This is a genomic window from Thermohalobacter berrensis, from assembly GCF_003609645.1.
In the GTDB taxonomy this organism is placed as follows: domain Bacteria; phylum Bacillota; class Clostridia; order Tissierellales; family Thermohalobacteraceae; genus Thermohalobacter; species Thermohalobacter berrensis.
Genome location: NZ_MCIB01000012.1, coordinates 1 through 57,671, shown reverse-complemented (window position 1 = coordinate 57,671; position 57,671 = coordinate 1). Strand labels below are relative to the sequence as shown.

The window sequence follows — 57,671 nt, the reverse complement described above, 5'->3', positions numbered from 1 at the left end:
ATATTATGACCACAAGCATGTATTGCCCCGGTTTCTTTATTAGCATCTGGGTGTTCTTTGCAGATTACAGCGTCTAATTCCCCCATAACTCCTATTGTTGGCCCAATATCATTATGTTTTATAATACCTTTACAACCTGTTACTGCAATATTTTCTTTAGTTTTTAACCCTAACCTTTTAAATTCTTTTAAAACAAGTTTTGTAGCAAAATTTTCTTTGTATCCAAGCTCCGGATTATCATAAATTCTTTTTCCTATGTTAATTATATATTCAGCATTGTTATCAATAGCTTTACAAACACTTTTCTTCAAAGCTTCCTTATTCACTTTATTCATCCCTCCTAATTTTAACCAGAAAAACTTCGGGTAACCTAAATAGATTACCCGAAGTTTTTTTATTAAATTATTCCTTGTATCTTTAATACTATGTGAGATACAATAGCTGATCCAAAATATGTTCCAGCAAAAACAGTTATTGCTATTATAAACATCTTCCAGCTTAACTTTTTAAGTTGCTGTACCTTACTTCCAACAGAAATACCTGCAAAGGCTAGTATTGGAGTTGTAGTTCCTAAAAAGTTAACTTGATTAGTATATTCTAAAAACAACTTAGAAGTAGGCATAAAAGGCATACTTAACAATAGTGCTATTAAAGAAGCCCATGCAAAAGCTGGGAATTTCAACTTAGGTGTTAACTCTCTAATTTTTAAAGCTAACATAGCTATTAGTAAAACAACTAATGTTCCAGGTATTGATTTTAGAGGAGATAACCCATATCCTATCCACTGGCCTATTAATATCATAAAGCCAACAACTAACATAACTTTTACTTGATTAAGCGTCCTCTCTAACATCTTTTTTACCTCCTCTTCTACCTAACTTCGGTTCAAGTTTCCTATATAAGTAGTTGTTTAAAGGTATCCCAAGAAATATAACTGAATATAATCCTGTAACTCCTGTTAACATATTACTTGTTGCTGCATATGCAAGAATAGTTTCCTTCATTTCTGGCACTGCCACTGCCAAAGATGATGAAGCAGCTGTCATCATACTACCACTACCCATTCCAGATGCCATTGCTAAAGCATAAGGATGAAGACCTGTTATTGGAGCAAAGGAAGCCAATATACCAAAAAATATTGTTCCAAATACTGTTCCAATTAAATAAGTTCCTAGAACTCCTGTCCCCTCTGGAGAATTTATTCCATATCTTTCTCCTATAACCCCAAGGGTTGGTTCTCTACATATACTTACTGTTGCTCCAAATGCTTCTCTCTTAAGCCCTAATAATAATGCAAGTGGTAAACCTAAAAATATAGTTCCTAAATTTCCTAACTCTTGAAGTAGAAAGGCTGGTCCAGCTTGAATAATCTTTAAAATATTAGGTCCTACTAATGTTCCGTATTTAACACCTAAAGGAAGTAATGAAATCATTACCATAGTTCCAGCTAGTTCTATTTCCTCTTTAGAAATCAACTTCTTTAATCCTTTTATACGCTTTCCCAAGACATCAGGTGTAATTAGTAAACCTATTATAACTGCATAAAGCATAGGTAGTAGAACAACTTGTCCAGGACCAATTGTAAATTTCTTTATTCCTATAAACTCGGTAATAATAACAATTACTAATACTATAAAAAATAGTTTAGCAAATATATTCATTCTTCCCTTTGTACTAAGTATTTTGTCTTGCTGTTTTGCCATTGATTCTCCCCCTTTAATACATTAATAGGCTAATAAATAAAAAAACTTCCCCCCTTCTCCTTAATTATTAAAAAAGTTGGAACGCCGAACCGGGTTCAGCGTTCCATATTCATCATAGGCTTCTATTAATTGCTTAAGGCAAGGCTTTGCCAGCAGGAACTATAACAACCTTTAGAATACGCATATAGTGCTTATTTACCCTAAGCTAACTGAAGGAACTCCCATGCAATTATAGAAATCTTTTTTAATTCGTATATAACTGATAGTTTTTCTTTAACATCTCCTATAAGCTTTTGTGGAACTACAACTGCTTCTATATCTTCTAATTTAAAGTTAAAATCACCTATATGTCTCCACTCTCTTTCTCTATAAAATGAGACTCCATCTTTTATATCAAATTTAGTTATTTTAATAAAGTTAGATAAGAAATTTGATATTTTACTAATGTCTATCTCAGCTTTTTCTTTTCTTGCTATTGACATTAATGAATAAAAATTCCTTATTCCCTGAGGATCGTCATAAAGTAATTCTTTATAAGCCATATCAACTAATTCAGGATCATGAAAGATTTTCTTGATAAATGGTAGGTTGTTTTCTGAAATATATAATACTGGCATAAAATTATCATGTATTGCTTTAGCCTTAAAGCCTATTGCAACATTTCCATAGTATTTTCCATGAGTTAATAAATCCTTCAATGGTATATCTGTAACACAGCAAAATTTTTCTGTTTGAAAATTTTCAGCAATCTTCTCGTAACATGTTGCAAGTAATTTTTTGCTTTCTAATATTTTAAACATAATTTCAACTGAGTGTTCTTCTTTCTTAGGGGAACCATATTGTAATATATCTTGTGGTTTTTCAAGTTTTGACCAATCTATATTCTCTGGCGAGCCCGTAAAATGCCAATATATATTTGAATAGTATCTTTGCATTTACATCATCCTATTCATTATAACTTTCTTAAATGAATTTATATCAAAACTAGTCCTATAACATCTCTTTCTATCTTTTCTCCAAAACTTTTTATATGCATTTTCATAATCATCTAACTCAAGGGGTTTTTTATAAATATAAAAATTATTCTCATCTTCCAAATGGTCTATAACTGCATATATAGGACCTATAGAGCATTCACCTATTAAAAAAGTAACATCCAATCTAGGAATATTAATAGTAAATATACTATCATATACTAATCCTTCATTTAAGTCCTCAAATTTTAAAATAAAACTGCTAGCTTCTGCATATTTATCAATATCTAAATTAACTTTTATATTTTCCTTTTTTAATGCTAATTCCTCATTTATTTCAAAACAAGCCTGTTTAACTATAGGATTAATTTCTTCAAATTGATGAGCAAAAAATATACTCCAAACTGTTTCTTCTTCAATCTCACCTTCTTCTATTAAATCACAAATTTTGTCATATAGTAATTCCATTTGTTCTGGTTTTTCTTTCTTCAATTTAGGATAAAAAAACTCAATAATAAAATCCAACACTCTATTTATAACACCTAAAATTTCATGATAATCAATTAATTTAGTTAATCCTAAGTGTATTAGTTTATTTCTTATTTTACCGATTTGCTTTAAATCTTCATAATCCTTTTTTGAAATATTAAAAAGGTGCTTTAATCTAGTAATACATTCTTTATAACTTATTGTAAATACATCAGCCTCACTTACAACTAAAGCTTCATGGATTGGTACATAAAATTCATTTTCTATTCTTCCTTTTAACAAATCAAGCAAAGGTTCAGAAATATCTTTATATATAAGAAGTTCATTTATATCACATAAAACCTTTTTACCGAGAATTTCAATAGCATTTTGAATGCTAATAACAGAAAGTTTTAAGTAACTATCTCTTTGAAATTCATAATTATCATCATAGAAAATATATTTTTCGTAGAAGGCAACACCAGTATTTAATGAATCTATACCATTTTGTAATAATTCAAACTCCATATCTATTCTCTCCATCTTCTTGTTTAACTCTAACCTTCGCAGGAACTATACACCCGGTTCACTGTTCCTAGACTCGTCTCTAACAAACTAAAATACTACTTTTAGAATTACTTCGCTAAAAAAATACAAATTCCTGCTATATTTTGTAAAATTTTATAATATTTTTGTATTTATGCATTTATGAAATAAATTCTATATTAATAAAGGTCATAACCAACTTAATTACTTGGGTATGACCTTCTTAAATTTACTAATCCATGATACATCCCAATGCCAATGAAAGCTCCTGCACTATCAATCATTACATCAGTAATCTGTGCATCTCTTCCAGGTACAAATAACTGATGTACTTCATCACTTATAGCATAAAGAATGCAAAACACAAATGAAAATATAAATCCTTTAAAACCCTTAACTTCACTTCTCACAAATGCATTTATCACCAATATCCCCAGAACTAGATATGATGTAAAATGAGCATATTTCCTTACAATATGGTTAAACTCTTTTACTAAGTCTATCCCTTGTTTTTCCCTTCCAACTCAACTACCTTATCTACTGTCTCTACAATAACTTTCGTTACCTTTTTACTTAGCCCATTAGACTGATGGGCTGGTTGGAATGATAAATAAAATATAAGAACAAGCCATAGCAATACACTTGTCCACGAAATTATAATGATTACTTTATTTTTATTCATTTTATATCAAATCCTAACATTGTCTACTTTTTTCTAACTTTCTACAATTTAAAGGAACTATGAACCCGGTTCGGCGTTTCATAAATTACTTTTTGCCTTATATATTGCCCATTGTTAATTAATTTAGTCTCTATTATATAAATCTCTAGTATACACTTTATCCTTGACATCATCTAACTCTTTACTCATTCTATTGGCTAGTATCACATCAGACATTTCCTTAAATTCATCTAAATCTCTTATTACTCTAGAATTAAAGAAAGAATCTTCTTCTAATACTGGCTCATATACTACTACTTCTATTCCTTTACCTTTAATTCTTTTCATAACACCTTGAATAGCAGATTGCCTAAAATTATCAGAACCAGCCTTCATTGTTAACCTATATACTCCTACAATCTTAGGGTTCTTTTTAATTATCATTTCTGCTATATGGTCTTTTCTTGTTCTATTTGCATCCACTATTGCTCCAATGATATTATTAGGAACATCTGCATAGTTCGCTCTAAGCTGTTTAGTATCCTTTGGAAGGCAATATCCACCATAACCAAAGGAAGGATTATTATAATGATTGCCTATTCTAGGGTCAAGACATACCCCTTCTATAATTTGTTTAGTATTTAATCCTCTAACTTCTGCATATGTATCTAATTCGTTAAAAAATGCAACCCTCATAGCTAAATATGTATTTGCGAACAGTTTAATAGCTTCTGCTTCTGTTGAATCAGTAAATAATACTGGAACATCTTTCTTTATTGCTCCTTCAACCAAAAGATTTGCAAATTCCTCTGCCCTTTCTGATTTCTCGCCAACAATTATTCTTGAAGGATATAGGCTATCATAAAGTGCTTTTCCTTCCCTTAAAAATTCTGGAGAGAAAATAATATTATCTGTATCAAATTTTTCCTTTATTTGTTTTGTGTATCCTACTGGTATTGTAGACTTAATAACCATTACTGCATCTGGATTTATTTCTAAAGCATCCTCTATAACCTTTTCAACTGTACTTGTATCAAAGTAGTTTTTCTCTGGGTCATAATCTGTAGGTGTTGCTATAATAACAAACTCTGCATCTTTATATGCTGTATGTTTATCTGTTGTTGCTACAAGATTTAATTCCTTTGTAGATAAAAACTCTTGAATCTCTCTATCTACTATAGGCGATTCCTTTCTATTAACCATATCTACTTTTTCTTGAATAATATCAAGGGCTGTTACTTCATTATGTTGAGCCAATAATACAGCCATTGATAAACCAACATACCCCATACCTGCAACAGCAATTTTCATACTAGTGTCCTCCTCTAACTGCTTTTTTATATCTGTAACTTATCTCCTTATCATTACATTATGATAGCATAATTATATTTCCATTATGTCATAGCAAAGGAACGCCGAACCTGGTCTGGCGTTCCAAGTTTATTCTTCTTTGCCTGCTGCAACCTCTTTGTCTATCTCTATTCTTAAATCACTTTTTAGTAAACCTATTAAATACTCTTTAAAATCCCTTCTTAAGTCTTCTCTTTTTAAAGCAAATTCTATTGTAGCTTGCAAAAATCCTAGCTTATTTCCAACATCATATCTTCTTCCTTCAAATGTATATGCATACATAGCTTCTTTAGTTGCTAATTCTTTTAATGCATCTGTAAGCTGTATTTCCCCTCCTCTACCAGGTTTAGTATGTTCTAATATATCAAATATTTCTGGTGTAATAATATATCTTCCTAATATCGCTACATTTGATGGTGCTTCATCAACACTTGGTTTTTCAACCAAACCCTTTACCTTATATACTCCCCCTTCTATATGCATTCCTGATACTATACCATATTTACTTACATCTTCTTTAGCTACCTCTTGAACACCTAAAATTGTAGTTTTATATTCATCATATACATCCATAAGTTGTTTTAAACATGGCTTCGGTTTTGAATCTACAATATCGTCACCTAATAATACTGCAAAAGGTTCATCTTTTATAAAAGATTTTGCACAATATATTGCATGACCTAATCCCTTAGGTTCTTTTTGTCTTATGTAATGTATATTTACCATATTTGATATATCTTGAACTATTTCTAATAATTCATCTTTACCTTTCTTTTCAAGCATCATTTCAAGTTCTACAGACTTATCAAAATGATCTTCAATAGCTCTTTTATTTCTACCTGTAATTATAAGTATATCTTCTATACCTGATTCTATTGCTTCCTCTATGATATATTGAATTGTTGGTTTATCTACAATAGGAAGCATTTCTTTAGGCTGTGCCTTTGTAGCAGGTAAAAACCTTGTACCTAATCCTGCAGCTGGTATTATAGCTTTTTTAACAGCTGACATAAAAACCCCCCACACCTATTTAATTTACAATTACTAAATTAATAGCTCCTTATTTACATTTCTACATCTAGTTTTTAACTCCTTTATAATGGGTTAAATTATATATTAAATTGAATAAAAAAAAATTATCCTTTCTAGTTTAACTATTAATATGCTCCTTCTTTTTTTAATAGTACTGGTATTGTTTTTAACATAATTATTATATCTAACCAAAATGACCAATTGTTTATATAATATATATCTAATCTTACCCTCTCTGAAAAGGGTAATTTATTCCTTCCACTTACTTGCCATAATCCTGTTAAACCAGGTTTAATCTTAAGAACTACTTTTCCATATTTTCCATATCTGTCCATTTCATCTTTTAACATTGGTCTTGGACCTACTATACTTAAATCTCCTCTTATAATATTAATAAGCTGAGGTAGTTCATCTAAACTTGTTTTTCTTAATATCTTCCCTATAGGAGTTATTCTTGGATCATTCTTTAACTTTCTATAGGTATTATATTCTTCCCTAATTTTGGGATCATTTTTTATTAATTCTTCCAGAACTTCTTCAGCATTCTCTATCATAGTTCTAAATTTAATTATTCTAATTAATTCTCCATTCATTCCATACCTTTCCTGGACAAAAAATATACTTCCTTTTGTTGTTATCTTTATTAAAAGCATTATTAATATAAAAATGGGAGATATTAATATAAATGCTGGTATAGTAATACATAAATCAAATAATCTCTTTAGCTTTGCCTGCATAGGAGTCAAAGCCCCTTCTTTAAATTTCACAAGGGGAATTGTACTTATTTGTCCTATATCAACTGGATTACTAGTAAGGTCTAATATATCTGGTATCATATAAGCCTGTATATAGTTTTCTTCACAATAATTTATTATGTCTTTAATTACATAACTATCTCCTGAACTTATGATAACTGTATCAATCCTTTTATCATAAATAATTTGTTTATAATGTTTTGTTCTACCTAAATAAGGATAATTTCTTTTTACTCTTTTATTTTCCTCATCTATATAACCTGCAATAAAGTAGCCAAACTCTTCGTGTTTAGAAAGATAGTCTAAAACACTTAAACTTCTCTCATTTAATCCTACACATAAAAGTCTTCTAACTCCAATGCCTTTCTGATATAATTTTTTTATTATATATATTGATATATATCTTCCTAATAAAAGTAAAATAACTGCTGAAATAGAAAAGTATCCTAAAGCTAAACGGGAATATGATACTTTTCTAACGTAAAATGAAAATAGAAAGAATATAAGAATTGAATAAATAAATGAGTTAATAATCTTAGGAACTTGAGCAAACCATGACCTATACTTTAAATCATATAATTTATTAAAATACATACTTATAACTGTAGAAACTACTATGAATACTAAGGCAAATATATACCAGGGAAGATTAAATTCCTTCCAATTAAATGAGAATCTAATTCCTACTGCTATTAGTCCAGATACACAAAGCATTAATATGTCTGTTATATAAAATATTAACTTTATTTGTCTATCTTTGCTATTTCGCATTTTATCACCCTATTAAAAGCTATTAATTTTTTCATTAATAAATTCCATAATGTCCTTTTTAAACCTATTAATACTAAATCTCAAAGCATGGTTTCTTATAGTTTTTTTATCAAAGTTGTAATTTCCTTTCTGAAAATCTGTTACTACTTTTTTCAAACTATCTACACTTTGATTATGGAAAAAAAGTCCAGTTTTTTCATTAACCACAGTTTCTAAAGCTCCACCTTTACCATATGCTATTACCGGTCTCCCACAAGCCTGGGCTTCTACTGGAGTTATACCAAAATCCTCTTCACCTGGAAAAATGAATGCTTTACATCTCCTATAATATTCTCTTACTTCTTCATCAGATAATCTACCTAAAAAAGTAATATTATTTTTGGCAATTTTTTTATATCTAGCAAGCTCTGGGCCGTCTCCTATTATAACTAAAGGTAAACCTAAGTCATTAAAAACTTCTATTGCCAAATCTATTCTTTTATAAGAAACTAATCTTGATACTATAAGATAATACTCTTCATCTTTGTTAGATGGAGTATAAAAGTCTGTATTAACAGGTGGATATATAACTTGTGCATCTCTTCTATAATGCTTTTGTATTCTTTTCTTTACATTATTTGAATTAGCTATAAAGTAATCTACCCTATCAGAAGATACTTTGTCCCACATTCTTATATGATTCATTAAACCAGCAATTAATGACTTTGATATTATATTTTTATCTTTTATATATTCGTGATAAAAATCCCATCCATATCTCATAGGTGTATTACAGTATGATATGTGTAAAGTATTTGCCCTAGTTAATACTCCTTTAGCACAACAAGTAGAAGAACTTATTACTAAATCGTATTCTGATAGGTCAAATTGTTCCACAGCTATTGGCATTAGTGGTAATAAGTTTTGATATTTTTTTTTACTAAAGGGAATCTTTTGTAAAAAAGAAGTTCTTATATCCATATTTCTAAAATCATCTGGCATATTTTTAGAATTATATACTAAAGTATATATGGGGGCTTTAGGAAATAACTCATGTAAAATCAATATTATTCTTTCTGCACCTCCCATATTTGTAAGCCAGTCATGAACAATAGCAACTTTCATTTATTCCACCTCTAGTTTAATACTTAAAGTCTTAGAACCTTTATCTTTAAACCATGTAACACCTTCATGAACCATATCGAACTCTATTTTGTATTTGCCAGGTTTTTCGGGCATTTTAACTATTCCATTTAATTTTATTTCTTCTCCAGACCTTACTGACTTTGTAAGATTAGTTCTTTCCCCATCATAAACGATAATTTCATTATTAATATCAAAAATATGATAAGACAAATTAATACTATTTTTATCATCTTTTAGCCATGCCATTGTACCAGTATTTTTTATATTTAAAGGTACTTTTATAAGCTCATTAGGTTTTCCTTTTATAAGCTCTCTATTTGTGGTAATTTCTGCTCCGTATTGATTTAGTTTACTTGTACTATCTTGATATTTAGCTGCCTGCAGACTTGCATTAATATATAAAAGAATAATAATTAATATAGGTATAATTACAAAAGTTACAATATTTTTTAGTTTTTTCATATCTTCACCCCATAAGCTCATCATATATTGATAATACTTGTTTTGCTGTATTTTCCCAGTTGAATTTTTTGCTTCTTTCTTTTCCTTGAAAACCTAACTTTTCTCTTAAATCTTTATTTTTAATTATACTATATATACCTTTAGCAATTGAATCTATATCCTCAGAATTTACATATATTCCACTATCTCCAACAACTTCTGGTAAAGAAGATTTTTTAGAAACTACCACAGGTATACTACATGTCATTGCTTCTAAAGGTGGTAAACCAAATCCTTCATATAAAGACACATATACAAATACTTTAGCACCACTATATAGTAAAGGTTTATCTTTCTCTTCTACATAATCAGTAAAAATAACTCTTTCATCCAATGCTAACTGTTTAACTTTATTAAATATATCTTTGTAAAGCCAGCCTTTTTTCCCAGCAATAACTAATTTTTCTGTAATGCCCTCTTTTACTAACTTATTATAGACTTCAACTAATCTTATTATATTTTTCCTTGGTTCAAGTGTCCCTAAATAAAGTATATAATCACCTTCTATATTATATTTTTCTTTAACTTTTTGTATTTTAAATTTATCTTTAATCTTTTCGTAGTCAGGCCTTCCAGGATATACAATCCTGACTTTAGATTCATCTATATCAAATACTTCTACAAGGTCTTTTTTTGTATTATTTGAATCTACTATTATTCTAGATGCCCTTTTAACACTTATTGGAGCAATAATTTCTTTTATTTTTCTACTTCCATAAGTGAAAGCATGTGGATATTTGTAAAAGGATAAATCATGAATTGTAATAATAAATGGTTTATTTATTTCTAAAATTGGTGAACTATAATCAATAAAATGGATAAGTTCATAATCTTTATATGTTTTTGGCAAAACTAATTGTTCTGATAGTATCCTTTTTAATGAACTATTATATTTTTTATTAACAACTTCTATATTCTTAATATCTATATCTTTTTGAATTAAAGCTGAAATATTATAATCTGTATTTATCTTTCCTATTTTGCTAACAAGATTATATCCATAGTTTCCAATACCTGTACTTTTATTATCTATTAACAGACCATTTATAAGTACTTTTTTCATAATCTCCAACTTCCCTATAAACTTGTAGTAATTTTTCTGCTGACCTTTTCCATGAAAATTTTTTACTCTGTCTTATGCCTTCCTGTACCATTTTATTTCTTGAATTTCTATCTTCTATAACTTTTATTATTGCATTAGTTAATTCTTTTGTACTTTTAGGATTAACTAATAATCCTGCATTACCAACCACTTCAGGCAATGCAGAAGTATTTGAAGTTATAACAGGTACACCTGCAGACATAGCCTCTAGTACAGGCATACCAAACCCTTCATATAAAGATGGAAATACAAAAGCTTTACTCATTTTATATATTAAAGGCTTGTCTTCTTCATCTACATAGCCAGTAAATATCACTTTTTTCTCTATTCCATAGTCCTTTACCTTTTTAAATATCTCTTTATACATCCAGCCTTTCTTACCTGCAATCACTAAATATATATTAGTATCATACTTTTTTAATAGATTTTGATAAGCTTTTATTATTGTAGAAATGTTTTTTCTTGGCTCTAAGGTTCCTAAATACAAAATATATTTTTCCGGTAACTTATATTTCTCCCTTACCTTATTAATTTCTTCCCTATTAAAATCCCTATTATATAATTTAATATCTATACCAGGATGTACAATTTCAACTTTTTCCTCTGATACATCAAGAAATTTTATTATTTCTTTCTTTGAATTTTTAGATATAGTTATAATTTTATCAGCTTTTTCAACGGATCTTTTTAATTCTTTATCTAATCTATTAAAGTTTCTTTTGTCCATAGTTTCAGGGTGAAGCTTGTACACCATGTCATATACTGTAACTATTACTTTACCTTTTATTCTAGGTGGAACAATATAGTTAAAAAAATGATATATGTCGGCTTTACTGTTAAATAGTGAATTATAAGTTAATGGTATATAAGCCCATACCCTTCTATAAATGCTGTAAGGGATTAATTTATTTATTTTTATATTAAAATTAATATTTTCTAAGCTATCCTTAATATTATTTCTATTAATAAAGTTGAATCCGTAACCTTCAAAATTAAAATCATTATTATAAAAGTTTTTTAAAATTTTTTGTGTATACCACCCTACACCTGTTTTATCTTTAAGAATAGGTTGTATTTCAACGCCTATTTTCATATAATCACCTTATTCATCTTTGGAAGTAGCAACTTCATCTAATAAATACTCACTTTTCATATTCTTTTCTCTAAAATTATCATACTGTAGTTTTTTCATTCTATATAACATTTCATCGTTTATCTTTCTATTAGCCATTATAGCATCTGCCAATAAGCCAAACATTCCTAGTTGAAAACCTGTAGTTATTAGAATTGATGCAAGTATAAGGGATTGTATATGTCCATCGCCTTGTCCATTAAAAAGAAAATACAAATATCTAACTCCTATTAGAAAACCTATACTGAACATAGCTAATCCAAGTGATAGGAAAACCTTTAATGGTCTATACATTGAATATGTCCTAATTATAGTTGAAGCAGATTTTTTTATATATCCCCACATACTTTTAAAGAGTCTTGATTCTCTTAGTTTTTCATTTGTTCTTATTGGAACATTTTCAATAGCAGTTTTCTTTCTACCTGCTTCAATTATTGTTTCTAATGTATAAGTATAATCTGAAACTACGTTTATTCTCATTGCTGCATCTCTACTATAAGCTCTAAAACCACTAGTTGTATCAATTACATTACTATTAGATGCCAGTCTAACAACCCAGCTCCCCAGTTTTTGTAATTTCTTTTTAAGTGGTGAAAAATGCTCTATAGTATCTGTCTGTCTATCTCCCACAACTACTTCTGCTTTACCTTCTACAATTGGCCTTACTAGTTTTTCTATGTCTTATCCATTATATTGATTGTCTCCGTCTGTATTAACAATAATGTCTGCACCTAACCTTAAACATGCATCAATACCAGCCATAAATCCTTTTGCAAGACCACGGTTGTTTGGAAAACTAACTATATGATGAACACCTAATTCCCTAGCTACTTCTACTGTTCTATCTTTACTACCATCATTAATAATTAGATATTCTATTTCATCTATACCATATATTTCTCTTGGTAAATCCTTTATAGTTAAAGGTAAAGTCTTTTCCTCATTATAACAGGGAATTTGTATTATTAGTTTCATTTATTATTCCTACCTTTCTTTCTAATATTATATTACTAAAATAGGCAGCCAAGTCAGCTAATACAGTTATTAAACGTATAATAATTGAGACAAATACAATATTATCTGTATTAAAAATTTCGCTTAACATTAAAATCATTATAGATTCTCTAATCCCAATACCTCCTGGAGACCCAGGAGTTAAGTAACCTAATAACCAAGCCAAAATATATATACCTGAAATATAAAATATATTTTCATTACCAATAGGACAATCAACAATAAATATTGACACTGCTAAAAACACAAATATATTTAAAAAGAATATAAAAGTATATATTAAAAACGAAAACAACAAAGATTGAATTTTTAGTTTTTTATCAATCATTTTTTTGCTTTTTATATATATTAGTACAATAATAGGTATAATCATTAAAAAAACTAAAATTACTAATGTATTTATATTTAGATATATTGTATCTCCTAATTGCTTAATAGCAAATAATAGTTCATTACGTACAAAAACTATAACTATAGCAAAAGCACTTAGTATTTTTAGAATTATCTCAAGTATTGTCGAATAAAACATATTTGTTTGTTCAATATTATATTTACTACCAATTATATTTCTTGAAGCATAGTGCATTACATTGCCAGGTAAATATTTACTTACATTTGATTTGGCATAAATGTTGATAATTTCTAAAATATTAAGTTCTGAAGAAGATAACATTTCAATTAGTTTTTTCCAGGCCAAAGAATTTAATAAAACGGAGCTTGAAAGAACAATCGCTAAAACAACTATAGTTAGAAATACATTTGGCTTTAATAACAGCTTAAAACCTATATCAAAACTTAATATTGATTTAATAATAAATAATAAACTTATTCCAGTAATAATTTTCCCTAAATACTTTATATATTTCTTTTTAATCATTATTCACCTCTTTATCAAAAGCTTATAAATATTCTAATGAACACCATATAAAAATACATTAATTTTTTTGGTATTTTAAATATATAATTCATTTTCTTTTCGTCTTTTGATAATTTCATGTTTAATAAAATGAAAAACGAAGCAATATAATGATTCCATTTAGATCTACTTAAGCTTTTACCTCCATGCATAAAACCAAATAATTTCCCTAATCTTTTACGTGCTTCTGCAGTATGATATTTATAAATAATTGCTCGTTTATTACCCTTTAATATGAAATTAACATTCACAGATGTTGATTTAATCAATCCTTTCTTTATCATCTCAGCAAAAATCTTTTCTGCTTCTTTATTTTTAGTAATAACTGCAGTATGTTTTATTTTCTTTTTCTTCATCTCTCGTAGCCAAATATCACCACAAGAAAAATCAGCATCATATCCAAAATGATCTAAACAAGAAAAACACTTTGCTGTTGAGTAAAAAAAAGCATTTTTATAAGTGCTCCAATTCTTTGTATAAGAAATTATTTTTTCTGTTCCATCCTTCATACTCAAAATTGTTTTTCCTCGCCAATGACCTTTTCGTGAGTAAATTCTTCTAACATTATTTATATTTATTTTGTTTTTGTCTAAAATCTTGTACATTAATTTATCATCAGCAACTCCACCACAAAACAAAGCAATTTTATATTTTATTTTTTCTTTTAATTGTGGTTTCTTTCGTGATATAGCTTCTATCATTTTTATATGACAAGGTAATAATACTGCAGCTACCTTCCCGTCAAATTTAATAATTTTATCAAAACTTTTTTCTAATGAAAAATATGTGTAAATGCTTGTCCTTGAATCTAAGATTTCATTTTCCTTCGTAGCTACAAATGATTCAACTGCAATTTTACCATTTTTAACAAATTGTCTTGAAACGAAAACTCCATCTACATATCCTTCTTTTAAAAGATGTATCAATAGTGTAGTAACAATTCCCCCGGAAGCAGCATCTTTTCTGATAACAGGGTCACTCGAATATGCTGCATAACAATTTTCAAAATTACCGACATATTTTTGGGGATTTGAAAAGTCAATACTCATTACAGTCACCTCTAAATAGACTTTATTTTATCAACAATAATTTCAATGTTTTTATAAGAACTTTGTTTTACTTTAGGTAAATTTCTTTTTATTTTATTTTCTACATCAAAATATTCATTTTCTAACCTCTCAAACTGTTCTACCAAATTATTATAATCTAACTTTTTATAGTCAGTTGCATAGTCTCCTATTTCAAACATGTCCAATACTTCTTTATACTTATGACTCCAACCAATTAATAGTACGGGGACTTGTTTTTCAAGAGCACCAATCATAGCATGGAATCTAGAAGCAACTAATATTTTTGTTTTAGAAATAAAATCTCTAATTATTTCAGGAGTAAACTCCTCTGGATACCAACGGCACATATCCTTATTAGCTACTTGTTCATATACTTTTTGACACACAACTAAATCATTATTTTTAGGTCTTATTTTACCTTTACGAGCAGCATTAGCAATAATTAAAACACCATAACCTTTTTTATTTAAATAATTAATAAATCTTGTCATTATCCCAATATAATCTATTCCATTTTTTCTACAATACCCATCTACAACTGAACTTATTGATAACCCTATAATTTCATTACTATAAAATTTATCCTTTCTTACAACTGAATTAACATACTCTGTAGCTTTTTCATCATCTAGCATGCTAAAAGCACCATCAGCACATAGTTCTATGTTCTTTAATCCTAAATCCTTTAAATGTTTTTTGGTAATTTCCCCACGTGCACAAATTTTTTCAACTTTAGGCAATGCTAAGTTTCCCCATAATCTGTTCCAAAAAGTCTTAAAAGGTCCCATAGCTTGAGAAAATTTAATTACATCTTTACCAACTAATAGTGGTGTTGATGTACAGATAAAATTATAAGTATTCATAATAAACCCTCTAGAATCAACATACGATATTCCTGCTGCATCAACTACAAAATCACATTCATAAAAACCCCTTAAGATTTTATTTTTTAATAATAAAGCTTTTAAAGGTTTAAACCATTTAAATAAGTAAAATAGTATCGCAAGTGGAAATGCTATAAATATTATTTGTTCAGGCTTGCATGAAACTACTTCTAAATTATTATATGGATTTTGCTCTTTATCTTCTTTGGGATAAACTGAAAATAGTTTATAGTCAACATTATTACATTTAGCCGAAACATTTTTTACTATTGCTTGTAACATTGCTGCAGCACCTTTATTACCTGCAAAATCAGTAGCAGTTATTCCTATAGTTTTCTTTTGCACAAGCGTCCCCCCTATATTAGCAATAGATTTTTAAACATACTTTTAATTATTTCCTTTGCAATTAGCATTATTTGAAATACATAGTTAGTGAATTTACTTTTTCTAGTTAACTTCTTCAATTTTAATCCAATCTAATTGTACTCCTAAATCTCTGCTATCTTTTGAACCATAATCACTAGGTTTCCAAGTGTTAGTTTTAATTGTTAGTACTTGAGTCATATTCTTATTTAATACCTCTTTTGGTACATAAATCTCTCTTTCTAGTTCTGTAGACTCTTTAACAAAATTATCTACTAATTTATCATTGAAATATATTTTAACATTAGCAGGATTGTCTTTTGGTCTATAACCAAGCATCTTGATGAGAATTTTTATATCTTTGTCATTATTATAATAGGATAATTTTACTTGTGACTTATCTTTAGTCCATCTTATTTTTCCATTTTCTTGATTATGCATGTTGTAAACATACAATTTGTCATTATTTCCTATGTCATAATATTTTTTTATTTTACCTAAAAATTCATACTTACATATTTGATATAAGATGTATTTTGAATCCTTTATAATTAATAAAGTTATAGTGTTCAACATTAAGCTGTTTTTTGATTTGGTTCATATTTACACTTCTCTATACCAATATTATTATTTTGATATATAATTTTATATACCAAGTTAGTAAATACACTATAATGTTCAATTTTTTATTTATTAATTGATTCAAAAACTATTTTATCTACTGCTATACCTAATTGCCTTGTATCTCCTGAGCCATATTGTGATGGACTCCAATTCTCTACTTCTATTAAAATATTATTATACCAATTATCAGAAAGCCATTCCTTCGGAACTTGAAAACTTAATTTCTCCTTTTTAGAACCTACGTTTATTGTAAAATACATTTTGTCATGACCATTGATCTGAACAGAACCAGATATAGATTTTTTGTTTAACTTTTTCAGTGGAATACCAGGTCCTAACTGAATATTAAGTATATAATTTCTATTAGGTTCAAGACGAACTAAAAGATTAGATTTTTGACCAGAGGTCCATCTAAAACTTTTCTCAGGTACAGAAAAACCACTAAAAACAAAGTCTTCCTCACCTGAACCAAAATCATATTCAAGTTTACTTGCAAGTGGTTTTATTAAAATTTTATCAATAGATATACCTAGTTCCCTTGCATCCGCTGATCCATAATTTGATGGACTCCAAGTTTCACTTTCTAAATACATTATATTCCTTCCTTTTCGTACTGCTGATTTTGGTACATATAGTTCTAAAACTTTTCCATTGCTTTCTTTGTCAACTACTACTTCATCACATAATATGTCATTAATGTATAATTTTAAGCTTAATGATTCCTTTTCAAGTTTACTAAAAGGAATTCCTGGTCCTTGATGTATTTTGAAAATATAGTTATCGGGTTTTAAAAATAACTCAATATAAGATTTTCCCTCTTTAGTCCACCTAAAATAATTTTCCAGACTATAAAAACCAGTAAATTTAAAAGTATCTTTATTATTAAAATCGTATTCATATAACTCTTTATTTACTTTATAAACTGTTATTACTTCTTTAGATTTTGTCATATAAGTCGGAAACGGTATAATAGTTGGATGTTTATGAATAAGGTCTTGACTCATAGTATTATCCAATCTATTTACTATCTTTAAATTGTTTTCATTAGGAACAAACATATCATTAGTAATGATTACAACTTCTTTATTAAACCTTGATAATTTATTTAAATCATTTTCTAAACTATCACTTCGTGGAAATACTAGTATATTATTCATTGCTTTTATTGGAAGATACATTTTTGGTATCAAGTCAACATCCATTAAAACTACCGTATCATCATTTATATTTTTACTTATCCTAGTAAGAACTTCCCACTCTAATCGTGTATCATCCAATTCTTTAAAAAGAACATAATTGAAAGGTAAATTAATACATATAATTATTATACATATAGCACATATTATATATCTTGAAAGATTATCAACAAGTTTTGCAACACTAATTGTTATTAAAGGAATAAATGGCACTAAATATCTAGAATAATAATAGTAGTGAGGTATTTCTTTTCTTAAGATTGAGGAATAGAATAATATACAGTATAAAAATAATAATAATATAATAAATATATTTTTTCCATCTAAAAATCTTTTTGTTTTAATCAAAAGACCAATGATAACAATAGGTATTAGTATTATACCTGTACCATATAAATAGGCGCTTAGCGTTAATTGATTAAAGGCAAATAAACCACTTCCATAATAATAGCCTTGTGTACTTATCCTTGAAGGCTCTAAATATCCAAATCCTATTTTAAATCCATGAATAGTTATTAATATAAGGGATCCTACAACTATTATTCTTAATATATTTATAAATAACTTTGATTCTTTTAATTTACTTAGTGAGATTGTCTTTTTGGATTTATAAATTATGTACATACCTATAATAGAAATAAATGAAATAATATATGCAAACTCCAAAGAAAATTCTTCAGAAACAATTTTATCTATTGGAAATCTATGATAGTTATTAAACATATATGTTGGGCTAACATGTGCCATCATTGTAAATCCAACAATGAAAGAAATTATTGATATTATTGATGCTATTAAATATTTTCTTTTACTTGTCAAAACGACTAATGCAGCATATACTAATATAAAAATTGGCATAAGTGTATATATTGATACATGGAAAAAAGAAAAAGTAGCTATTGCTAATGAAGATATCCACTTTTCATTTTCATTATTTGAAGATAAAAAGTATATATAATTTACAACTATCAAACATAAAAACATTTCTGTTAAGGATGATTTCGATACCCATAAAGCTATAGGTGATATTGCAAAAGCAAGAGTTCCAAGTACTTTCCCTTTATAACCTATATATAAATTTTCCATTATATAATAAATAGTAAAAATTGAGCATATAAAAAAGATGGTCTGAATATCTATCATATTATTTATTCCAAATAATATGCCCCATAAAGATAATAACGCAGGAAAGGTAGGTATACCATGATATATTCCAGATACTGGACTAATTCTATCTGATTTTTCTAGAGTAGGTTTCCTATGATCATATCTATAAAATCCTAGTAATTCTTTTTCTATTATATGTATAAATTTTGTAAAATCTTCTTCCTCCAAATACTTCCTTTCAATTAGATCCTGCTGGTTTTTAGTTTTCTCGTACATTAGGTCGATGGCTTTTGTTTGGTACACTCCTTGGTCTTGCCCCATACCAAAAAATTCAAATTTATCTATTGTAATAGGTAGAATAAGTAAAACAATAATCAAAGGTATTATACTATTCCTTATATCAAATGAAATTGAAGGTTTATAATCTTTAAAATATAAAAAAGTAAGAATAACAATTTGAATAATAATAGTCATAATTAAGACACTTAAGTGGTTAAAAGAATCTAACCAAAAATAAAATCCACTTACTACAACAAATTTTGAAAAAAATAAACTTAATGCAAAAACAACTGTCTTTATAATATCAAATTTATTAAAATATAAGGTAACAATAAGTATACTTAAAACTATATTAATTATAAAAATTAATAGCATAGTATCTTCCACCTCAAATTGAGTAATTATATTTCTTTAAAATAACGCAGATTTTTTCCATAGCTTTCTATTTGTAATTCTCGTCAATATATTTAATGCTATTTTACTTATTTTTTCTCAAACAACTTTTGCTTGAAATTAATTTTAATCATACTTGAATTTATTATAACTTACATAATATTAACCTAAATATATTCTAAAATAATAACCTTCTAAACATTAGATTTTCTATTTACTACAATGGAAGTTCTGAAAATAAGCTTTTTGATATAGATATTGATAGACTTTTATATTATAATGATAAAACTATTAAACTTATAATTTTAACTCTACTATACTTCCATTGTAATGAAACTTAAAGAAATTATATTTAAATGTTTCAGTATCTTAAAACTGATTTGTTTTTGGAATCAATTTCTCCTTTTATATTTAAGAAAATGCCTAAATAATTTATCTATAGTCTTATTGATCATTTTTTTTTTTATCATCATGTACTCAAATTCATTATATGTGTTATACTTTTATGTAAACTTGTTCAAAGCATTACAAATATATAAATTAATTCCTATTATTTCTATTAGTTCATAATAATCACTTTCTTTACAAAGCATATTTCCCTCTAAAGTAAGATAAATCATCTTTATTCATCGATTTATCTTTTGAATATACTCACATGCTTAAATTATATCTGTAAGATTACTTTAGTTAGATAGAAGTCAACTATTAATTTTAATACCCTTTTTGATATACCTTTGGTTTATATATAAGTTTTATTAGAATATGGCAATACTTAAAATTCGCTTGAAATTAGTTAAATATTTAAATATATTGAAGAATATAACATTAAATAAAAGTTAAAATCAAATTAACACAAGTTGTTATAATAAAGTACATTTTATTTTATCAACTAAAGTTTTGATTAATTTATATTGATTCATTAACTATTTTAGCAATATTGATTAATGTTTTTTCTCTTTCCTCACTAATTCCTATTTCATACAGCTTGTCTCCTATTTCATTATATAATTTTATATAAGCATCCACATCACCTTTATATACTCTGCCTAAGTCTATATCTCTTAGTAATTCGTAATATTTGCTGGCTGCATGTTCAGTAGTATGATTTTTCTTTGCATATTCATAAGCCTTTTTCCCTATTTCCTTCAACTGATACTTATTATTAATTAGATATTTTAATGTATTATATATATCTTCTTCCTCTTTTTCACCGTAACTTACTTTTAATGCAAATTCATCAGGATATTCCGAGAAAGTTCCTATATCTGTAACAATTACCGGTTTGCCCATCCCAAATATCCTAACAAGACTAGCGGATGTTTCTCCTTGAGTTGGATATCTTAAATTAATACAGATATCTGACAATTTTATATATTCTTTAAATTCATCTAACGTTACAAAACCCGTACATTTCACATAATCGCTCATTCCAATCTCTCTTGAATACTTGGACATTTCATATACGCCTTTTTCTTCTTCCCCTACTAGAATATATATAAAATTATTAAAATCTTTCTTTATTTCCTTTAAAGCTGCTATAACTTTATCTATTCTTTTAGCTCTTGATATAAATCCAAAAGATGCAATTACTAGTTTATCTTTAGGAATGTTATATTTATTTCTCAAAATGTTTTTTTCTTCTTCAGTAACTAACTTTATATCAGGGGTAGGCAACGGTACATATTTTACCGGTATATTATTTCTAGTTTTTCTAACTAACTTCTTTATATATTTAGAATGTACAATAGCAGCTTTTGAAGTGTCTAGAAGTCTCTTATTTGCAGGATAATTTAAAGTATTACCTGTTTCCCACATTACTCTTCTTTTTCCTTCTAAAGATTCTCTTGCAAACTTTTCTCCTTCTTTTCCATAGTTATATTTCATTTCTTCAACATACTCTTGATATTTTTTCTTTCCTACAGTAAGTTGAGCTATTAAATGATGTATAGCATAATCATGTATTACAATAATTCCAGGATATTTTAAAGCAGTTTTATATATTTGTTCATGATACTGTGCATTGTTGCCTATATGATATATTATATGATCATATTCTTTGTATTTATTGTTCTTATGAAAGTCATCAATAGTATATATTCTAAAATTCTCAATAATATCTTTATTACTTGGTTTAAAATTATCTACATATAAATCTAGTTTCATATGCCTTGATAAATAAGGTAAAAGTTCCTCACTATAATCAGATATCCCAGTTTTCTTGGGAGATAGAGGACTAAAATAAGCTACTTTCATAGTTAAGCCTCCTAATACTCTTTAGTTAATTTTTCTATCGTTTTATCCCAAAGTATTTCTTTTACTTTTTCATAACCTTTTTGTCCAAATTTCTTACATATATCTCTGTTATCATATAAATAATCTACTCTTCTAGCAATTTCCCTTGGATTATTATTTACTATGAAACCATTTTTTTCATTTTCAACAAATTCTAAAACTCCTCCTGAATCGTTTGTCGTAATTACAGGCTTCTTACTTTTAAATGCTTCAATTGTTATAAAACCATAATCTTCGTCTTTGGGTGCAAAATAAACTGCAAAGCAATTAGCATAAAGTTTCAATAATTCTTCATCAGAAACAAATCCTTTAAAGATTACCTTATTTTGCACTTTAAATTTATTTACTAATTCCCTCAGCTGTGTTTCGTATTTACCTTTTCCAGCAATTATAAACTTAGCATCCGATTTAACATATTTCATAGCTTGTATCATTAAATCTAATCTTTTTAAAGGATCTAACCTTCCAGCAACAAATATGTATTCTCCATAATTTTCATTATAGTATTTACCTTCATATTTAGTAGGCGGATATAAAACTTCACTATTAATATTATTAAATTTTTTCAGTCTATTAGTCACATTTTGTGAAATAGTAAATATTTTTTTAGCTTCTATTAATGTATTGTTATCTATATTTTTTATTTGTTGAGTATACGCAAAATCTTCTGCAGTATCTCTAAAATCAGAATACTTTGTTCCAAACAAATCATAAATAGGTCTATGTTGATGAAATAACCATACAATTTTATTAGGATGTTTTACAGCATATGTTGGGTATTTAGTACATATTACTCTATCTATTTTTTCCCCGTTGCTTTCAGTTAAATCAATCATTCTCCACACTAGTGCATTATTTACCAACTGTTGCTTAGGATACCATTTAAATGGTATATTAATAATTTCTGATTCGAAACCTCTTAATCTTAATTGCTTATTTAATTCCTCAACTAATATTTCTGCACCACCATAATTAAAAGGTATTTGTGCAGCACAAATAGCTATTTTTTTTACTGTCATATTTTCGTCACCATCCTATTTCCTTGCTATAATTGCATAATCTTGATAACTAAATAAAATATCATTTATCTTTTTAAAATTCTCATTTATTAAAGCTATATATTTATCGTTAATATTCTCTATATTAATTAAAGATAGTTTTGTATTTTCTGGAACAGGCGAAAGAAGCTTTATTTCAATATCTCTGAAATTTACCTTGTCTAAAATATATTTAACAGTATATGGATGTACTGGCTTTATATGTGTAGGATCAATATAAAACCCAAATGAATATATATAAAGGCACATAGGGTTTGGAGCCTCAATTATCAATATCCCTTCTTTTGATAGTTTTTGATAAGTTAATTTCAATAATTGTAATAAATAATTAAAATCTAAATGCTCAACGACTTGTCCAATAAATATACCATCTAAGCTATTATCTTCGATTTCTCTTAAATATTCAATTGCATCAGCTTTTTCTACTTTTAATCCTTTACTTCTACAATAACTTACCATATCTTCATTAATATCTATACCTAATGCATTTATGTCGTTTTCCTTTAAAAGTTCAAGCATTTCTCCTCTACCACAACCAATATCTAAAACATTTTTTTTGTCTTTAAAATACTTTAAATAAAATTCAAATCTTTCTTTTATAAGCTCCTCAGAACCTCTAAATGTATTCTCAAAATCTAAATAATTGAACAAACTATTTTTCTCATCTTGCTTTTCTTTTTTTTTACATGTTTCGTTTTGTAGTAAATTCATCATTAGCAATTTATTGAAATATACAATTTGTTCTATTATGCTAATTTTGTTGTCTATTTCATTTATTTTCATTTTCAACTCATCACTCAATTTCCCATTTTGGTTTACTTCTAAAAGAAGAGAATTAATTTCTTCCTTATATTCATCTAACTTCTTACTATAATTTACTTCTTCCCTTATATCATTAATTGCCAAATCAAAATGATATTTGTATTTGCTTATTCTATCATTCACTTTACCCATAGTATCTCTAAGGTCTTTTTCTATATCAAGTATATATTTTTCTAAGTTATTAATTTTAGATTCAAACAATTCTTCTTTCTTTTTTTCTAATGAAATTAAATCATCTAGTTTTTTATTAAGATTAAAAATAGTATCTTGTGTATTGTTAATTTTTTCTTGCATATTTTTTATGATAGGCATAATATCTAATATAAATTTATATAATTCATTTATACTTCTGGTAGAAGAAGCATTAAAATATCTTTGTTGTTCAACTACTGGATCTACATACCACGATAGAAACTTTCTAAATATTTTTTTGCCCCAAACAATAAATCTACCTACAATTTTTCTATGAGAAGTTATTCTTTGTGGAGTTTCTATATTCCAATTTCCATTATTATCTTGGACATTTTTCTCTAGTTCACTAATATTAAAATTCCATTCTTTATTTAAAGAATTATTCGCACTTGATTGGTTAAAACCCTGATAACTTTGTTCTTTTTTAGTTTTATTATATAAAATTCTTTCTTTGATATAGTTGGTTATTTTAGATATTTTATCTTTGTTTGTGTCCATAAAACTCATCCCCTTAAATTAAAGTATATGCCATTTATGTGCTAACCTTACAACGCCAATCTCTTCAGTTCTAGTTTCAACATTAAACGATAATATTTTTTTTATATAGTCATAAGGAAGACCAAATTTATCATGAACTGCTACGTCTAAGTAGTATTTACCGGTAATTAAATTAAGATTATCTATTTCTACGTCTATTCTACCAGTTAATTTGTCTATTTTATAATTGTCAATAAACGTATTGGTTCCATAACAACATACTTCATCATCCCTAAATATACCTATACCAAATACTACATCATCCACTTTTTTATTTACTTTGTATTTTATCGAAATTCTTACGGTCTCCCCACTAATAAAAATATGCTTAGATTTATTGTCTTTATCAAACATGTCTACTTGCAATATCTCTACATATTTATTGCCCCATCTCTTATTTTTATTAGCAGGTTTTATATCTTTAACTTCTTCTTTTTCAATGCTTACTTCTCGTTCACTAATAACCTGGTTATTAGTAGAATTTATTTCATTTTTACTATCTTCAGTACATTTTATATTACTTTTAGTGTTTAAATGATCTAGATAATTATTAATAACATCTTTTACAATACCTTGGCTAGCTATATTCCCGTTTTTTAACCAAATAGCTTTATCACATAATCTTTTAACCATATTGTTGTCATGAGATACAAATACTATAGTTACTCCTTTATTCTTAAGCTCTACCATTTTTTCAATACATTTTTTTTGGAAAGAAGTATCTCCTACAGCTAAAACTTCATCTATCAATAATATATCAGCATCAACATTTATTGCCACTGAAAAGGCTAATCTCATATACATACCTGAAGAATATGTTCTTACAGGATTATCTATAAAATCCTCCAGTCCTGAAAAAGATATTATATCATCTAATTTTTTATCGATTTCTTCTTTAGTTAAACCAAAAATAGAAGCATTCATGTAGATATTTTCTCTTCCTGTCATATCTGGATGAAAACCTGCACCTAATTCAAGAAGACTTGATACTTTTCCCTTTATTTCTATTTCACCTTTATTAGGGTATATTATTTTAGTTAATAATTTTAGTAAAGTACTTTTCCCTGAACCATTTTCTCCTATTAAACCTACTGTTTCACCTTTTTTTATATCTAAATCAATACCTTTTAAAGCCCATCTTTCTTCATATCGATTTCTATTTTTAAATAATATTCTCTCTTTTAAAGTGCTTCCTTTATCATGATAAATTTTATATTTTTTCCATACATCTTTAACCTTTATTACGTCCATACTATATTTCCTCCGCAAAATTTTTCTGCAGTATTTTAAAAACATTATAGCTAAATATAATTATTAATAATCCTATTAGCATACTTATTCCTAACATTAAAAAATCAGGTGATCTACCATAATATAATATATCCTTATAGGATACAATAATTGGTGTCATAGGGTTCAGAAAAAAATATTTTAAATATTCCTTTGGAATCATTCTAATTGGGAATATAATTGGAGTAAAGTAGAACCATGCCATCATAACTATGCCTAATATATGTTCTAAGTCCCTAAAATAAACATTTAAAGCTGAAACTAAAAATGAAAATGCTAGTGTTATAATATACTCTACAATAATAACTATTGGTAAGTATACTAAAGAAACAGTTATGCCTATTTTTGAAATTATAAGACTAATGAAAATAATGATAAAACCAAATAGTAGGTTTACAAGACCTGATGTAACTACTGATAAAGGTAATATCTCCCTTGGAAAATATATTTTTTTGACTAAATCCTTATTTGCTATTATGGTACCTGCACTTACTTGCACTGATGTTGAAAAAAATATCCAAGGAAGAAGCCCTACAAACAAAAACATATAAAATTTGTCTATATTAATTCTCATAACTGTTGAAAAAATTATTGTGTAAACTATAAGTTGAAGTAGTGGGTTTACAAAAGTCCATAAAAACCCTAAAAATGAACCTTTATATCTGGTTCTTAGATCTTTTTTAACTAAGTTTTTTAGCATTTCTCTGTATCTATATATTTCTTTAATATTTTCTATCATTTACATCCCTCTTCTATACAGTTTGCCTCCAATATTGTAATACGTCCTTTAAAGTTTCTTCTATTGAATATTCTGGCTCCCAGCCTGTTAGTCTTGTTATTTTTGTATTATCACATTGAACTATTGGAACATCAGAAGGTCTCATTCTATTAGGATCTTTCTCTATTTTAATATCCACATTAGAAAGTGATAATAGAGTATCTAATATATATTGTATCTTATAACTCTTACCTGACCCTACATTATATATTTCTCCCTTTTGCCCTTTTAAAGCAAGAAGATAATAGGCTTTTACTATATCTCTTACATCTGTAAAATCTCTTTCAGCTTCTAAATTACCAACTAATAAAACAGGTTTAAATTTTCCCTTTTCTATTTCTGCTATTCTTTTAGCAAAATCAGATGCTACAAATACTGGACTTTGTTTTGGTCCTATATGATTAAATGCACGAACAATAACAATATCCATATCATATGCTCTAGAATAGACTTGTCCCATCATAGTTTGCGAAATTTTACTAACAGCATATGGGTTGCCAGGTTTTAATTCCTGATCTTCATTTATAGGTATATCTTCAGATTTTACAAAACCATACTCTTCACTAGACCCTATTAATAAAATTCTCGAATCTAAATTTAGTTCTTTTATATTCTCTAGAAGATTTATCGTTCCATTTATATTAACATCCATTGTTAATTGTGGCTTTTTCCATGAAATTGCCGCTGAACTTTGTGCAGCTAGATGAAATATATAATCTGGTCTAACTTTTTTCAAAACCTCTAATGTTTCTTTTTTATCTGTTATATCTAGTTTAAAAGTTTTTATGTTTTTCCCAAGTATATTCTTATCTATTTTGTTTAAATATGTTCCAAACACTTGCATATTGCAAGTAAGGAGATACTCAGATAAGTATCCCCCTACAAACCCGTTTATGCCTGTAATTAAAGCTTTCACAATTTACCACTCCATTTTATTCAATAGTTGAAGCTGTTTCTTTCATATATTCATTAAAGTTTACTTCCTCTTTAACTCTTCTTAAATCAGCTTCTACCATCCTTTTTACTAGTTCTTCAAAAGATATTTCTCTTTTCCAACCTAATTTCTCTTTTGCCTTGGATGGGTCGCCTAGTAATATATCTACTTCTGCTGGCCTAAAGAATTTTGGATTTACTGAAACTACTACTTTTCCTGTTTTCTTATCTATTCCTTTTTCATCTACACCTTCACCTATCCATTCTATTTCAATTCCTACATGTTTAAATGCTAGCTCTACAAACTCTCTTACCTTGTGTGTTTCTCCAGAAGCTACAACATAGTCATCTGGATTATCCTGTTGTAACATTAACCACATTGCCTTAACATAATCTTCTGCATGTCCCCAGTCTCTTTTAGCTTCCATGTTGCCTAATTCTAATCTATCTTGTACACCTAATTTTATTCTAGCAACCGCATCTGTTATTTTTCTTGTAACAAATTCCTTACCTCTTCTTTCTGACTCGTGATTAAATAATATACCTGAACATGCAAACATATTATAACTTTCTCTATAGTTTTTAGTTATCCAGTGTCCATATAATTTAGCTACACCATAAGGACTTCTTGGATAAAAAGGAGTAGTTTCTTTTTGTGGTATTTCTTGTACAAGGCCAAACATTTCACTTGTAGAAGCTTGATAAAACTTAGCTTTAGGTTTAACTGTTCTTATTGCTTCTAATATATTTGTTACTCCAAGGGCATCAATTTGTGCTGTTGCTATTGGTTGTTCCCATGAAGTTCCAACGAAGGATTGAGCAGCCAAATTATATACTTCATCGGCTTGAGATACCCTCATAGCATTTATTAAAGAAATTGGGTCTGTCATATCTCCATATATAAACTCTATTTCATTTTTTAAATGTTCTACATTTCCATAGTCAACTTTACTCTTTCTTCTCATTAATCCATACACTTTATATCCTTTTTCTAATAAAAGTTCTGCTAAATATGAACCATCTTGGCCATTAACACCAGTTATCAGAGCTCTTTTCATTCTTATTCTCCTTTCATTCTTAACCCTATTTATTTCTACAAATAATTTTCTTTTTTCATTATCTTTATTTTCTTTAGTAAATTTTTTACCTGCTGGCTTTTTTCCTTAGAACATATTAGTGTTGCATCATCGGTATCTACTATAACTAAATCTTCCACACCAATAGTAGCAATAAGCTTGTTAGAACCCTCTATAATACACTTTTTAGTGTCAAGAGTTATTACATTGTCTCCCTTTACAACATTTCCTTCTTTATCTGGATTATTAATTCTCTCTAATGAAGTCCAGCTTCCTACATCATCCCAACCAAAATCTCCTGGGATTACAAATATTGATTCTGCTTTTTCCATTATACCGTAATCTATTGATATACTTTCAAATTTTGAATATTCACTACAAAGTACTTCTTCCTCTTTATCTGTTCCTATTGCTTCCTTTATCTTCATTAAGCCTTTATATAATTCAGGCATATACATTTCCATGCACTTAAGAATAGTAGATACTTTCCATGCAAACATACCACTATTCCATAAATATTTTCCTGATTCTAAATACTTTTTAGCAGTCTCTTTATCAGGTTTTTCTACAAATCTATTAACTTTAAGTACATCATTTCCGTTTATACTATCTATTTTTTCTTCAAAATTAATATATCCATATCCAGTCTCTGGATATTGAGGTCTAATACCAATAGTTACTAAGTTTTCCCCTTGTTCTGCTACTTCTTTAGCAGTCTTTAAAACATCGATAAATTTTTCATTATTCTTAATTAAATGGTCTGAAGGTAATACAAGCATTACTGCGTCAGGATCTTTCTTTGCTATATGAACAGCAGCTAGTCCTATGCAGGCTGCTGTATTTTTTCCCATAGGTTCTACAAGTATATTTTGTTTTGGTACCTGAGGTAATTGAGAATTTATAGGATGTGCATAATCTTCTACTGTTGCAATAAAAATATTGTTACTATCTACTAATTTTTCTATCCTATCTACTGTTAGTTGAATCATTGTCTTATCATCATTAGTTAATTTTAGTAACTGTTTAGGTTGTTTTTTTCTACTTTTTGGCCAAAATCTTTCTCCTTTTCCCCCTGCCATTATAACTGCTGATATCATGAGCTTAATCATTCCTTTCGTAGATTTATATTATTTAACTGTATTTTACTTATTTAATTTATTTAAAATATTTTTTGCTGAATTAATTGCATTTATAGATGATTTATCTAGAGTAATACTAAATCTATTCTCAGCATATGGTTTTGGAATATCATGTATATCTTTAAATAATTTTTCTCTTCTAGTTTTCAGTTCTTCATTTAATTGTTTTACCTTTTCATCTACTAAAACAACTTTTTCAAAATACTTCTTAGCTTCATCGACTTTACCCTGTTTCATATAGAATACTCCGAGTTTATAATAAACCTTAATACTATTTAGATAGGTATTATCGTTCAAAGGATGATATTTCTCAAGATTTTCTAAAAGCTCTAATCCTTTTTCTATGTTACCTTGATTCAGATATAGTGATACAGCATTTGTTAATATTTTTAAGTCTGTTTTGTTAAGCTTAAGTCCATTTTCTAAGTTTCTTAAACCTCTTTCCATAAGCTTTTTAGATCTTTGACTCTTACCAAGTGAATATTGAATATTACCTAAATCAAACTTGTAATTTGGATTGAAAGGATTAAGTATAGCAGCTTTACTAAAATATTTTTCAGCTTTTATATAGTCTTTTTGTGTAAAACTTGCTACGGCTTTCTGTGAATACATTCTCCCTAATGAAAACATCCCTGATGTAATTAGTATTATAGCAGTTAATACTATAGGTCCAATGTAATGGATTTTTATCTTCTTTATTGACTTTAATCCTACAAAATTATTAGATACAGCAACTACAACGCCTAATAATATCCATAAAGTAATAGCATAAGCACCTAATGCCATATCAAAGTCTATTACACTGTGTCCTATTAATACTAAAATTGAACAAATTACCCCTAATATTTTATCTGAAAGATTATTATCTGTTATTGACCTTAGCAGTTTGTAACTTATCCATATAAATGATAGATATAAACCTATTAAGGCTAATATTCCTAATGTACCTACTTCAATCCATGTCTGCATAATATAGTTGTGGGCTTGTGTACTAGTATAGTCGTATGTTTTATACATACTATAAAGTGTTTGCCAGCCACCACCACCAGTTCCTATTATTGGGTGGTCTTTTATTAACTTAGTTGCATCTTTGTAAAATACTCCTCTTTCTACTACAGTAAAGGTTTTAAGATTAATACCTTGGATTCTTTGTACTATAGAGTCTGGTAAGTACTTATTTAAAGCTCCACTTGTTACTAAAAATGTAACTGCAATTACAATTAGTAAAAGTGCTATGGCAATGTATATTCTCTTTACCTTTAATGTAGGTATTTTCCTCGAAACTTTTTCTAATAAGAAAGAAATAACAAAGGTAATAGTTAAACCTATTAATAGCCATAACCATCCTTTGGCAGCATTTTGACCACTAATTCCTTGATGAATAGGACCAAAAGTTATTCCGAAGGATACTATGATTGTAATAAAGCTTAATATAACTTTCTTAAGACCCTCATTTTTTAGAAATATAAATGCTACAAATCCAACTACAGGTAGTAATATCCAAGCTCCTCTAGAATATGATAGAATAAAACCTAAAAATAGTAAATATCCTGCAATATTTAGTATATAAATTTTCCAATCATCGGTGTCACATATTTCACCCATAGCTAGAAATAATATTCCTAACATGTATGCTCCAAAAGTATTATGGTATTGGAATGTAGAACATATCATTCCATCAACAAAGGCACCTTTATATGAAAAGGTTCCAAAGGCTGCCCCTAATCCTATTAACGAAACTACTATTCCACTTAGTATTAATATCCAATTAAAATAGGTTATATCTTTTTTAGTAGTAATTTTAGTACTTACTAATAGAAAAACCATCAAATATGTTAAATTTTTAATTAGCTCAAAGCTAGCAAGTTCTTTATTTATTGAAAATGGAAAATTGATTAGGTAGAATAGAACGAATATAATTGCAAAGTATTCTATAGGTGTAGATAATACTATTTTTTCTTTATTTAATATAATGGTAGCTAGTATAATAATTGAGATAATTAGGCTTGCTATGTAAAACTCTTTTTGAAAATATAGTCCTCTAAAGAAAGGGAAGAAAAATATTACTAACCCTAAAATTAAAGTAGTTATATTTAAACTTTTATTTTGAGTAGACATTCTCTCTATCATTTTTACACCTCATATCTATTTTTTCGACAACAATATAATTATTTCTATATGTAATGTGAAAATCCTTCTTATTTTTTATTGTAATATTTGGTGGTTGTAAAGCAGTTCCTAGTTCTTAGCTCTCAGCTCTTAGTAAAAGCAGTTTTTGGTGGTTGGTTATTTGGCCTAAGAAGACAGTCTAGGATGTCCGTTACTTTATCCCAGGGAGTAATGCTTTGGGGTCCGTTACTTAGACCTAAGGAGTCAATGCTACGTAGTCCGTTACTCAAGCCTAAGAAGTCAAACCCTATGATGTCCGTTACTTGACCTAAGCAGTAGAGCTCTGTGGTCCGTTACTTAAGCCTAAGAAGTGATAGCCTTTGTTGTCCGTTACTTAGAAAAACGTCAATAGTCATTAGTCTAAAAAGCAGTCATTAGTCATTAGCTCTCAGCCCTTAGTAAAAAACAATCTTTAGTTGAGGGACGTGGGCATCCCTCAACAACATACAAAGTTAATAATACATAAAAATAATTGAGAGGTTTGGTTCCTCTCAATATCCTTTGTGATTAAACACATAATTTATAATATAGTATATTAGGTTATCTTTCCATCGAATTTTGTCGAAGAGATGAATTTTTTATTTTAGCCTAAGAAGACAAACCAAGATGTCCGTTACTTTGCCTTAGACGTCTAGCCAATGAGGACCGTTACTTGACCAAAGAAGTCAAGGCTACGTAGTCCGTTACTTAGCCTTGGAAGAGAGTCTAAGGTGTCCGTTACTTTAAAGACAGTTTTTGGTGGTTGGTGGATTGTGGTTGGGGTTAATCCCATGAAACATGGGGACAGGCCTCCTGTTTCATTTCATTCAACGATAGGTCTGTCCCCTTTACAGTATGTTAATCGGACATTGAAATGTGCTCTACGGCTTAAAAAAGCAGCTCTTAGTTCCTAGCTCTCAGCTTCTAGTAAAAATAGTCTTTGAAACGCGAACCGGGTTCGCGTTTCATTTAATTGTCCATTGTCAATTGCCAATTATCAATTGCTTTTAGTCCATTTCCCTCTCAACATTTATTATAAACTTTTCAAAGGAATGGATGTATTCATTTTTAACATTATTAAATATTTCTATAGCACTTTCTTGGTTATATGTATGAGATGTTTTATTTCTATCTTGAAGCATTTTTAGCCATATTTCCCCATCTTCTATTAATCCTTCTTTAAAAGCCTCTTTTATTGCTTTTCTAGGACTAGTAGCTTTCAAATTTCCATTATATTCTAGATAAGCTTTCATCAGCTTCCATGACAATTCGTATGTAAATTCAAACCTTTGTATGGCAGCATCTAATACAATATCATCTTCTAAATAGTCTCTTTCTGTTACCTCTTGTAACTTTTTAAAGGCTTTTTTTAAATCTTCAAGTTTGTCCTTTATTTTATTTAGGTTCACTAAAACCTCTCCCTTTTTACTGGTTAAAAACATAACTTTACCTTCATTATCTATGTATCTCTTTAGCTTTTCATTATGTATTTTTGCATAATCTACTATGTCAAATGTGTATATTATATCTTTGTTTTCAATATCTTCTTTAATTTCATAAATGAGATGATTATCTTTTCTAAATTTTATGGCTATATCTATGTCAGATGTTTCTTTATAATCCCCCCTAGCCCTTGAACCGAATAAAATAGCCTTTTCAATTATGTCTGAATATTTTTTGAAAACGTTTATTATTTTATAAAAATCTTTTTTGGAAATTCCGTATCTATTTTTCATTTTTAATCCTTCCTTTACTGTGCCTAGGAGTAAAGTTCTGTGGTCCGTTACTATGCCGAGGACGTCTAACCTATGGGGACCGTTACTGTACCTAAGATGTTAAGGCTTCGAGGTCCGTTATTTTAAAAGCAGCTCTTAGTTCCTAGCTCTCAGCTTCTAGCAAAACAACTAACAATGTCTTTTTTTCTAAGAACTAAGAACTGAGAGCTAACAACTGTATTTCCTACTAACTACATGCTACTAACTTTTTACTCATTCTCCACTATTCCAAACATTAATGTTCCTTTACAAGCAACTTCATCGCCTACATAGGCTACTGCTTGGGCTTTTCCTATTCCTCTTCTCATAGTTACTAGTTCTACTTCCATTCTTAGCGTATCCCCAGGTCTTACTTGCTTTTTAAATCTTACCTTATCTATACCTGTAAATACAGCTAATTTATCTTTGTTTTCTTCTAGACTCATTACTGCTACTGCTCCTACCTGAGCCATAGCCTCTACTATAAGTACTCCTGGCATTAGTGGGTTACCTGGAAAGTGTCCTTGGAAGAATGGTTCGTTTATTGTTACATTTTTTATTCCTACTGCTTTTTTACCAGGCTCCATTTCAACTATTTTATCTACTAAAAGGAATGGATAGCGATGTGGAATGATGTTTTGGATTTCGATGTTGTTTAACATTATGTTTATACCTCCTTAATTTTTCGTGTTTTGTGTTTTGTATTGATATTCTATGTAGTCGGACTTTTTAGGTCCGTTACTTAGACCATGATGTCTATCCTAAGACGTCCGTTACTATACCTTAGACGTCTAGCCGATGAGGACCGTTACTCGACCTAAGGAGTCAAGCTACGAAGTCCGTTACTATGCCTAAGACGTCTAGCCACAGAGGACCGTTACTTGACCTTAGAAGTAAGGCTTTGAAGTCCGTTACTTGGCCTGGGATGTTAGAGCTTCGAGGTCCGTTACTTAAGCCTAAGTAGTTATGCGTTGTAGTCCGTTACTCTGTCTAGGATGCCATGCTTCGAAGTCCGTTACTACGCCTTAGACGTCTAGCCACCGAGGACCGTTACTTGACCTAAGTAGTTAGGCTTCGAAGACCATTAATTTTAAAAATATTATTATATATTATTCTATCAAAAAATTTTCTTCTTTTATGTAATTATTATTTTGATTACCTTTCTTTACTGACTTTATAAGCTTATATAACATGTTAATTATATTTCTACATTCTTTGTCTAATTTTATAAAAGTTTCATCGTTAATATAACCTAAATCTCTACTTAACATAAGGAGATTTTCTACTTCCATTGTTGAACCTCTGGCTATACTTAAAAACTTTATATATTCTTTACTATAAATCCTACCGTTACCTTCAGCAATATTAGTAGATATTGAAACACTTGCCCTTCTAATTTGTGATGTTAAACCAAATGTCTCATCTGAGGGAAAGTTTTTAGTTGTTTTATAAACTTCCAATGAAAGGTTATAAGCTTTTTTCCATACATCTAATTTTTTAAAATCACTCATTAATTTTCTCCTAAAATTTATTATTTATCTTTACTGTCATTTTCAACCTCTTTTCTTAACTTCTCTATCATATTATTATAAAACTTTTCCCTAAATCTTTTTGTGTCTTCGTATTCAAAGACTGTGTGTACTTTAAAGTTGCTTTCTAAGGTTTCATCTCTAGAGAATAGTCTTATTCCATCTATAAACACTTCATGTTTTACTAAAGGGTCTGCTTCATTTAAAATTACAAGGTCTACTTCTTTTTTAGTTTTATCTTCTAGTTCTACCTTTAGTGATAGATAATCATCTGTACTAATCTCTTTATCTTTTTGATATATTGCAATATCTATATCACTATTTTCTGTCATAGTATTTCTAGCATAGGAACCAAATACATATGCAAAAACTATATTTTCTTTACTTAATAAAACTTTTTTTATTTCTTCTAATATATTCATAATAACACAACCATCCTGTAAATAAGTTACATTTATATTTTATATTAAGGAGGTTATGTGTACAAGGGATTTTTATTTGTTGAGAGATGTGGGCGTCCCTCAACAACTGTGGCAACACACGGTTTTTAAACCTTAGTAGTGAACCTTTGTGGTCCGTTACCTAAGCCAAAGTAGTAATGCGTTGAGGTCCGTTACTTATCTTAGGGAGTAAGGCTCTGATGTCCGTTACTTAACCTAGTAAGTAAACCTAGAAGTCTCTTTTAGATTTCCTTTTAATTCTAAATTTTCAATTGTCCATTTTCAATTGCTTTTAAAGTCTGTCCCTTTTTTGCATGTTACTTTTGTTTAGGAGTATAACTAAACAATAGTTACTATTAAATTTTGCTAACTGCTTATCAGCCTTGAACACAAATAACCCTTACAAGTCTAATTGTATTAACATTTAATGGAATATATTGTATAATAATATTTATGTTGGAAAGTTTTCTGTTGAAGGTGATATATATGAATAAAAAGCTAATTTATACTAAGAATTTAGAAATAAGAAAAATATTTATAATATTATTAATAACAATTTTCACTACTATTTTTCTTTCTGGTTGTTCTAAAAGACTAGAAACTATTAATCAAGAGCAGAAAAAAGAAATAAATCTTCTGGAGGAAGAATTAATGTCTTTAGAAAAAAAATTAAAAGAAAAAAACAATGAAATATTACAACTAAAAAAAGAGTTAGAAAATAAAGAAATAAGAATAAATAATTTAGAAAACTCTTTATTAGTCCAAAAACAGGAAAATAAAAATAAAGAATTATCTAATAACAAAATCATTTTATTAGAATCGTTACGATGGCTAGAAAATTTAGCTTTCGAAAATACTACATATCCTCAGATTCTTGCCAAAAATGATGATGAAGGGAAAATTTTAAAAAAGATTTTAAATTCGGATATAATTCCTATAAAAAAGGATGAGGTTTTATTAAGTATTGATATCTCTCAGAAAAAAGTTAAAAATCAAGAAAATTATTATTATATAGAATGTTTAATTTATCAAAAAGTCAATTTATCTTTAGAAAAGGGAGGAGAGATTAAATTTCTTAATTATATTGTGAAAAAAACTAAAAATGGTTTTGTATTAAGTAACTAAAATATCTAAGTATAATTAACATACAAAAACAAAAAATTGAGGGATTACGAATCCCTCAATAACGAATAACGAAAGTTCCTAGCTCTCAGCAAAACTAAAACTCTGGAAACCAGGAACTGTATTTATCTATTTATAGACCTTGCCATTCTTCTATATGTATGTCTTTTTCCCCTTATTGCTATGGAGTAGGTCATTATATTTTCTGGTACAGCTACTCCTGTATATCCGGCATCTCCTAGGTGATGCATATCTGCTCCTGCCATTTTGCTATTTAAGGCTATAGTTCTAATTGTTTGCTTATCTGCTCCTTCTTGAGAGGTTCCTATTGTTGTCATAACTAATGCACCTTTTTTATGTACTGCATCTATTATTTCCTTTGTCTTTTCAATTGTTATACCTGGTACTGTCCCAGGGGCAGGTAATAATATAATATCACTACCGGCTTCTATAAACTTTAGTGCTATATCTTTATCCATAATTTCCGAACCTAATTCATTTGAACTTCCAGCTCCATGCATTTTGCCGGCTATAATTATTATTTCGTCACCTACTTCTTGTCTTATACTTTTAATTGATTTAATTATCTCTTTATTGGTAACTCCAGTTTTGGGATTACCAGTTAAAACTATCATATCAACTCCATGTTCGATTGCTTTTTTGACATTTTCAGGAGTGGCAATTCTTCCTTCTGTTAGTTTTACTCTTTCTCCTACTGTGTCTGCCTCTGGATCAACAGGTTCTAAGTTTATACCTACAAACCTTCCTGTAAGTTTTTTTACCTCTTCTACTACTTTTTCACCTTTTTCTATGGGAAGTCCAAGAACTTGAGGTTCATTTACGTCATAAAAATTTAATAAGACTATATCTGCTCCAAAGGCACATACTAATTCAACATTACTTACATCTCCAAATAAAGGTGGGAATACTCCTACTACTTCTGAAACTATTGTCCTTCCTTCAGCTGCTTTTATGCTTTCTATTATGTCTTTTTTAGCCATTTTTATCATATCAGATGTATTTACATCAAGTATTCTTTTTACCATTGAACTTGCCTCCTTGTAGGGATTGGTATTATGCCTAGGTAGAGAGTCTAGGGTGTCCGTTACTATGCCTAAGATGTCTAGCCTTCGAGGACCGTTACTATGCCTTAGACGTCTAGCCTTCGGGGACCGTTACTTAGCCTAAGAAGTCTAGCCTTTGTAGTCCGTTACTTAAGCCTAAGGAGTAAGGCGTTGATGTCTGTTACTTGGCCAATGAAGTCGGACTTCGACGTCCGTTACTTAGGCCTAAGAGGTTATGCGTTGATGTCCGTTACTTGACCAAAGAAGAGAGTCTAAGAGGTCCGTTACTTATCCTAGGGAGTAAGACTTCGCTGTCCGTTACCTGACCAAAGAAGTAAAACTTTGAGGTCTGTTACTTAAGCCTAAGAAGTGAGTCTAGGATGTCCGTTACTATACCTAGGGAGTGAGGCTCTGGGGTCCGTTACTTGGCCTATGGAGTAAAGCGTTGCAGACCGTTACTTGGCCAATGAAGTCGGACTTCGACGTCCGTTACTTAGCCTAGGGAGTAAGACTTTGATGTCCGTTACTATGCCTGAGAAGTAAGACTTCAGGGTCTATAATTCTCAATTCTCCATTCTCAATTCTCAATTGTATTTTAAATACAGTTTTTGGTGGTTAGTGGGTAGGGTTAATCCCGTGAAATATGGGGACAGGTCTTAGTTTCACTGGGTTCAACGATAGGTCTGTCCCCCTCTTTCACTAGTTTTTCGTTTCATTAATTTATAATCGTACATTGAAATGTAATCTGCGATTTTAAGTTGATGGATTACGAATCCATCAATAACAGGGGAAAAGCAGTTCTTAGTTTCTAGCTCTCATCTCTTAGTAAAAACAAAGTTCTAACAACTATATTTATTACTAACCACAAACCACCAACCACTAATAACTATTTTTTCCTGCTAACTACTACCTGTTTTATAATTTCGACGCTGCTTCTTGGTCTATTATGAAAGTTGCATCTGGGTGTAGTTGTAATACTGAGGCTGGAACCTCTGGGGTGATTTTTCCTTTTACTGCCTTGTATATTGCTTCTGCCTTTTCTCTGCCTGAAGCTAGTAAAACTACCTTTCTTGCATGCATTATAGTTTTTATTCCCATGCTTATTGCCATTGTAGGTACTTCTTCTATTGAATTGAAAAATCTTGAATTAGCCTTTATTGTATCTTCATCAAGTTTTACAAGATGGGTTTTTGCTTCAAATTTTAAATCTGGTTCATTAAAACCTATATGGCCATTTCTTCCTATACCTAATACTTGTAAGTCTATACCCCCTGCTTTTTCTATCTTTTTCTCGTATCTTTCACATTCCTTTTCTATACTTTCTGCCATTCCATCTGGAATGTTTATGTTTCTCTTTTTTATGTTCACATGTTTAAATAGATTTTCCATCATGTAGTAATGGTAACTTTGGGGGTTGTCTTTGGCTAAACCATAGTATTCGTCTAGATTAAAGGTTTTAACTTCACTAAAATCTATGTCTTCATTTTTATAAAGTCTTACTAATTCTTTATACATTCCTTTAGGCGTATCACCTGTTGCTAGACCTATAACACTATTAGATTTTAGTATTATTTGGCTTGCTACAATATTTGCTGCTTTTCTACTCATTTCTTCATAGTCTTTTACTATTTGTATTTTCATGTTTAAACCTCCTTCTGAGTAAGGACATTGGGACTTTTAACAGTAGGATTTCTGAAAAAGGGTGAAAAGTTGAGGGACGTGGGCGTCCCTTAACAATTGTGGCAACACAATCTGATTGATTATACCTCGTGAAACTTGGGGACGGGTCTTAGTTTCACTTCGTGCAACGAAAGAACCGTCCCCCGTTTCACTCTTTTTTACGGTTTTTAAACCTTAGTAGTGAACCTTTGTGGTCCGTTACTATGCCTAGGAAGATAGACTAAGGTGTCCGTTACCTAAGCCTAAGAAGTAATGCGTTGAGGTCCGTTACTTATCTTAGGGAGTAAGGCTCTGATGTCCGTTACTTAACCTAGTAAGTAAACCTAGAAGTCTCTTTTAGATTTCCTTTTAATTCTAAATTTCCAATTTTACATTTTCAATTGCTTTTAAAGTGTGTCCCCTTTGTTAATCAAATGTACTCTAGGATTTAAGTTGATGGATTGCGAATCCATCAACAACGTAAGTTCCTAGCTACTAGCGAAACTAAGAACTGAGAACTAGGAACTAGCAGCTGTCTTTCCTGATCTTAATTCAATGGAGGGCGGGGAGATTTTTCATAAACAATTTTTCCTTCTGCAATGGTTAAGTGAACATTAAAATCTTCATCGAACACTGTAATATCAGCATCTTTTCCTATCTTTATGCTGCCTTTTTTGTTGTCTATACCAATAGCCTTTGCTGGGTTTAATGTGGCAAGTTGTACTACTTCATATAAAGTTAGGTTAGTATTTTCTAACATGTTTTTTATTGCAGTATTTAATGTTAGTATACTTCCCGCTAATGTCCCATCTTCTAGTCTAGCTGAATTATCATTTACTATTACCTTTTGTCCTCCTAGTTCATATATACCCTCTTTCATTCCTCCTGCTCTCATTGAATCTGTTATAAGAACTATATTATTTATTCCTTTAATATCCACAATTAATTGAAAAATTGCTGGGTGTACATGGACTTTATCCACAATTAACTCACATTTTATACTACTTTTCAACACTGCACCTACTACTCCAGGTTCTCTGTGATGCATTCCCCTCATTGCATTAAATAAATGTGCTGCATGGGTTATTCCTTTATTTACTGATTCCATAACCTCTTCATAAGTTGCATTTGAATGACCAATAGAAAGAACTATATTTTCATAATCCTTTATTTTTTTAATAAACTGAAATTCTTTATCTACTTCAGGGGCCATTGTTATTACTTTTATTACATCTAAGTAATCTTTAACAAAGTTATAATCTGGTTTCAACACATGCTTAGGATTTTGTGCCCCTTTATACTTTTTATTTATAAAGGGACCTTCTAGGTGTGCACCTAATACCTTGGCTCCTTGCATATTACTGTTCATTGATTCCCTTATTGTATCTAATGCTTTATATATACTCCCTTTATCCATAGTCATTGTTGTAGGTAAAAAAGAGGTAGTTCCTGTTTTGGCAATTGTTTTACCTATTGTTTCTATTGCCTCTATGCTTCTATCCATGGTATCACTTCCACCTGCACCATGGATATGTATATCTATGAATCCTGGTGAAATATATTTTCCATTAACATCTATTAAATTTATATTTTTATATTTATTAATTTCTTCTTTATCTATGATGTCGATGATTTTATCTTTAAATATTAGTACCTTATTTTCTTCTATTGAGTCTTCCATTATTATCTTTCCATTGATTAGTCCATTTACTTGTTCCATAAATATCATCCTTTCTTTAATACAAGTTGAGGGATTACGAATCCCTCAACAACGGTCTCGTTAGCACTTTTCTAAAAAAGGGGACAGGCCTCCTATTTCACTTCGTTCAACGATAGGTCTGTCCCCCTTTTCAGGTTCATCCCTCAACAACGGAAGGTTTCGTGAAACAGAGGGGGACAGGTCTTTGTTTCACTTGGTTCAACAAAAGATCTGTCCCCTTCTTTCACAACAACAGAAGGTTTTGTGAAACAAGGGGAGTCCGTCATCAATAGACGACAAAATTATCCCCTTGTTTCAAGGTGTTAGTTCAGTGGAAACTTTTAAAATAGGGGTGACAAATGTAGAAAATGTATTATAAATAATATGGTGACTATAAAAGTCACCACATTATTGGCTATTATGCTTCAGATTTAACAATTAACTTTTTCATTTCATCAGCTATTATTTCTGCTTTAGTACCAACAACAACCTGCATATTTTTATCATTAGGTCTAAGTACTCCTGATGCTCCTAGTTTCTTAAGTTCATCATCATCAACAATTGAACTATCCTTTAAAGTTAGTCTTAGTCTAGTTATACAAGCATCCAATTCTTCTATATTTTCTGCACCACCAAGCTTATCTATATATGCCTTTGCTACTCCTGCTAAGCCTTCATTTTCTATTTGGGCATCTAATCCACCTTCTTCGTCTAATCTACCTGGTGTTGGTAAGTCTAGTTTCTTTATTGCCCAAACGAATACAAAGTAATATATTACACCAAATACAAGTCCAACTGGGATTATTAACCATCCTTTAGTAGCTAATCCCATATTTAAGAAGTAGTCTATTGCACCTGCTGAAAATCCAAATCCATGTCTAATTCCAAGTATATGTGTTACTGCCATTGATATTCCTGTAATAACTGCATGTGTAAAGTATAGGACTGGTGCTAAGAACATGAATATAAATTCTACTGGCTCAGTTATACCTGTTAAAAATGATGTAAAAGCAACACTAAACATTGCACCACTTATTGCCTTTTTGTTTTCAGGCTTAGCCATCTTATACATAGCTAAGGCTGCTGCAGGTAATGCAAACATGAATATTGGGAAATATCCTGCCATAAAAGAACCTGCTGTTGGGTCTCCTGCAAAGAATCTGTGTAAATCTCCTGTTGCATCTCCATATTCTCCAAATACAAACCAAATAAAGCTATTAATTACATGATGTAATCCAAAAGGAATTAATAATCTGTTTAAGAATCCAAATGCAAATACACCAACTGCCCCTGCTCCTATAATCCATTCACCAGTTGCATGTATTCCATTTTGAATAGGTGGCCATATAAATCCAAATATGAATGCTAATACTATACTTGTTGCAGCTGTAACAATAGGTACAAATCTCTTTCCTCCAAAGAATCCTAACCAATCTGGTAATTCAATATCATGGAATCTGTTATACATAGTACCAGCTACAATACCAGATATTATACCTGCAAGTACACTCATATCTATTTCTGAATTTATTGTAGATACTGCATTAGTTAATACAAGGTATCCAACTGCACCTGCTAATCCTGCTGCCCCAGCACTATCAAAGGCTAGACCAACAGCAACACCTATTGCAAATAATAATGCAAGATTGGAGAATATAGCTTCTCCTGATTTCATGATAAATGGAATATTAAATATGTCTGGTGCTCCCAATCTAAGTAGTAATGCAGCTGCAGGAAGTACAGCTATTGGAAGCATTAAAGCTTTACCTATTTTTTGAACCTTACCAAATGAAGCTTTCACTTTGTTATCCCCCTTTATTTTTTTATTTTATTTTTTATTCATATGATAAACCATGGCCCATTTTATAAAGAATTCCACTTCCATCCATTGTAGGGATAGAAACTGGCAATTGGCCTTTTGGTTCTACCTCACCAAATATTACCTCTATACCTGCTGGTATATTAGGCCCTTCAGCCCTACCATAAACTGCAATATATGCCTTTACATCTGGCATATACATTATGTCGTAAGGGTTTCTAATAGCCATAACAGCTAAATTTTTATCATTTTCATTAGCGTATTTAACTGTATCTAATACATAGTTTGGAACCCAGTATTTACCTGGCGTTCTACTAGTTACATTATAGCTATAAGAACCTAAAACAATGTAATCAGCTGAATCTATAGCCTTCTTATGTTCATCTGTCAATTTATTTAGTCCTGTATATGCAAATCCTTCTACCTCTACATTTTTAACTCCCTTATCCTCAATAATTTTGTTTAAGGCATCCTTCATAATATCTAATCTATTTTGCCATGGAGCTAAAAGAACAATTTTCTTTCCTTTTTCAAGTTTAAATGGCAATAGATTATTATCATTCTTTACAAGTGTTACTGCCTTTCGTGCTACATTTCTTTCTAATGCTTTATGTTTATTACTTCCTACTATTTTTGTTAAATCTTTATTTTTATTCTTGTTTTCATTGTTATCTGATGTAGAATTATAAATTCCCCTTGATATCTTTAGCTTTAATATTCTCTTAACAGACTCATTAATTCTTTCTTCTGAAATTTCTCCTGTTTTTACAGCATCTAAAACTGCATTATAGGCTTTATCTAAATTAGTTGGCATTAAAACTATATCTGTGCCTGCCTTTACAGCCCTTATTACTGATTCTTCTGGACCAAAATTATCTGCTATGGCCTTCATTTCAAGTGCATCTGTTATTATAACTCCATCAAAGCCCATATCTTCCCTTAAAAGTCCTGTTAGAACTTTATGAGATAAAGTTGCTGGAAGGGAAGGTTCTGTATCATCAATAGCTGGAAGAACCACATGGGCTGTCATTATCATATCTACTCCAGCCTCTATTGCATTTTGGAATGGCTTTAATTCTACTTTTTTCAGCCTATCTATATCATGTGGAACTTTTGGTAGTCCAATATGTGAATCTACATCAGTATCTCCATGACCAGGAAAATGCTTAGCTGTAGCTGCAATTCCTGCATCATGTAATCCCTTTATGTATGATACTCCCATTTCTGAAACTAAGTCTGGGTCTTCACCAAAGGACCTTACTCCTATTACTGGATTATCAGGGTTAATATTTACATCTAATACTGGTGCTAAGTTTACATTAATTCCTAAGGCTTTCAATTCTTCACCTATACTTTTTCCTACTTTATACGCATATTTACTAGCATTTGTAGCTCCTAAAGCCATGTTCCCTGGAAACTTTGTTCCAAATTTTATCCTGTTTACTATTCCTCCCTCTTGGTCTGCTGATATTAATAGAGGAATATCTGCTGCTTCTTGTAAGTCCTTAATTAAGGTAGATGTTTGCTCTGCAGTTTCAATATTTTCAGCAAACAGTATTATTCCTCCTAGATGGTATCTTTTTATGGTTTCTTTTATTTCATCTGTTACTTCTGTTACGTTATCCCACATTCTTAATGAAGGCATAAACATTTGTCCTACTTTTTCTTCTAGACTCATGTTATTAACTGTACTATCCAAGTCTTCATCTGGTGTTAGAGCATAACTACAATTTGCCATCAACAACATAATTCCTAATAACAATGTTCCAATTCTTCTTTTCAATATTCTCCCCCCAATTTAAATTAGCAAATTTTAATTATTAATTAAGTAATGCTATGCTCTACAATTTCATAAGATGCTACCTTAGTATTACTTCGTATTTATATTTATCGCTTCTATAAATAGCTTTAGTATATTCTATGACTCTTCCATCATTTAAATATGTTTTTCTTCTAAAAAGTAGGGCTAAATTTTCCATATCTACATCTAGTAAGCTACTTTCATACTCATTTACCTTTATGGGTTCAATTGTTTGTTTTGCATGGTCTAAAGAGTATCCGTATTTTTCTTTGAAGGTTTGGTAAAGTGAATTATTCTCTATTAATTCCTTTGTCAAATCAGGACACATACTATGTGGTACCCAAGCAGTTTCAATTGCTATTGGCTCATCTTCTATTTTTCTCAGTCTTTTTACTTCTATTACTTTTTTATCTTCAGAAATATTTAAATGTTTTCTAACCTTTTTAGTAGCTTCCTTTATTTCAAAGGAAAGTAGTTCTGTATCTACTTTTAATCCCTTTTCCCCCATTTCTTCAGTAAGTCCTTTAAGTCGAGATATTTGTTTCTTTATTTTAGGCTTAGCAACAAAGGTTCCTTTACCCTGTTCTCTATATAATATGCCTTCATTCACTAAAGCCATTACTGCCTTTCTTGCAGTCATTCTACTTATACCATGAATCTCACATAGTTCCCTTTCTGGTGGTATAGGGTCACCTGGTTTTAATACTTCATTTTCTATCATTTCCTGTAATATTTCCTTTAATTGATAATATAGTGGGAGTGGATTTTGTTTTGATACTTTTTTCAATATAATCCCTCCAGTCTTTAGTTTATTTATTTACCTCATTTTCATAATCGCCTAAAGCCCTTCTAATATGTCCACTATTTTTATTAAGAAGTCTTTCTGCTTCTTCTTTTTCAAGCCCAGTTTTTATCATCATAATTGCTAATTTAACATTGTTATTAGACCTTTTTAGCATTTCTTCAGCTTTATCTTCATCTACCCCAGTAGTAATCATTATTATTCTTTTTGCTCTATTAAATAGCTTTTCATTTGAAACCTTTACATCTACCATTAGATTACTATAAACTTTACCTAACTTTATCATTGTTCCTGTACTAAGCATATTAAGTATCATCTTTTGTGCTGTACCAGCCTTCATTCTAGTTGAACCTGTAATTACTTCTGGACCAACCTCTATTGATATTGGTACATCTACCATTTTAGATATTTTGCTTTCTGAATTCATTGTTATTGATACAGTTAATGCCCCTAACTCTTTTGCATATTCAAGGGCACCAATGACATAGGGTGTTCTGCCTGATGCCGCTATACCACAGACAACATCTTTATTGTTTAATCCTCTATTTTTTAGATCTTCCTTTCCTAATTCTTTATTATCCTCTGCACCCTCAGTAGCTTTAAATATTGCTTCATTTCCTCCTGCAATTACACCTTGCACTAATTCATGACTTACACCAAATGTTGGTGGACATTCTGAAGCATCAACTATTCCAAGCCTTCCACTGGTTCCCGCACCTACATAAAATAGTCTTCCACCTTTAGAAAGCCTTTCTGTTATTAAATCAATTGCTTCTGCTATTTTTTCTTTAGCCTTTTCTACAGCATATGCAACCTTTTTATCTTCTTCATTTATTGCAGTTACTATTTCATGTGTTGACATTGTATCTATATTTAAAGTATTTGGATTTCTAGATTCAGTAGTAAGCTTTGCTAACTTTTTTGCATCCATTATTTTTCCTCCTCAACCGTGAATTTAAATTTTGTATTTCCTTTAATATAATTAATTAAAAATTTCTCTTCTTCCACTATTTCGCCTACAACATTAACCCGCTCATCTGGTGGTAATTCTTTTTTAGGTATTTGTAATTCCCCACAATATCTTTTATATTTTTTATTATCTATAGTTACATATCCAAAATTTCTTTCTAAATTGTCATGGGGATAAAACTTTTCTATATCAGTTACTATATTTCTTCCTACTGTAGACCTTATTACATCTCTGGCTTCATCTATTCTGTTAGTATGTTCTAATGATAATATCTTTTTTTCCATATCAGTTGGATTTAGTAATTTTATTCTTAAATTTAATATATCTTTATCAATACCTCCTACTAGTTTTAACTCTTTATCAGAAGGTATGCCATCCCCAAATATAACACTGTCAATTCCTAAGACAAATAAATGTTTTGCACATATATCTGCCCTTAAATTTCTATGTTCTTCTAATGTAGGCAATCCTTCATATATAGGTGCTCTGGGATTATTCTGTGAAGGGATAAAAGCACCTATCTCTATTTCATATTTTCTTAGTATATTATTTTTTTCCAGTAGAGTTTTTTTAGATAGACCTGTATTAGGTCTAGGATAATAATTATGGGAAGCAAGTATATTATTAAAATTAGCTCCAAATCCTTCAAGTTTCTTAATAAAATCCTCTGTAATAGTACTTGCGTTTATTTCAATTTTTAAACCATAATCATTTCTACTGAAGCTTGCAATTTCTTTTTCAGTAAATCCAAAATCTGTCCTTATTCCGTAAATTCCCTTTTCTTTAAGTAGTTTTAAATCATTGGCATCACAACCTAAATATTTAAATGTCCTAGGTGATATATCTGCTATAATTTCCATATTATATTTGTTAGAAGTTTTTACAATCTCATTAAATTCCTTTAAAAATCTTTTGTAGTTAGCCTCTGGTATATGTAAGGATGTAAATATCCTTTTAAATCCCTTTTTATACGCCTTTTCAATTAATTTTAAGTTTTCATCTAGGCCGTAATCTAAGCCTAAATATATTGAAATACCCTTAGTCATAATATACCTCCACTTTTAATTAAGAGGAAAAAAGATAATAAATCTTTCTTCCCTTCAATTAGTTACTGCTTTACAGGATCGTCAAATCCTAACATGTATGTAGCCATAAAACCTGCTATATATGAAACTAAAATACCTAATAAGTAAAAAACTGTTTTCCCAGGTTTTATAAGAAGGGCTAATGGTAAGCCAGATAAACCCATACTTAATGAGGCTACCTGCATTACTGCATTAAAGGCAGCTCCAAATGCTCCACCTATACATGCACCAATGAAAGGCTTTCCTAATGGTAAAGTAACTCCATATATTAATGGTTCTCCTATTCCTAAAATTCCTACTGGTAATGCTGATAATATGGTCTTTTTAAGCTTTTCACTTTTTGTTTTAGCCAGTACAGCTAAGGCTGCTCCTACCTGCCCAGCACCTGCCATTGCTAAAATTGGAAGTAGTAAATTCTCTCCTGTTGTCTTTAAAAGGTCTGCATGTATCGGTGTTAACCCTTGGTGTAATCCTGTCATAACAAGTGGTAAGAAGGTTCCTCCTAATATAAAACCTGTAATAGCTCCTCCGTTTTCAATAGATACACTTACTGCCGAACCAATTGAATCTGAAATAATTCCTCCTAAAGGTTGTAAAATATATATTGCTGCGAAGGATGAAACCAATATAGTTATAAGTGGAGTTAAAAATAAATCTAACACTTCTGGTATATGCTTTCTTACCTTTCTTTCTATGTAACTACTAAAGGCTACTACTAATAAGACTGCTATTATTCCACCTCTACCCGGTACCAAAGGTTTTCCTGCCATTTGAACATTAGCTAAGGCTGGCATTGTAATAACTGCTGCCATTGTTCCACCTAACATTGGAGAACCTTTAAATTCTTTAGCTGCATTTACACCAACAAATAAGTTTAAACCAAAGAATACTGCTCTACCTATAACCCCTAATATTCCTCCTACAGTTGTATTTGCAAAATTAGGATTTATCTTAATAAATATGTTGTTTAATCCTAGAACAAGACCACAAGCAATAAATGCAGGAATTAAAGGTATAAAAATATTTGCTATTCTTCTTAACAATAGTTTAAATGGTGTAGCATTTTTTTCTTTTATTTCTTGTCTTATAATCTCTGCTTCATCAACCTCACCTATTTCAATACCAATAATTTTCCCTATTTCTTCTGCAACTTTTGCAACTCTTCCTGGACCTAAAACAACTTGTAGTTGATTTCCCTGTTCTACAACTCCTGAAACTGCACTTAATTTTCTTAAGGATTCTTTATCTACTGGAGTAGTATCTTTTACTGTTATTCTAAGTCTTGTCATACAGTAAGCTATTGATAAAATGTTTTCCTTTCCTCCAGTTTTTTCAATTATTTTTTCTGCAAGTTCAGTGTAACTCAAAGTGCCAGTTGTCATTACACTCCCCCCTAAATTAGATTTATTTCACAGGATTAATTCCTGCAAAATACAAATTAAATCATGAGAATGGTATATAGGGTTGTATTGTTGTTATGTTGTATATACCAATTTTGATATAGGTTTATTATATATTTATTTGGAATGCTTGTCAAATATTAATAGTCAATAAGGTCGGTATATTTTTTTAATTTATCCATATTATTTATTATAATCATCTTCTTTTCAATATCGATTATTCCTTCATTCTTTAGCTGATTTAATCCCCTTGTAACTGTAACCCTTGAACATCCTATTAGATTAGCTAAATCCTGATGGGTTAATGGCATATTAATAATTATTTTTCCTTCAATTTTTCTTGCCTCTTGTGAGGATAGCCTTATTAGTATATCCGCTATTTTACCAATAGAACTATGAAATAACATATCTGCCATTTGACACATTACAATTCTAAATTTCCTAGTAATGCTATGTATAAAATACCTATAAATATCAGGAAGTCTAGACAACTCCTCATCTAACCTTTCTCTTCTTACTATAGATATTGTAGAATCTTCCATCGCTCTTGTAATCATGTTACTCTGTCCTCCACAAAAATAAGTCATTTCCCCAAATATTTCTCCTGGCAAAAGTATATAAAGGGTCTTTTCTGTCCCCTTTGAGCTATATAAAGATTGTTTTATTTTACCTTTAGTTACTATTCCTACACAATGATTATCAGGTATATCTATTATTTCATCCTTCCCGTAATCTTTAACCATTCCCTTTTTACTTAAACTATCTAAAAAAAAGGAACGCATTTTTTCTTGCCTTTTCCTGTTAAATAACTCATCATACATTAATATCACCCTCATGGAATTATTAGTAATATTATAGCAAATTATTGTTAAATTTGGTTATAGGATATAAGGGTTTTGGCAAATAAAAAACGCACATTAAAATATGCTTTATAGTTTACTTCTATTTCAATTGCTGTTTTACATTATAATTAAGTAAGCGCAGACTAAAGTCTGCGCTACTGTTTAAAAGCAAATATTTGATATACTTTCTTTAATAATCAAACTATATAACCTTGGCTTTTTCTTTTTCCATAAATCTTCTCCAATCTCCATTAGGGATATATACTTCTTTTTCTTTTAATTCATCTTTAGATTTTGCATTATATTCATATACATATGCTTTATGTTTAGTGTTGTTTTTCAAAACCTCTATTTCTTTTACTACTCTGTTGTATTCATTTTTTTCATTTTTTTCCTTATAGAATCCTTCTAATTGGTCTAATATTTTAAGGGTTTTTCCGAAATCTTTTACAACAATTAACTCCCCATAGACATAATCATCACCTTTTACCATTGCTGGATATCCTTCTTTTGTTAGATGATAGAGCTCTCCCTTTGTTCTAGCATATTCTCTTTTAATTACTTTCCCTTTTAAGTAATAGTTATAATTATAAAAGTCTTCCATTAATGTTCCATATACAAATATTTTTTTACACATTTTATCAACCTTCCTTAGCAGATTTTACCCTCAGTCATTTGTATATCCTCTTCATTTTCCACTGCTGCTTTAATTGCAAAATGAAGCCCTTTTGCTATATCATCTAAAGCCATACTAGGTGCATTCTTTTTTTCAATCACTTGCTCAGGGATAAAAGGAACGTGTATAAATCCACCCCTTATATTAGAATATTTTTTATTAATAAGGTAAAGTAAACCATACATTATATGATTACACACAAAGGTTCCTGCAGTATTAGATACTGATGCAGGTATATTGTTTTCTCTCATTTCCTTTACCATTGCTTTTATTGGAAGATTGGAAAAGTATGCGTTTTCCCCGTCTTCGTAAATTGGTTCATCTATAGGCTGATTATTTTCATTATCTTCAATACGAGCATCATCGATATTTATTGCAACCCTTTCAACTGTTATGTTATATCTTCCCCCTGCCTGTCCCACACATATTGCTATATCTGGTTTTTCATCTTCTATTGTTTTTTCAAGGATATCTATAGATTTTTTAAATACCGTTGGAATCTGCTTCTTTATAATTTTAGCCCCAGCTATATTATCATCTAATTTTTTTACAGCTTCCCATGCAGGATTTATCTTTTCACCACCAAAAGGGTCAAAACCTGTAATTAAAACCTTCATTATATCACTCCTTATGATTACATTTAAATATCTAGGATAAATTTGCAAAGAGTGAACCGCCCCTTTTAAAATACTAGGGACGGCTCCTTAATAATTAAAATGCTAAGACATACATAAGTACAATATGAGTTAAAAGTAAAGTTATTCCTAAAGGAATTTGAGTAATTATAACCCTATTTTTATTTTTAGTTTCAAGAATAGCTGCTGGAACTATATTAAAGTTAGCAGCCATAGGTGTCATTAATGTTCCACAGTATCCAGCTGTAAGTGCTAATGCACCAGCTATGGCTGGATTTGCTCCTTGGCTAAATACAAATGGCAGACCTATACCTGCAGTTATAACTGCAAAAGCAGCAAATGCATTACCCATTATCATAGTAAATAGAGCCATTCCAACACAATAAGCTGCAACCCCTGCTAAAATATTATCTTGAGGAATTACTCCTGATATTCCTTGTGATATAACCTGGCCAACACCTGCTGCATTAAATAATGCCCCTAATGCTGCAAGAAGCTGTGGAAGTATACTTGCTGAACCTACGTGCTGAAGAAGTCTACTTCCGTCATGTACTACATACTTTCCTTCTGCTTTAGTCATAGTTAATGCTAATATTGTTGCAGCTATGGCACCAAAGCCTAAACCTACTAATCCACCTAAGTTTGTAAACTGTGCAATACCAAAGGCAAAAACTGCTATAGTTAATGCTGGTATAAATATTTTATTACCAATTTCTTTAGATTTTTCTTTTCTAAAGCTTTCATCGGAATTTTTAAGTGATCCAAATCTAACCTGCTTAAATGCAGTAAGAAATCCCATAATTACTAACATTGCTCCAACTACTGTAGCTGGTATGTATTTTCCTAATATAAAAATGAATGCTAAAAGGCCCCAGAATAATGTTGTACCTATTTTAGTTGGATGTTTATCATCCTTAAAAGCCATAATGGCAGTAAATAACGAAACTAAACCTGCTAATATATATAAACCTTCAAGTAATATAGCCTTCATTATTTCACCCCTTCATTAGCAGTCTCTTTTTTATAGTTTACTTTTTTAGAGTCTAATCTCTTTGAAAGTTTTTTATCTAGTAAATAGTACTGGATTGTTGAATAGATAAAGGCACATATTGCTGCCGGTATAGAAGCTTTAGCTACTGCCAAAGGTGCAACTTCTATTCCTAATTCACCTAAAGTACCAACTATAAGTAAAACTCCTCCTGATGCCACAAATACATTTTGTCCAAAGAAATTTCCATAGTTTTCTGAAGCTGCTGCATATCCCTTTATTTCTTCAATTTCATTTTCCCCTACCTTTTCATAGTTTACTTCAGCTGCTCCTTGAGCCATAGGGAATATAAGTGGTCTAATAAACTGAACATGACCTCCAAGTCTTAATGAAAAAGCCGCAGCCAGCTCTCTTATAAGTGTGTAGATTATTAATACCTTTCCAGTTGTAACAGCTTTAATGTTTTTAATAAGATCTGCTGCCCTTTCTCTTAGCCCGTACCTTTCTAGTATACCTATAACAGGTAATGTAACTAGGAATAATGACATATACCTTGTTTTTATAAATGCTGAACCTAATGTTGAAAGAATTTCTGTAAAATCTAGTCCCCCAACCAATCCTGTAACTATTCCTGCAATTAATACAACTGCTATAGTATCAAGTTTTAAAATAAAGCCAATTAAGATAATTAGAACACCAATTAGTTTTAACATGTAATTCCCCCTTACTTTTTTAAAATTATATATCACTTATTATAATTAAAAATATTTTAACATTTCTGTAGTCTAGACTACATTTTTAAGATTTTGTAATATTTTTTAAAGGTTTATTAAATAACGCATAAAAAATAGGACGGTTTAACCGCCCTATTTTTACTCTTCATCCTCTTTATGTAGCTTTAAGTTTATATTTTTAAACTTATCTAGTGGAGTAAAGTCTTTTATATTATTGTCATATATAGATAATGCCTTAAGGTTTTCTAAATTAGTTAAAGGACTTACATCCTCTACTTCATTGGAATAGATGTATAGCTCCCTTAAATTAGTTAGATTACTTAAAGGAGTAACATCTTTAATCTTATTGTTAGAAATTAATAAGTATTTTAGGTTAGTTAATTTGCTTAAAGGACTTATATCTTCAATCTGATTTCTGTAAATAACTAAATCCTCAAGATTAGTTAAATAACTTAAAGGTGAAATATCTTTAATTTTGTTACTACTAATACGTAATTTCTTAAGATTAACTAATTTTTTTAATGGAGTTATATCTTCAATCTTATTATCACTGATTGATAAGTCCTTTAGATTCGTTAAATTCTCTAATGGCTCAATATCTTCTATTTGGTTCCAATCAAGTGATAATATTTCTAAGTTCTTTAACTTACTTAAAGGTTCAATATTTTCTATTTTATTACCATGTAAATATAGTAATTTCAAGTTTTCTAAGTCCTCTAATGGCTCTAGATCAGATATCTGATTAAAGGAAAGATTTAAAGTCTCTAGATTTTCCATATATTGAATTCCTTCTATATCATATATATCTCTAATATCTGCACCAAAGTTAGTAATTCCTTCTAAGTCACTTTCTGTAATTTCTCCAAAGGGCTTTTCTATAGCTTTTCTAACTGCCTTTTCTAACCAAGGGTCAGGGAAAATTTTAGCTGTATTCTTCTTATTAAATTCTACAATATCTTTATTTATGTTATCTTGGCTTCCATCATAACTAATTTCTATTTCCTGTTCAATTTCTATAGATTTTACATTTAGTAAAGCATCTTCAGGGTCATTATTGTTTTCATTTATTGATTTTACATATTTTACATTTCCATCTTCATCAATTATATAGATTAAGCTAAAATCAATTTCGTTATAATGTAATAATGTTGCTAAAAGAGGATTATTCATATATTTTGCTTGAATATCTTCTTTGTTTAACTCTAAGGTATATTTAATATCTCCATTATCTAACTTTTCAACTTGCATATTATCATCATTAAATATTTGTCCATATTGATAAATGGAGTTAAGACTTCTGGTAGTAATATTATAAGAATCTACTCCCAGTTGTTTATATTCATTAAGCTTTGCTACATTTTCACCAACATTTAAATTAAGGGTTTCTAAAACTGATTCCCTTTCATAATCAAGCTTAACAGTAACTTCATCATTTACCTGTAAAACATCAAATTCAAAGTCAATCTCTTTACGCCCATCTTTCTTTTCTACCTCATAATTAGTAATTGATGTTTCATGGTCATCGTATTTTCCCATATATCCTGTTGTTTTCATTGTCATATCAACAGATACTCTGTCTCCAGTTAATTTTTTAACGTCAGTTTCAAGATCTATATCCATAGTTAAAGTATCTGCATCAAACATTTTTACTAAAGCAAGTTTTAGTACCTTTAAGTCTTCACTTACATCTAATCTTTTTATAAGTTCTTCAGGTGATAATTGGTATTCTATAATAGCTGTCCATGTTGAAGAATCCCAACTAACATCAGCCCCTAAACTTTCAGCTATAAACCTAACTGGTACAAGGGTTCTTCCGTTAACAACCATTGCAGGCGTATCTAGCTCAATTGGTTGACCATTTCTAATGGCAATCTTTTTACCTATAGGTAATTTTATAGTTATACCATCTTTAGTTCCTATTGCAGTCTGGGTCTTTGCATCCCAGCCTACTTCAAGTCCTAGCTTTTCAAATATTGCCCTTATTGGTACTAAAACTCTTCCATTTACCATGGTAGGCTGTACATCAAATTCAATTAATTCACCATTAACTACTACCTTTATAGGTTGTTCCTCAGCATAGCTCATTGCTGGTTTTAGAGATACTAATACCATTATTAAAGTTAATAATACACTTAGTCTTTTCACTTTGTTACCTCCAATTCTAAAATTTACTAAATTAGCTATATTTACTAATACGACATATAACGTCATTTTTCCTCTAATTTTTCATACATATTTTACAAAATAATTGTAATTTTTATAAATTAGGATGAGGCAAAATCAATATTAACTTCATTATATAAAGATAACATACTTTATGTAATAAGAAACAAATTAAAAAGGCGTCCTTAAAAAGACGCCCTTTTACATTTTACTTAACATTTATAGCCCTTAATCTATATATAGGTTTTCCCTCTTCAATAAACTTTTCCTCATATTCTGTTTTAATTGTGCCAGGGTCTCCATCCCTATAAAGATTTAAAGATATATCCTCAAGTTTAAAGCCAAATTGAAGCATTTCATTTAATGTAAATTCAAATAATATTTCACTATCTGTTTTTAGATGAATTTCTCCATTTTTCACAAGTATCTTTCTATATTTCTCTAAAAAGCCTCTATGAGTAAGTCTTCTTTTTCTATGCCTTCTTTTAGGCCATGGATCACAAAAGTTTATATATATTCTGTCTAGCTCATCTTCGTCAAAGGCTTCATCTATTTTATTTACATCAAACCATAAAACCTTCATGTTATCTAATTCCTTTGATAATGTCTTTCTTAATGTTTCATATAATACTTCCTTTACTCTGTCTGCACCTATATACCCTATATCTTTATTTTGTTCAGCCAATGTTGTTACAAACTGGCCTTTACCTGTCCCTAATTCTATATGTATTTTATCCTTTTTAAATACTTCTTTCCATCTACCCTTATACTTTTCTGGTGATACAATAACTAAATCATCTTCATATTTTAACAATTCATCCTTTGTCCATGGTTTTCTCCTTACCCTAGGCATATTATCACCTCCATTTTTTCCCAAAATTGAAACACGAACCGGGTTCCCGTTTCAATTTAAAAGTTTAGTAACATAAAGATTACTAATGGTATAGTTCCTATACTTACTAAAGTGGTAAAAAATACCCCTTGTGATGCAAGTCTGTAGTCAGAATTAAACTTTCTTGCAAATATAGCCATATTTGCTGCAGCAGGCATACTGCCTATTACTACAGGTATTCCTTTAACTACATCAGGAAGCTTAAAGAGTGATAATCCCATTATTAATATTGCAGGTATAATTATAAGTCTTATAAGGGTTGTAATAATTAAATGCTTGTTTGTAAATATTTCGCCAATTTTTGCATCTCCTAAAAGTGACCCTACTACAAGCATTGCCATAGGTGTAGTAGATGCACCAAGTCTGTCTAGAGATACATATATTGGTTGAGGCAATTTAATTGAGAAGATGAATATTATAAAACCGATAAGTAGTGATACGGTTCCTGGGTTTATGAGATTCTTAAAATTAATATTTTTATCATGCTTTGGGTTTATAAGGATAATACCTAGTGTCCAAAGTATAATATTGAACCACAGATTATATATGGCAGCATAAAATACTCCTATTTTACCGAATATTACTTCAACTATTGGATATCCCATAAATCCAACATTAGCAAATATTATTAGAAATTGATATACTCCCCTTTGGGGTTCTTCTATATGAAATATCTTTGTATATAATAAGGATAATAATATCATGAATATATATATGAAAAATCCTATTATGAGTAGTTTTATACTATTGTTTAGTTTGTCTTGAGAAAACTCATAATTCATAGATGTTATTATAAGGGCTGGCAAGGTAACGTATATGATAAGGTTAGATAATCCCTTATTAAGTTCATCATTCATTAGGTCAAATTTTCTTAGGATAAAACCTATAACAAGTAGTATAAAAAGTACTAAAACTTGATTTGATATCGCAGTAAACTCCATTTTATGCCTCCTTAATTTTCTGTTAGGTCTTGCTTATGGTATTTTTCCCTTTTAAGCAAAAAATAAAAGAAGGGAATCCCCTTCTTTAGTATATTATCATATTATTGTGATTGTTACTAGACCCATTTAAAGGCAGTTTTTGGTGGTTAGTGGGTAGTGGTTAGTTAGCCTAGGAAGTTGGGCTTTGTGGACCGTTACTTATCCCTAGAAGTAATGCTTCGATGTCCGTTACTTTAAAGACAGTTTTTGGTGGTTAGTGGGTAGTGGTTGGTAGTTAGTTAGTCGAGGGACGTGGGCGTCCCTCAACGTGGAAAAAACACATAAAAATTTCTTTCTTCAAGTTGATGGATTGCGAATCCATCAACAACGTAACAAGTTTTTCTACTAACAACTAACTAAATGCTACTAACTTTTTCAATTTTATT

52 protein-coding genes (1 of these 52 running past the window's edge) are annotated in these 57,671 nt (G+C 29.7%); 1 reads left to right on the top strand and 51 read right to left on the bottom strand.

What is annotated here, in order from left to right; all coding sequences use genetic code 11:
* The 34 genes from BET03_RS06940 to mntA form a co-directional block, all read right to left on the bottom strand.
* On the bottom strand, nt 1-326 hold the 5' end (the start) of the coding sequence (locus BET03_RS06940) for an amidohydrolase (RefSeq protein ID WP_120168702.1). 997 nt of this gene lie to the left of the window's left edge; only the first 326 of its 1,323 coding nucleotides appear in the window; its start codon is at nt 324-326; the stop codon falls past the left edge of the window.
* A gap of 71 nt (nt 327-397) precedes the next feature.
* Complete coding sequence (locus BET03_RS06935; RefSeq protein WP_120168700.1) at nt 398-853, bottom strand: hypothetical protein; 456 nt, start codon at nt 851-853, stop codon at nt 398-400.
* Entirely contained in the window at nt 834-1,703 is an 870-nt protein-coding gene (locus BET03_RS06930) for a DUF3100 domain-containing protein (protein WP_120168698.1), read from the bottom strand. Before BET03_RS06930 ends, BET03_RS06935 begins: the two co-directional genes overlap by 20 nt.
* Before the next feature lie 200 nt (nt 1,704-1,903).
* The gene (locus BET03_RS06925) at nt 1,904-2,638 is read right to left on the bottom strand and encodes an abortive infection system antitoxin AbiGi family protein (RefSeq protein WP_120168696.1); all 735 of its coding nucleotides are present in this window, start codon (nt 2,636-2,638) and stop codon (nt 1,904-1,906) included.
* Nucleotides 2,639-3,688, bottom strand: a complete 1,050-nt coding sequence (locus tag BET03_RS06920) for a hypothetical protein (protein WP_183108766.1) — start codon at nt 3,686-3,688, stop codon at nt 2,639-2,641.
* 203 nt (nt 3,689-3,891) lie between these two features.
* Nucleotides 3,892-4,122 (bottom strand): VanZ family protein, encoded by a 231-nt coding sequence (locus tag BET03_RS13820; RefSeq protein WP_243096886.1) that lies wholly within the window; start codon nt 4,120-4,122, stop codon nt 3,892-3,894.
* A gap of 68 nt (nt 4,123-4,190) precedes the next feature.
* Nucleotides 4,191-4,373, bottom strand: coding sequence for a VanZ family protein (locus BET03_RS13815; protein ID WP_243096880.1), 183 nt, complete (start codon nt 4,371-4,373; stop codon nt 4,191-4,193).
* Between the two features lie 123 nt (nt 4,374-4,496).
* On the bottom strand, nt 4,497-5,663 hold the full coding sequence (locus tag BET03_RS06910; protein ID WP_120168692.1) for a nucleotide sugar dehydrogenase: 1,167 nt from the start codon (nt 5,661-5,663) through the stop codon (nt 4,497-4,499).
* Nucleotides 5,664-5,792: 129 nt separating this feature from the next.
* Entirely contained in the window at nt 5,793-6,713 is a 921-nt protein-coding gene (gene galU / locus BET03_RS06905) for a UTP--glucose-1-phosphate uridylyltransferase GalU (RefSeq protein WP_120168690.1), read from the bottom strand.
* Nucleotides 6,714-6,859: 146 nt separating this feature from the next.
* Nucleotides 6,860-8,260, bottom strand: a complete 1,401-nt coding sequence (locus BET03_RS06900; protein ID WP_120168688.1) for a sugar transferase — start codon at nt 8,258-8,260, stop codon at nt 6,860-6,862.
* Between the two features lie 12 nt (nt 8,261-8,272).
* A complete protein-coding gene (locus BET03_RS06895) occupies nt 8,273-9,364 on the bottom strand; it encodes a glycosyltransferase family 4 protein (protein ID WP_120168686.1) in 1,092 nt (363 codons plus the stop codon).
* On the bottom strand, nt 9,365-9,847 hold the full coding sequence (locus tag BET03_RS06890) for a COG1470 family protein (protein WP_183108765.1): 483 nt from the start codon (nt 9,845-9,847) through the stop codon (nt 9,365-9,367).
* A 4-nt stretch (nt 9,848-9,851) separates the two neighbouring features.
* Nucleotides 9,852-10,949, bottom strand: coding sequence for a glycosyltransferase family 4 protein (locus BET03_RS06885; protein ID WP_120168682.1), 1,098 nt, complete (start codon nt 10,947-10,949; stop codon nt 9,852-9,854).
* Complete coding sequence (locus tag BET03_RS06880) at nt 10,912-12,081, bottom strand: glycosyltransferase family 4 protein (protein ID WP_120168680.1); 1,170 nt, start codon at nt 12,079-12,081, stop codon at nt 10,912-10,914. Before BET03_RS06880 ends, BET03_RS06885 begins: the two co-directional genes overlap by 38 nt.
* Before the next feature lie 9 nt (nt 12,082-12,090).
* Nucleotides 12,091-12,750 carry a glycosyltransferase family protein gene (locus BET03_RS06875; protein WP_279230364.1) on the bottom strand — a complete coding sequence of 220 codons (660 nt, stop codon included), beginning with the start codon at nt 12,748-12,750 and terminating at the stop codon, nt 12,091-12,093.
* Between the two features lie 51 nt (nt 12,751-12,801).
* Nucleotides 12,802-13,095, bottom strand: coding sequence for a glycosyltransferase family 2 protein (locus tag BET03_RS13950; protein WP_279230363.1), 294 nt, complete (start codon nt 13,093-13,095; stop codon nt 12,802-12,804).
* On the bottom strand, nt 13,064-14,011 hold the full coding sequence (locus tag BET03_RS06870; protein ID WP_120168679.1) for a lysylphosphatidylglycerol synthase transmembrane domain-containing protein: 948 nt from the start codon (nt 14,009-14,011) through the stop codon (nt 13,064-13,066). Before BET03_RS06870 ends, BET03_RS13950 begins: the two co-directional genes overlap by 32 nt.
* 14 nt (nt 14,012-14,025) lie before the next feature.
* Nucleotides 14,026-15,099 carry a Coenzyme F420 hydrogenase/dehydrogenase, beta subunit C-terminal domain gene (locus BET03_RS06865; protein ID WP_120168678.1) on the bottom strand — a complete coding sequence of 358 codons (1,074 nt, stop codon included), beginning with the start codon at nt 15,097-15,099 and terminating at the stop codon, nt 14,026-14,028.
* A gap of 11 nt (nt 15,100-15,110) precedes the next feature.
* Nucleotides 15,111-16,349, bottom strand: a complete 1,239-nt coding sequence (locus BET03_RS06860) for a polysaccharide pyruvyl transferase family protein (RefSeq protein WP_120168677.1) — start codon at nt 16,347-16,349, stop codon at nt 15,111-15,113.
* A 102-nt stretch (nt 16,350-16,451) separates the two neighbouring features.
* Nucleotides 16,452-16,940 carry a hypothetical protein gene (locus tag BET03_RS06855; protein ID WP_183108764.1) on the bottom strand — a complete coding sequence of 163 codons (489 nt, stop codon included), beginning with the start codon at nt 16,938-16,940 and terminating at the stop codon, nt 16,452-16,454.
* A 113-nt stretch (nt 16,941-17,053) separates the two neighbouring features.
* On the bottom strand, nt 17,054-19,948 hold the full coding sequence (locus tag BET03_RS06850; RefSeq protein ID WP_120168675.1) for a hypothetical protein: 2,895 nt from the start codon (nt 19,946-19,948) through the stop codon (nt 17,054-17,056).
* A 924-nt stretch (nt 19,949-20,872) separates the two neighbouring features.
* Nucleotides 20,873-22,219, bottom strand: coding sequence for a glycosyltransferase family 4 protein (locus tag BET03_RS06845; RefSeq protein WP_120168674.1), 1,347 nt, complete (start codon nt 22,217-22,219; stop codon nt 20,873-20,875).
* An 11-nt stretch (nt 22,220-22,230) separates the two neighbouring features.
* On the bottom strand, nt 22,231-23,277 hold the full coding sequence (locus tag BET03_RS06840) for a glycosyltransferase family 4 protein (RefSeq protein WP_120168673.1): 1,047 nt from the start codon (nt 23,275-23,277) through the stop codon (nt 22,231-22,233).
* A gap of 15 nt (nt 23,278-23,292) precedes the next feature.
* Nucleotides 23,293-24,828: a class I SAM-dependent methyltransferase gene (locus BET03_RS06835; RefSeq protein ID WP_183108763.1), complete on the bottom strand. Its 1,536-nt coding sequence runs from the start codon at nt 24,826-24,828 to the stop codon at nt 23,293-23,295.
* Between the two features lie 18 nt (nt 24,829-24,846).
* A complete protein-coding gene (locus tag BET03_RS06830; protein WP_120168670.1) occupies nt 24,847-26,118 on the bottom strand; it encodes an ABC transporter ATP-binding protein in 1,272 nt (423 codons plus the stop codon).
* 1 nt (nt 26,119) lies between these two features.
* The gene (locus BET03_RS06825; RefSeq protein WP_279230361.1) at nt 26,120-26,896 is read right to left on the bottom strand and encodes an ABC transporter permease; all 777 of its coding nucleotides are present in this window, start codon (nt 26,894-26,896) and stop codon (nt 26,120-26,122) included.
* A 13-nt stretch (nt 26,897-26,909) separates the two neighbouring features.
* The gene (locus tag BET03_RS06820; RefSeq protein WP_120168668.1) at nt 26,910-27,851 is read right to left on the bottom strand and encodes a GDP-mannose 4,6-dehydratase; all 942 of its coding nucleotides are present in this window, start codon (nt 27,849-27,851) and stop codon (nt 26,910-26,912) included.
* Nucleotides 27,852-27,867: 16 nt separating this feature from the next.
* The gene (gmd, locus tag BET03_RS06815; RefSeq protein ID WP_120168666.1) at nt 27,868-28,926 is read right to left on the bottom strand and encodes a GDP-mannose 4,6-dehydratase; all 1,059 of its coding nucleotides are present in this window, start codon (nt 28,924-28,926) and stop codon (nt 27,868-27,870) included.
* A 35-nt stretch (nt 28,927-28,961) separates the two neighbouring features.
* Complete coding sequence (locus BET03_RS06810) at nt 28,962-30,053, bottom strand: mannose-1-phosphate guanylyltransferase (protein WP_207666044.1); 1,092 nt, start codon at nt 30,051-30,053, stop codon at nt 28,962-28,964.
* A gap of 33 nt (nt 30,054-30,086) precedes the next feature.
* Nucleotides 30,087-32,213 (bottom strand): O-antigen ligase family protein, encoded by a 2,127-nt coding sequence (locus BET03_RS06805; protein ID WP_120168661.1) that lies wholly within the window; start codon nt 32,211-32,213, stop codon nt 30,087-30,089.
* Between the two features lie 1,025 nt (nt 32,214-33,238).
* Nucleotides 33,239-33,967 (bottom strand): HI0074 family nucleotidyltransferase substrate-binding subunit, encoded by a 729-nt coding sequence (locus BET03_RS06795; RefSeq protein ID WP_120168657.1) that lies wholly within the window; start codon nt 33,965-33,967, stop codon nt 33,239-33,241.
* Nucleotides 33,968-34,215: 248 nt separating this feature from the next.
* Nucleotides 34,216-34,647: a 3-hydroxyacyl-ACP dehydratase FabZ gene (fabZ, locus tag BET03_RS06790; protein WP_120168655.1), complete on the bottom strand. Its 432-nt coding sequence runs from the start codon at nt 34,645-34,647 to the stop codon at nt 34,216-34,218.
* A gap of 447 nt (nt 34,648-35,094) precedes the next feature.
* Nucleotides 35,095-35,496 carry a four helix bundle protein gene (locus tag BET03_RS06785; protein ID WP_120168653.1) on the bottom strand — a complete coding sequence of 134 codons (402 nt, stop codon included), beginning with the start codon at nt 35,494-35,496 and terminating at the stop codon, nt 35,095-35,097.
* A gap of 20 nt (nt 35,497-35,516) precedes the next feature.
* Complete coding sequence (gene mntA, locus BET03_RS06780) at nt 35,517-35,936, bottom strand: type VII toxin-antitoxin system MntA family adenylyltransferase antitoxin (RefSeq protein WP_120168651.1); 420 nt, start codon at nt 35,934-35,936, stop codon at nt 35,517-35,519.
* Nucleotides 35,937-36,440: 504 nt separating this feature from the next.
* On the opposite strand from mntA, the gene BET03_RS06775 reads away from it, so the two are divergent.
* A complete protein-coding gene (locus BET03_RS06775; RefSeq protein WP_120168649.1) occupies nt 36,441-37,079 on the top strand; it encodes a hypothetical protein in 639 nt (212 codons plus the stop codon).
* A gap of 122 nt (nt 37,080-37,201) precedes the next feature.
* Here the strand turns inward: BET03_RS06775 and BET03_RS06770 are convergent, their stop codons facing one another.
* The 17 genes from BET03_RS06770 to BET03_RS06690 form a co-directional block, all read right to left on the bottom strand.
* On the bottom strand, nt 37,202-38,122 hold the full coding sequence (locus tag BET03_RS06770) for a DUF7916 family protein (RefSeq protein WP_120168647.1): 921 nt from the start codon (nt 38,120-38,122) through the stop codon (nt 37,202-37,204).
* 933 nt (nt 38,123-39,055) lie between these two features.
* The gene (gene nagB / locus BET03_RS06765) at nt 39,056-39,781 is read right to left on the bottom strand and encodes a glucosamine-6-phosphate deaminase (RefSeq protein ID WP_120168645.1); all 726 of its coding nucleotides are present in this window, start codon (nt 39,779-39,781) and stop codon (nt 39,056-39,058) included.
* A 565-nt stretch (nt 39,782-40,346) separates the two neighbouring features.
* Nucleotides 40,347-41,519: an N-acetylglucosamine-6-phosphate deacetylase gene (nagA, locus tag BET03_RS06760; RefSeq protein WP_120168643.1), complete on the bottom strand. Its 1,173-nt coding sequence runs from the start codon at nt 41,517-41,519 to the stop codon at nt 40,347-40,349.
* A 397-nt stretch (nt 41,520-41,916) separates the two neighbouring features.
* Nucleotides 41,917-43,299: an N-acetylglucosamine-specific PTS transporter subunit IIBC gene (gene nagE, locus BET03_RS06755; protein ID WP_120168641.1), complete on the bottom strand. Its 1,383-nt coding sequence runs from the start codon at nt 43,297-43,299 to the stop codon at nt 41,917-41,919.
* Nucleotides 43,300-43,333: 34 nt separating this feature from the next.
* Entirely contained in the window at nt 43,334-45,100 is a 1,767-nt protein-coding gene (gene nagZ, locus BET03_RS06750; RefSeq protein WP_120168638.1) for a beta-N-acetylhexosaminidase, read from the bottom strand.
* 76 nt (nt 45,101-45,176) lie between these two features.
* On the bottom strand, nt 45,177-45,905 hold the full coding sequence (locus BET03_RS06745; RefSeq protein WP_120168636.1) for a GntR family transcriptional regulator: 729 nt from the start codon (nt 45,903-45,905) through the stop codon (nt 45,177-45,179).
* Nucleotides 45,906-45,927: 22 nt separating this feature from the next.
* Nucleotides 45,928-46,851 (bottom strand): N-acetylmuramic acid 6-phosphate etherase, encoded by a 924-nt coding sequence (gene murQ, locus BET03_RS06740; protein WP_120168634.1) that lies wholly within the window; start codon nt 46,849-46,851, stop codon nt 45,928-45,930.
* A complete protein-coding gene (locus BET03_RS06735; protein WP_120168632.1) occupies nt 46,851-47,936 on the bottom strand; it encodes a DUF871 domain-containing protein in 1,086 nt (361 codons plus the stop codon). The genes murQ and BET03_RS06735 overlap by 1 nt, the downstream gene beginning before the upstream one ends.
* A gap of 62 nt (nt 47,937-47,998) precedes the next feature.
* Nucleotides 47,999-49,357 carry a PTS transporter subunit EIIC gene (locus tag BET03_RS06730; RefSeq protein ID WP_120168630.1) on the bottom strand — a complete coding sequence of 453 codons (1,359 nt, stop codon included), beginning with the start codon at nt 49,355-49,357 and terminating at the stop codon, nt 47,999-48,001.
* 158 nt (nt 49,358-49,515) lie between these two features.
* Nucleotides 49,516-50,196, bottom strand: a complete 681-nt coding sequence (locus BET03_RS06725) for a Crp/Fnr family transcriptional regulator (RefSeq protein ID WP_183108762.1) — start codon at nt 50,194-50,196, stop codon at nt 49,516-49,518.
* A 223-nt stretch (nt 50,197-50,419) separates the two neighbouring features.
* Nucleotides 50,420-50,854, bottom strand: a complete 435-nt coding sequence (locus BET03_RS06720) for a gamma-glutamylcyclotransferase family protein (protein ID WP_120168626.1) — start codon at nt 50,852-50,854, stop codon at nt 50,420-50,422.
* A gap of 14 nt (nt 50,855-50,868) precedes the next feature.
* Nucleotides 50,869-51,510, bottom strand: a complete 642-nt coding sequence (gene pcp / locus BET03_RS06715) for a pyroglutamyl-peptidase I (protein ID WP_120168624.1) — start codon at nt 51,508-51,510, stop codon at nt 50,869-50,871.
* A gap of 94 nt (nt 51,511-51,604) precedes the next feature.
* On the bottom strand, nt 51,605-52,519 hold the full coding sequence (locus BET03_RS06710) for a DUF979 domain-containing protein (RefSeq protein ID WP_120168622.1): 915 nt from the start codon (nt 52,517-52,519) through the stop codon (nt 51,605-51,607).
* Nucleotides 52,519-53,229, bottom strand: coding sequence for a DUF969 domain-containing protein (locus BET03_RS06705; RefSeq protein ID WP_120168620.1), 711 nt, complete (start codon nt 53,227-53,229; stop codon nt 52,519-52,521). Before BET03_RS06705 ends, BET03_RS06710 begins: the two co-directional genes overlap by 1 nt.
* A 159-nt stretch (nt 53,230-53,388) precedes the next feature.
* Nucleotides 53,389-55,395, bottom strand: a complete 2,007-nt coding sequence (locus tag BET03_RS06700; protein ID WP_183108761.1) for a leucine-rich repeat domain-containing protein — start codon at nt 55,393-55,395, stop codon at nt 53,389-53,391.
* Nucleotides 55,396-55,621: 226 nt separating this feature from the next.
* Nucleotides 55,622-56,266, bottom strand: coding sequence for a tRNA (guanosine(46)-N7)-methyltransferase TrmB (trmB, locus tag BET03_RS06695; RefSeq protein ID WP_120168615.1), 645 nt, complete (start codon nt 56,264-56,266; stop codon nt 55,622-55,624).
* A 56-nt stretch (nt 56,267-56,322) separates the two neighbouring features.
* Nucleotides 56,323-57,246 carry an AEC family transporter gene (locus BET03_RS06690; protein ID WP_120168613.1) on the bottom strand — a complete coding sequence of 308 codons (924 nt, stop codon included), beginning with the start codon at nt 57,244-57,246 and terminating at the stop codon, nt 56,323-56,325.
* Nucleotides 57,247-57,671 lie beyond the last annotated feature (425 nt).

Coding starts and splice junctions, on each gene's coding strand:
- BET03_RS06730 (WP_120168630.1), bottom strand. CDS start 49,357: ATGACAACTGGCACTTTGAGTTACACTGAACTTGCAGAAAAAATAATT.
- BET03_RS06890 (WP_183108765.1), bottom strand. CDS start 9,847: ATGAAAAAACTAAAAAATATTGTAACTTTTGTAATTATACCTATATTA.
- BET03_RS06920 (WP_183108766.1), bottom strand. CDS start 3,688: ATGGAGAGAATAGATATGGAGTTTGAATTATTACAAAATGGTATAGAT.
- BET03_RS06830 (WP_120168670.1), bottom strand. CDS start 26,118: ATGGACGTAATAAAGGTTAAAGATGTATGGAAAAAATATAAAATTTAT.
- BET03_RS06825 (WP_279230361.1), bottom strand. CDS start 26,896: ATGATAGAAAATATTAAAGAAATATATAGATACAGAGAAATGCTAAAA.
- mntA (WP_120168651.1), bottom strand. CDS start 35,936: ATGAATATATTAGAAGAAATAAAAAAAGTTTTATTAAGTAAAGAAAAT.
- nagA (WP_120168643.1), bottom strand. CDS start 41,519: ATGGAACAAGTAAATGGACTAATCAATGGAAAGATAATAATGGAAGAC.
- fabZ (WP_120168655.1), bottom strand. CDS start 34,647: ATGTTAAACAACATCGAAATCCAAAACATCATTCCACATCGCTATCCA.
- BET03_RS06725 (WP_183108762.1), bottom strand. CDS start 50,196: ATGTATGATGAGTTATTTAACAGGAAAAGGCAAGAAAAAATGCGTTCC.
- BET03_RS06690 (WP_120168613.1), bottom strand. CDS start 57,246: ATGGAGTTTACTGCGATATCAAATCAAGTTTTAGTACTTTTTATACTA.
- BET03_RS06705 (WP_120168620.1), bottom strand. CDS start 53,229: ATGTTAAAACTAATTGGTGTTCTAATTATCTTAATTGGCTTTATTTTA.
- BET03_RS06775 (WP_120168649.1), top strand. CDS start 36,441: ATGAATAAAAAGCTAATTTATACTAAGAATTTAGAAATAAGAAAAATA.
- pcp (WP_120168624.1), bottom strand. CDS start 51,510: ATGAAGGTTTTAATTACAGGTTTTGACCCTTTTGGTGGTGAAAAGATA.
- BET03_RS13815 (WP_243096880.1), bottom strand. CDS start 4,373: ATGAATAAAAATAAAGTAATCATTATAATTTCGTGGACAAGTGTATTG.
- BET03_RS06845 (WP_120168674.1), bottom strand. CDS start 22,219: ATGAAAGTAGCTTATTTTAGTCCTCTATCTCCCAAGAAAACTGGGATA.
- BET03_RS06910 (WP_120168692.1), bottom strand. CDS start 5,663: ATGAAAATTGCTGTTGCAGGTATGGGGTATGTTGGTTTATCAATGGCT.
- BET03_RS06880 (WP_120168680.1), bottom strand. CDS start 12,081: ATGAAAATAGGCGTTGAAATACAACCTATTCTTAAAGATAAAACAGGT.
- BET03_RS06885 (WP_120168682.1), bottom strand. CDS start 10,949: ATGAAAAAAGTACTTATAAATGGTCTGTTAATAGATAATAAAAGTACA.
- BET03_RS06895 (WP_120168686.1), bottom strand. CDS start 9,364: ATGAAAGTTGCTATTGTTCATGACTGGCTTACAAATATGGGAGGTGCA.
- BET03_RS06835 (WP_183108763.1), bottom strand. CDS start 24,828: ATGGACACAAACAAAGATAAAATATCTAAAATAACCAACTATATCAAA.
- trmB (WP_120168615.1), bottom strand. CDS start 56,266: ATGCCTAGGGTAAGGAGAAAACCATGGACAAAGGATGAATTGTTAAAA.
- murQ (WP_120168634.1), bottom strand. CDS start 46,851: ATGGATGCAAAAAAGTTAGCAAAGCTTACTACTGAATCTAGAAATCCA.
- BET03_RS06925 (WP_120168696.1), bottom strand. CDS start 2,638: ATGCAAAGATACTATTCAAATATATATTGGCATTTTACGGGCTCGCCA.
- gmd (WP_120168666.1), bottom strand. CDS start 28,926: ATGAAAAGAGCTCTGATAACTGGTGTTAATGGCCAAGATGGTTCATAT.
- BET03_RS06770 (WP_120168647.1), bottom strand. CDS start 38,122: ATGGTAAAAAGAATACTTGATGTAAATACATCTGATATGATAAAAATG.
- BET03_RS06865 (WP_120168678.1), bottom strand. CDS start 15,099: ATGAGTATTGACTTTTCAAATCCCCAAAAATATGTCGGTAATTTTGAA.
- BET03_RS06720 (WP_120168626.1), bottom strand. CDS start 50,854: ATGTGTAAAAAAATATTTGTATATGGAACATTAATGGAAGACTTTTAT.
- BET03_RS06850 (WP_120168675.1), bottom strand. CDS start 19,948: ATGCTATTAATTTTTATAATTAATATAGTTTTAAGTATACTTATTGTT.
- BET03_RS06870 (WP_120168679.1), bottom strand. CDS start 14,011: ATGATTAAAAAGAAATATATAAAGTATTTAGGGAAAATTATTACTGGA.
- BET03_RS06785 (WP_120168653.1), bottom strand. CDS start 35,496: ATGAGTGATTTTAAAAAATTAGATGTATGGAAAAAAGCTTATAACCTT.
- BET03_RS06935 (WP_120168700.1), bottom strand. CDS start 853: ATGTTAGAGAGGACGCTTAATCAAGTAAAAGTTATGTTAGTTGTTGGC.
- BET03_RS06795 (WP_120168657.1), bottom strand. CDS start 33,967: ATGAAAAATAGATACGGAATTTCCAAAAAAGATTTTTATAAAATAATA.
- galU (WP_120168690.1), bottom strand. CDS start 6,713: ATGTCAGCTGTTAAAAAAGCTATAATACCAGCTGCAGGATTAGGTACA.
- BET03_RS06810 (WP_207666044.1), bottom strand. CDS start 30,053: ATGATTAAGCTCATGATATCAGCAGTTATAATGGCAGGGGGAAAAGGA.
- BET03_RS13950 (WP_279230363.1), bottom strand. CDS start 13,095: ATGAAACTAATAATACAAATTCCCTGTTATAATGAGGAAAAGACTTTA.
- nagB (WP_120168645.1), bottom strand. CDS start 39,781: ATGAAAATACAAATAGTAAAAGACTATGAAGAAATGAGTAGAAAAGCA.
- BET03_RS06735 (WP_120168632.1), bottom strand. CDS start 47,936: ATGACTAAGGGTATTTCAATATATTTAGGCTTAGATTACGGCCTAGAT.
- BET03_RS06840 (WP_120168673.1), bottom strand. CDS start 23,277: ATGACAGTAAAAAAAATAGCTATTTGTGCTGCACAAATACCTTTTAAT.
- BET03_RS06930 (WP_120168698.1), bottom strand. CDS start 1,703: ATGGCAAAACAGCAAGACAAAATACTTAGTACAAAGGGAAGAATGAAT.
- BET03_RS06805 (WP_120168661.1), bottom strand. CDS start 32,213: ATGATAGAGAGAATGTCTACTCAAAATAAAAGTTTAAATATAACTACT.
- BET03_RS06900 (WP_120168688.1), bottom strand. CDS start 8,260: ATGCGAAATAGCAAAGATAGACAAATAAAGTTAATATTTTATATAACA.
- BET03_RS06710 (WP_120168622.1), bottom strand. CDS start 52,519: ATGAAGGCTATATTACTTGAAGGTTTATATATATTAGCAGGTTTAGTT.